General features: G+C 35.4%; 50 protein-coding genes and 1 other annotated feature (1 of these 51 running past the window's edge). Of the genes, 33 read left to right on the forward strand and 17 right to left on the reverse strand.

What is annotated here, in order from left to right; translation table 11 throughout:
* On the forward strand, positions 1 to 1379 hold a 1379-nt coding region (locus tag P6936_RS04440), incomplete at its 5' end, for a hypothetical protein (RefSeq protein WP_276880961.1).
* Positions 1380 to 1656: 277 nt separating this feature from the next.
* On the opposite strand, the gene P6936_RS04445 is transcribed toward P6936_RS04440, so the two are convergent.
* Both P6936_RS04445 and P6936_RS04450 read right to left on the reverse strand, forming a co-directional pair.
* Positions 1657 to 2391 carry a cyclase family protein gene (locus P6936_RS04445; RefSeq protein ID WP_004836407.1) on the reverse strand — a complete coding sequence of 245 codons (735 nt, stop codon included), beginning with the start codon at positions 2389 to 2391 and terminating at the stop codon, positions 1657 to 1659.
* On the reverse strand, positions 2391 to 2993 hold the full coding sequence (locus P6936_RS04450) for a hypothetical protein (RefSeq protein ID WP_276880962.1): 603 nt from the start codon (positions 2991 to 2993) through the stop codon (positions 2391 to 2393). The genes P6936_RS04445 and P6936_RS04450 overlap by 1 nt, the downstream gene beginning before the upstream one ends.
* 123 nt (positions 2994 to 3116) lie before the next feature.
* Here P6936_RS04450 and P6936_RS04455 point away from each other — a divergent pair, with 123 nt between their 5' ends.
* Complete coding sequence (locus tag P6936_RS04455; protein WP_276880963.1) at positions 3117 to 3278, forward strand: hypothetical protein; 162 nt, start codon at positions 3117 to 3119, stop codon at positions 3276 to 3278.
* Between the two features lie 69 nt (positions 3279 to 3347).
* On the opposite strand, the gene P6936_RS04460 is transcribed toward P6936_RS04455, so the two are convergent.
* The 5 genes from P6936_RS04460 to P6936_RS04480 form a co-directional block, all read right to left on the reverse strand.
* On the reverse strand, positions 3348 to 3551 hold the full coding sequence (locus P6936_RS04460; protein WP_276880964.1) for a hypothetical protein: 204 nt from the start codon (positions 3549 to 3551) through the stop codon (positions 3348 to 3350).
* Between the two features lie 114 nt (positions 3552 to 3665).
* Positions 3666 to 3900: a binding site (T-box leader), on the reverse strand.
* A gap of 26 nt (positions 3901 to 3926) precedes the next feature.
* On the reverse strand, positions 3927 to 5636 hold the full coding sequence (gene ade, locus P6936_RS04465) for an adenine deaminase (protein WP_004836404.1): 1710 nt from the start codon (positions 5634 to 5636) through the stop codon (positions 3927 to 3929).
* A gap of 123 nt (positions 5637 to 5759) precedes the next feature.
* Positions 5760 to 6296: a 5-formyltetrahydrofolate cyclo-ligase gene (locus P6936_RS04470; RefSeq protein ID WP_004836401.1), complete on the reverse strand. Its 537-nt coding sequence runs from the start codon at positions 6294 to 6296 to the stop codon at positions 5760 to 5762.
* Positions 6289 to 7251, reverse strand: coding sequence for a YihY/virulence factor BrkB family protein (locus tag P6936_RS04475; RefSeq protein WP_004836400.1), 963 nt, complete (start codon positions 7249 to 7251; stop codon positions 6289 to 6291). The genes P6936_RS04470 and P6936_RS04475 overlap by 8 nt, the downstream gene beginning before the upstream one ends.
* Positions 7232 to 9160 carry an alpha/beta hydrolase family protein gene (locus tag P6936_RS04480; RefSeq protein ID WP_276880965.1) on the reverse strand — a complete coding sequence of 643 codons (1929 nt, stop codon included), beginning with the start codon at positions 9158 to 9160 and terminating at the stop codon, positions 7232 to 7234. Before P6936_RS04480 ends, P6936_RS04475 begins: the two co-directional genes overlap by 20 nt.
* A 115-nt stretch (positions 9161 to 9275) precedes the next feature.
* On the opposite strand from P6936_RS04480, the gene hpf reads away from it, so the two are divergent.
* The 6 genes from hpf to P6936_RS04510 all read left to right on the forward strand — a co-directional run bounded on the left by hpf (position 9276) and on the right by P6936_RS04510 (position 18105).
* On the forward strand, positions 9276 to 9815 hold the full coding sequence (gene hpf, locus P6936_RS04485) for a ribosome hibernation-promoting factor, HPF/YfiA family (protein ID WP_040349270.1): 540 nt from the start codon (positions 9276 to 9278) through the stop codon (positions 9813 to 9815).
* Between the two features lie 308 nt (positions 9816 to 10123).
* Positions 10124 to 12850, forward strand: a complete 2727-nt coding sequence (gene secA / locus P6936_RS04490; protein WP_276862738.1) for a preprotein translocase subunit SecA — start codon at positions 10124 to 10126, stop codon at positions 12848 to 12850.
* A gap of 1 nt (position 12851) precedes the next feature.
* Positions 12852 to 13962, forward strand: a protein-coding gene (gene prfB / locus P6936_RS04495) for a peptide chain release factor 2 (protein ID WP_276880966.1) whose coding sequence is annotated in 2 segments (ribosomal slippage) — positions 12852 to 12926 and positions 12928 to 13962 — 1110 coding nt in all. Because the reading frame shifts where the segments join, the coding sequence is not laid out codon by codon here.
* Between the two features lie 43 nt (positions 13963 to 14005).
* The gene (trpS, locus tag P6936_RS04500) at positions 14006 to 15088 is read left to right on the forward strand and encodes a tryptophan--tRNA ligase (RefSeq protein ID WP_040349268.1); all 1083 of its coding nucleotides are present in this window, start codon (positions 14006 to 14008) and stop codon (positions 15086 to 15088) included.
* 58 nt (positions 15089 to 15146) lie between these two features.
* Entirely contained in the window at positions 15147 to 16439 is a 1293-nt protein-coding gene (locus tag P6936_RS04505) for a sodium-dependent transporter (RefSeq protein WP_276880967.1), read from the forward strand.
* A 361-nt stretch (positions 16440 to 16800) separates the two neighbouring features.
* On the forward strand, positions 16801 to 18105 hold the full coding sequence (locus tag P6936_RS04510) for a sodium-dependent transporter (protein ID WP_004836389.1): 1305 nt from the start codon (positions 16801 to 16803) through the stop codon (positions 18103 to 18105).
* Positions 18106 to 18173: 68 nt separating this feature from the next.
* Here P6936_RS04510 and P6936_RS04515 read toward each other — a convergent pair whose 3' ends face one another.
* From P6936_RS04515 to P6936_RS04525, 3 genes are all read right to left on the reverse strand, one after another.
* A complete protein-coding gene (locus P6936_RS04515; RefSeq protein ID WP_004836387.1) occupies positions 18174 to 19646 on the reverse strand; it encodes an aldehyde dehydrogenase family protein in 1473 nt (490 codons plus the stop codon).
* A 203-nt stretch (positions 19647 to 19849) separates the two neighbouring features.
* Positions 19850 to 22480, reverse strand: coding sequence for a pyruvate, phosphate dikinase (gene ppdK / locus P6936_RS04520; RefSeq protein ID WP_004836385.1), 2631 nt, complete (start codon positions 22478 to 22480; stop codon positions 19850 to 19852).
* Positions 22477 to 23292: a pyruvate, water dikinase regulatory protein gene (locus P6936_RS04525; RefSeq protein WP_004836384.1), complete on the reverse strand. Its 816-nt coding sequence runs from the start codon at positions 23290 to 23292 to the stop codon at positions 22477 to 22479. Before P6936_RS04525 ends, ppdK begins: the two co-directional genes overlap by 4 nt.
* Positions 23293 to 23748: 456 nt before the next feature.
* Here P6936_RS04525 and P6936_RS04530 point away from each other — a divergent pair, with 456 nt between their 5' ends.
* From P6936_RS04530 to P6936_RS04540, 3 genes are read left to right on the forward strand one after another with little or no spacing between them, the layout of a single operon-like run.
* Entirely contained in the window at positions 23749 to 26388 is a 2640-nt protein-coding gene (locus P6936_RS04530; RefSeq protein WP_004836382.1) for a valine--tRNA ligase, read from the forward strand.
* Positions 26388 to 27116 (forward strand): class I SAM-dependent DNA methyltransferase, encoded by a 729-nt coding sequence (locus P6936_RS04535; RefSeq protein WP_004836381.1) that lies wholly within the window; start codon positions 26388 to 26390, stop codon positions 27114 to 27116. Before P6936_RS04530 ends, P6936_RS04535 begins: the two co-directional genes overlap by 1 nt.
* A gap of 1 nt (position 27117) precedes the next feature.
* Positions 27118 to 27324, forward strand: coding sequence for a cold-shock protein (locus P6936_RS04540; RefSeq protein ID WP_276880968.1), 207 nt, complete (start codon positions 27118 to 27120; stop codon positions 27322 to 27324).
* 40 nt (positions 27325 to 27364) lie between these two features.
* Here P6936_RS04540 and P6936_RS04545 read toward each other — a convergent pair whose 3' ends face one another.
* Positions 27365 to 27661: a rhodanese-like domain-containing protein gene (locus P6936_RS04545; RefSeq protein ID WP_040349266.1), complete on the reverse strand. Its 297-nt coding sequence runs from the start codon at positions 27659 to 27661 to the stop codon at positions 27365 to 27367.
* A gap of 79 nt (positions 27662 to 27740) precedes the next feature.
* Here P6936_RS04545 and pcp point away from each other — a divergent pair, with 79 nt between their 5' ends.
* The 5 genes from pcp to P6936_RS04570 all read left to right on the forward strand — a co-directional run bounded on the left by pcp (position 27741) and on the right by P6936_RS04570 (position 30937).
* A complete protein-coding gene (gene pcp / locus P6936_RS04550; RefSeq protein WP_276862726.1) occupies positions 27741 to 28385 on the forward strand; it encodes a pyroglutamyl-peptidase I in 645 nt (214 codons plus the stop codon).
* Between the two features lie 57 nt (positions 28386 to 28442).
* Positions 28443 to 29450, forward strand: coding sequence for an alpha/beta fold hydrolase (locus tag P6936_RS04555; RefSeq protein ID WP_276880969.1), 1008 nt, complete (start codon positions 28443 to 28445; stop codon positions 29448 to 29450).
* Between the two features lie 52 nt (positions 29451 to 29502).
* Positions 29503 to 29655, forward strand: coding sequence for a hypothetical protein (locus P6936_RS04560; RefSeq protein WP_004836375.1), 153 nt, complete (start codon positions 29503 to 29505; stop codon positions 29653 to 29655).
* Between the two features lie 100 nt (positions 29656 to 29755).
* Positions 29756 to 30703, forward strand: coding sequence for an L-lactate dehydrogenase (locus P6936_RS04565; RefSeq protein WP_276880970.1), 948 nt, complete (start codon positions 29756 to 29758; stop codon positions 30701 to 30703).
* Between the two features lie 24 nt (positions 30704 to 30727).
* Complete coding sequence (locus P6936_RS04570) at positions 30728 to 30937, forward strand: TOBE domain-containing protein (RefSeq protein WP_004836372.1); 210 nt, start codon at positions 30728 to 30730, stop codon at positions 30935 to 30937.
* Between the two features lie 91 nt (positions 30938 to 31028).
* On the opposite strand, the gene P6936_RS04575 is transcribed toward P6936_RS04570, so the two are convergent.
* Together P6936_RS04575 and P6936_RS04580 are read right to left on the reverse strand one after the other, a co-directional pair.
* Positions 31029 to 32297: a serine dehydratase subunit alpha family protein gene (locus tag P6936_RS04575; RefSeq protein WP_004836371.1), complete on the reverse strand. Its 1269-nt coding sequence runs from the start codon at positions 32295 to 32297 to the stop codon at positions 31029 to 31031.
* A 1-nt stretch (position 32298) separates the two neighbouring features.
* Positions 32299 to 33492, reverse strand: a complete 1194-nt coding sequence (locus P6936_RS04580; protein ID WP_276880971.1) for a dicarboxylate/amino acid:cation symporter — start codon at positions 33490 to 33492, stop codon at positions 32299 to 32301.
* Positions 33493 to 33684: 192 nt separating this feature from the next.
* Here P6936_RS04580 and P6936_RS04585 point away from each other — a divergent pair, with 192 nt between their 5' ends.
* The 12 genes from P6936_RS04585 to P6936_RS04640 all read left to right on the forward strand — a co-directional run bounded on the left by P6936_RS04585 (position 33685) and on the right by P6936_RS04640 (position 47559).
* A complete protein-coding gene (locus tag P6936_RS04585; RefSeq protein WP_004836367.1) occupies positions 33685 to 34785 on the forward strand; it encodes an ABC transporter ATP-binding protein in 1101 nt (366 codons plus the stop codon).
* A complete protein-coding gene (locus P6936_RS04590; protein WP_276880972.1) occupies positions 34778 to 35569 on the forward strand; it encodes an ABC transporter permease in 792 nt (263 codons plus the stop codon). The genes P6936_RS04585 and P6936_RS04590 overlap by 8 nt, the downstream gene beginning before the upstream one ends.
* The gene (locus P6936_RS04595; RefSeq protein WP_060928794.1) at positions 35566 to 36378 is read left to right on the forward strand and encodes an ABC transporter permease; all 813 of its coding nucleotides are present in this window, start codon (positions 35566 to 35568) and stop codon (positions 36376 to 36378) included. Before P6936_RS04590 ends, P6936_RS04595 begins: the two co-directional genes overlap by 4 nt.
* A complete protein-coding gene (locus tag P6936_RS04600; RefSeq protein ID WP_276880973.1) occupies positions 36371 to 37459 on the forward strand; it encodes an ABC transporter substrate-binding protein in 1089 nt (362 codons plus the stop codon). Before P6936_RS04595 ends, P6936_RS04600 begins: the two co-directional genes overlap by 8 nt.
* 322 nt (positions 37460 to 37781) lie before the next feature.
* Positions 37782 to 38234, forward strand: coding sequence for a MarR family winged helix-turn-helix transcriptional regulator (locus P6936_RS04605; protein ID WP_276880974.1), 453 nt, complete (start codon positions 37782 to 37784; stop codon positions 38232 to 38234).
* 82 nt (positions 38235 to 38316) lie between these two features.
* Entirely contained in the window at positions 38317 to 39177 is an 861-nt protein-coding gene (locus tag P6936_RS04610) for a fructosamine kinase family protein (protein WP_276880975.1), read from the forward strand.
* 13 nt (positions 39178 to 39190) lie between these two features.
* Positions 39191 to 40492 (forward strand): pyrimidine-nucleoside phosphorylase, encoded by a 1302-nt coding sequence (locus tag P6936_RS04615; RefSeq protein ID WP_276880976.1) that lies wholly within the window; start codon positions 39191 to 39193, stop codon positions 40490 to 40492.
* 134 nt (positions 40493 to 40626) lie between these two features.
* Positions 40627 to 42048: a tellurite resistance TerB C-terminal domain-containing protein gene (locus P6936_RS04620; RefSeq protein ID WP_276880977.1), complete on the forward strand. Its 1422-nt coding sequence runs from the start codon at positions 40627 to 40629 to the stop codon at positions 42046 to 42048.
* Positions 42029 to 43354: a BREX system ATP-binding domain-containing protein gene (locus tag P6936_RS04625; protein ID WP_276880978.1), complete on the forward strand. Its 1326-nt coding sequence runs from the start codon at positions 42029 to 42031 to the stop codon at positions 43352 to 43354. Before P6936_RS04620 ends, P6936_RS04625 begins: the two co-directional genes overlap by 20 nt.
* Positions 43354 to 45456 (forward strand): DEAD/DEAH box helicase, encoded by a 2103-nt coding sequence (locus P6936_RS04630; protein ID WP_276880979.1) that lies wholly within the window; start codon positions 43354 to 43356, stop codon positions 45454 to 45456. The genes P6936_RS04625 and P6936_RS04630 overlap by 1 nt, the downstream gene beginning before the upstream one ends.
* Before the next feature lie 3 nt (positions 45457 to 45459).
* Positions 45460 to 46185 carry a hypothetical protein gene (locus P6936_RS04635; RefSeq protein WP_276880980.1) on the forward strand — a complete coding sequence of 242 codons (726 nt, stop codon included), beginning with the start codon at positions 45460 to 45462 and terminating at the stop codon, positions 46183 to 46185.
* 306 nt (positions 46186 to 46491) lie between these two features.
* On the forward strand, positions 46492 to 47559 hold the full coding sequence (locus P6936_RS04640; protein ID WP_004836348.1) for a TIGR04086 family membrane protein: 1068 nt from the start codon (positions 46492 to 46494) through the stop codon (positions 47557 to 47559).
* 47 nt (positions 47560 to 47606) lie between these two features.
* On the opposite strand, the gene P6936_RS04645 is transcribed toward P6936_RS04640, so the two are convergent.
* From P6936_RS04645 to P6936_RS04655, 3 genes are read right to left on the reverse strand one after another with little or no spacing between them, the layout of a single operon-like run.
* Complete coding sequence (locus P6936_RS04645) at positions 47607 to 48965, reverse strand: S41 family peptidase (RefSeq protein WP_004836347.1); 1359 nt, start codon at positions 48963 to 48965, stop codon at positions 47607 to 47609.
* Between the two features lie 12 nt (positions 48966 to 48977).
* Positions 48978 to 50303 (reverse strand): sensor histidine kinase, encoded by a 1326-nt coding sequence (locus P6936_RS04650; RefSeq protein ID WP_004836345.1) that lies wholly within the window; start codon positions 50301 to 50303, stop codon positions 48978 to 48980.
* A complete protein-coding gene (locus P6936_RS04655) occupies positions 50284 to 50997 on the reverse strand; it encodes a response regulator transcription factor (protein WP_004836343.1) in 714 nt (237 codons plus the stop codon). Before P6936_RS04655 ends, P6936_RS04650 begins: the two co-directional genes overlap by 20 nt.
* A gap of 174 nt (positions 50998 to 51171) precedes the next feature.
* On the opposite strand from P6936_RS04655, the gene P6936_RS04660 reads away from it, so the two are divergent.
* On the forward strand, positions 51172 to 51435 hold the full coding sequence (locus P6936_RS04660; protein ID WP_004836342.1) for a GlsB/YeaQ/YmgE family stress response membrane protein: 264 nt from the start codon (positions 51172 to 51174) through the stop codon (positions 51433 to 51435).
* A gap of 162 nt (positions 51436 to 51597) precedes the next feature.
* Here the strand turns inward: P6936_RS04660 and P6936_RS04665 are convergent, their stop codons facing one another.
* The gene (locus P6936_RS04665; protein WP_276880981.1) at positions 51598 to 54519 is read right to left on the reverse strand and encodes a transglycosylase domain-containing protein; all 2922 of its coding nucleotides are present in this window, start codon (positions 54517 to 54519) and stop codon (positions 51598 to 51600) included.
* A 170-nt stretch (positions 54520 to 54689) separates the two neighbouring features.
* Between P6936_RS04665 and hflX the strand changes: the two genes are divergently transcribed.
* The 4 genes in view from hflX to lgt are tightly spaced (at most 11 nt apart) and all read left to right on the forward strand, a layout consistent with a single transcriptional unit that may run on beyond the window.
* Positions 54690 to 55928, forward strand: coding sequence for a GTPase HflX (hflX, locus tag P6936_RS04670; protein WP_276880982.1), 1239 nt, complete (start codon positions 54690 to 54692; stop codon positions 55926 to 55928).
* Positions 55903 to 56538 (forward strand): YigZ family protein, encoded by a 636-nt coding sequence (locus tag P6936_RS04675; protein ID WP_060929949.1) that lies wholly within the window; start codon positions 55903 to 55905, stop codon positions 56536 to 56538. Before hflX ends, P6936_RS04675 begins: the two co-directional genes overlap by 26 nt.
* An 11-nt stretch (positions 56539 to 56549) precedes the next feature.
* Positions 56550 to 57281 (forward strand): YebC/PmpR family DNA-binding transcriptional regulator, encoded by a 732-nt coding sequence (locus tag P6936_RS04680; RefSeq protein ID WP_004836336.1) that lies wholly within the window; start codon positions 56550 to 56552, stop codon positions 57279 to 57281.
* A gap of 2 nt (positions 57282 to 57283) precedes the next feature.
* Positions 57284 to 57671, forward strand: partial view of a prolipoprotein diacylglyceryl transferase gene (gene lgt, locus P6936_RS04685; RefSeq protein ID WP_276862964.1) — the beginning only. Its footprint extends 413 nt past the window's final position; the window shows 388 of its 801 coding nt (coding positions 1-388); it begins with the start codon at positions 57284 to 57286; the stop codon falls past the right edge of the window.

The raw sequence follows: 57671 nt of genomic DNA on the forward strand, positions 1-57671 counted from the left end.
AAGCAAAGAAAGTTCTATCAAATCAAGGTTCAAGTCAAAAAGAAGTAGATGAAGCACTAGCAAAACTACAAGAAGCAGCTAAGGCTCTAGACGGCAAAGAAACAGACAAGTCAAAACTACAAGCCGAAGCAGGCAAAGAACAAGCAACAAAAGCTGACCATAAATACAAAAATGCAGATAAAGAAAAACAATCAGCATACGACAAAGCCCTAGAGGAAGCAAAGAAAGTTCTATCAAATCAAGGTTCAAGTCAAAAAGAAGTAGATGAAGCACTAGCAAAACTACAAGAAGCAGCTAAGGCTCTAGACGGCAAAGAAACAGACAAGTCAAAACTACAAGCCGAAGCAGGCAAAGAACAAGCAACAAAAGCTGACCATAAATACAAAAATGCAGATAAAGAAAAACAATCAGCATACGACAAAGCCCTAGAGGAAGCAAAGAAAGTTCTATCAAATCAAGGTTCAAGTCAAAAAGAAGTAGATGAAGCGCTAGCAAAACTACAAGAAGCAGCTAAGGCTCTAGACGGCAAAGAAACAGACAAAACAGCCCTCCAAAAAGAAGCAGATAAGGAAGGCTCAACAAAGGATTCTGCAAAATACAAAAAAGCAGATCCAGACAAAAAATCAGCTTATGAGAAAGCACTTGATGAAGCTAAGAAAGTCCTAGCTAAAAAAGATGCAAGTCAAGAAGAAGTAGACAAAGCAAAAGCTAGCCTAGAAAAAGCAGAAGAAGAGCTAAATGGAGAAGAAATTCCAAGTAAAGTTGTAGACAAAACAGCCCTCCAAAAAGAAGCAGATAAGGAAGGCTCAACAAAGGATTCTGCAAAATACAAAAAAGCAGATCCAGACAAAAAATCAGCTTATGAGAAAGCACTTGATGAAGCTAAGAAAGTCCTAGCTAAAAAAGATGCAAGTCAAGAAGAAGTAGACAAAGCAAAAGCTAGCCTAGAAAAAGCAGAAGAAGACCTAAATGGTAAAGATAGTAAAGCTAGTCCTAGTGGAGAAGGAACTTACGAAGTTAAGCTTCCTGAAGTAACTGAGGTTAAAGACCCTGACAAGCTAACAAAAGAAGAAAGAGCTGAGATTGCTGATAAAATAAAGAAAGCAAATCCAAGCATTAAGGATGTCCTTGTTGATGAAAAGGGTAATGCAAGAGTAATCAACAAAGATGGTTCAAAGACAACTATCCAAGCTTCTAAACTTGTTAAGAAGGCTAGTGGGGTACAAGTACCAAATGTACCATCTAAAGATAAGAAAAAAGAAGATGCAAATAAGTCTAAGAATGTAAAGACAGGTGTCGAGTCTTTAGGAGGAGTACTAGCAAGCCTAGTGGCAGCTACAAGTGGTCTATTTGTAAGCAAGAAAAGAAAAAATAAATAATTTACAAGATCAATTTCATAATTGTAGGCATTAAAACTCGGGCTAAATATGCTCGAGTTTTAGCTTTAAATAATGAGATAAACTCTTCGTAAGAAGCTATAAAAATGAATCCGATAATTTACGAAGTATAGAATTTACAAAAACTTATGTATAAAAAGGCAATTATAAGATTAGCATTAACTTGTATATGCAAGATTATTTGCAATCTTAATAAGCAAAAAGCTTAGCTGACGATTAGCTAAGCTTTTACTTTTGTATAATATAGGAGAGATTTATTTTAGTATAATGCGTTTACTTCTACACCGAATCCTGAGATTTTATCTATTTGTGGATAGGCGATTATGATTATTGATCCACTTGCTGGGAGTTTATCGAGATTGTTTAGGACTTCAATCTGATACTTATTTTGGCTTAACCAGTAGTATTCGGCTTCTAATGCTTTGTTTTTATAAAAACTCAAACCTGAGTCAGTGTTTAATGTTTCATGACCTATGGCAGTTATTTTTCTTTCTTCGTTTAGGAATTTTAGGGCTTCTAATGACCAGCCTGGTGTGTGTTCTATACCATTTTCATCTTTATTAATGAAAGCTTTTTCGTCATCAAATTTTGTTGACCAGTCGCTTCTTAGTGCTACGAATGAGTTTTCTGATATTAGTCCGTACTCATCTTCAAATTTTAGTATATCATCTACGCTAAGTTCATAGTCAGGATTTATTTTTACTTTATCGCTTATGTCAATCACATATAGGGGAAGACATCTTTCAAAAAATGGTATATCTAGGAGTGTTCTTGTATTTTTAGCAAAATGATTTGGTGCATCTATATGCGTGCCGTATTGACTACCGATTGTAATTTCATTTCCCCAGAAGCCATCTTTATCTATTGTAGCTATGTTTTTTATTTCAAGTTTTTTAAAAGCTTCAAAGTGGGGAATATCACTTGTTACTGTGTGACTTAGGCAGATGGATTTTCCTTTTTTAAGTTCAGCTAATAGATTTGTGTTGGTAGACATTATTCGCCCCAGAATTCTTCAGCGAGTCTTTGTCCTTGGTCAATTTTTGCCCATTCTTCTTCTTGGCTAAGTTCATTTCCGCAATCGCATGAGGCAAAACCACATTGGTGGGATAGGTAGAGTCTGTTTTTGTCTATAATCTCACTTGCTTTATTTAGGAGGTCAAGGGTTCTTTCTTCATCATCAAGGCTATTTGTCTTACTTGATAGAAGACCTAGGACGATTTCTACCTTATCTCTATCTTTAAATACTTCGAGAGCCTTTAGTGAGCCAGCTCTTTCGTCATCCCATTCAAGATAGAACCTATCGTAGTGTTGATTTTTGAGGAAGAGGTTGGCTATGGAATCATAAGTTCCAGCTCCGAAAAATCTTGATGCGTAATTACCCCTACAGTTGTGGGTGTAAACTAGAAGGCCAAGTTCATGTCCGTAATCAATAACTTCATTGTTTATTGCTATATATTTTTCAGCTAGTTTGATGTCTTTGAGATCTTCCTTGCTTTCGCCATCAAATTGGCTATTGTCAGCTTCATCGGCAAATTGTTCCCACAAGCAATCATCAAATTGTATTATTTCACCACCTATAGCTTTGAAATCGTCCAAAAATTCCTTGTAGGCATTGATAAGATCTGTGCAGAAATCTTCGTTTGACCTGTAATAACTAGAATCTTTTACGAAACCGAAGTTAACAAGTTCTCCGTAGATGTGAGCAGGGGAAGGGATACATTGTTTTACTTCGCTTCTTCCTGCTACTATTTCTTTAAGTCTTCTAAAGTGGTTGATAAATTCATGGTTTTTGCCGGAAAGTTTACCAACAAGTCTGATACCTATATCACGTCTTGTTTCGTACTTGTGGCAGCCATCCTTATCTTCAAAGAAGTAGCCTGAATCTTTTATAAATCTTTCAACCCCATCAAGTCCCCAAAGAAAGTCAAGATGCCAGAGGGATTTAGAATATTATCCATCAGTTACTTGAACAAGGCCATGGGCTAGTTGTTTTTCAACAACGTCTTTTACCGCTTCATCTTCACATTTTTTGTAACCTTCTAAATCTTCGTAGAAAGGATAAGTGATATCTTCTCTTTTTTCTATTTCTCTTTTGTATTTTAGTAAATCTTCATTTCTTAGTAGTGATCCAACAGTTAAAAATCTTTTTGACATATTATTACCTCTTTTTATTATTTTTTTTCTCGAAACATTCTATTAATAATTGGCGCCAATAGAAAATTTAACTATGTATATCCTCATAGGTGAAATCAAAAAAAGCCCCGTCCAATAAAGGACGAAGCTAAAGCTCGTGTTACCACCTAAATTTTATATTAATCTCACAATTAATAACTCATCGGGTACAAACATACCCTATCGCTATAACGGGCGAGACCGTCTTATCTTAAATATCGGATAAGAAACTCAAAGGCCATTTTCAATATAAACTTCCTAAACTATTTTCACCAAACATAGTCTCTCTGTGTAGGTCCTTCATATCTACTTTTCTTCTCACAGTTTATTTTCTATGTTTCACATTATACATGGCTTTTATTTTTCTGTCAAATTTTTACATGAAATATTTATCAAAGAGAAAATATCATTGTCGAAAAGCCCTAAATCAGTCATTTTTAGGTGGGGGATAACTGGAAGGGCCATAAAGCCGAGGCTCATAAAAGGATCTATTCCATCATCTAGACCGAGATTTTTTAATAGCTTATACAAAACTTTATAGGACTTATTGAGTTCATTTATAGATTTTCTAGACATTAATCCTGCAATTTCTAATTTCAAATCACCAAGAATTTCTCCCTTTGAGCTAACTACAAGGCCTCCTTCAATATCAATTAGCCTATTAATAGCAAGTATTAAATCCCTATCATTATCGCCAATAGCAACTATATTGTGGCTGTCATGGGCTATAGTAGAGGCTACAGCACCATTAGTAATTGGATAGCCTGTAATAAGTCCTAGACCTATGTTAGTTTTTTGGCTGTACCTATCGCAGACTACGATTTTTTTGATTCCATCATCAGCATAAGAGAACTTTCCATCAAGGACTTTGACTTTTCTAATCAATTTATCTGTAACTAGGCTATTTTTGTTCATTCCTATTACAAAAACTTGGTCATTTTCTAAATAAATATCCAAATCCTTCTCTTCGATTTTTCTAGCCCTCATAGGAGATTTGACTTTGTCTGTAAATTTTTGCTCATATTTTTTGAAATATTTTCCCTTATCATAAACAAGCTCGCCCTTGTAAAAGACGCTTTTACATTTTAAGTCCTTGAAATCATCAAAAAGGAAAAAGCTAGCCTCATAGGAAGGGGCTATGGCTCCAAGTTTATCGAGCTTATAGGCAGAAGCTGTGTTTATTGTAGCCATCTTTATAGCATCAATTGGATCAAGGCCATAGGCTATTGCTTTTCTAACATTATTATCGACAGAGCCTTCATTTGTCAAATCCTCAGGGTGCCTATCATCTGTACAGAAAAAGCAACGATTTAGATTATTTTTGTTTACTGCTCCAATAAGATTGTCGAAGTCTTTGGCAGCAGAGCCTTCCCTTATTTGAATAAACATTCCCTTTCTAAGTTTTTCTTTCATCTCTTCTTGACTTCTACATTCGTGGTCTGTAGCTATACCAGATTTTATGTAGATATCGAGATCTCTGCCAGTTAGCCCTGGACAATGACCGTCAGCTGTTAAATTTCTTTCCTTAGCCAAGGCGATTTTATCCAAGATATCCTTATCTTGATTGACAAGGCCTGGATAGTTCATCATCTCTCCAAGTCCTAGGACATTTTCGTGGTCTATAAGCTTTGCCAAGTCTTTAGCTAATAATTTTGCCCCGCTTGTCTCAAAAGATGTGGCTGGGACACATGAAGCTAGCATCATATAGATATTAAAAGGCAAATCTTTTGCCTCATCTAAGATGTAGGTCATTCCATCTAGACCACAGACATTTGCAATTTCGTGGGGGTCAGCTATTATAGTTAGGATTCCCCTACTAGTTAGGTATTTACTTAACTCGGCTGCTGAGAGCATGGAGCTTTCTATGTGGACATGGCCATCAATTAAGCTAGGGCATAGGTAGGCCCCTTGGGCATCAAAATATTCTTTAGCGTTTTCATAATAGGGACCAAAGCCCAAGATTTCTCCATCCTTTATTGCAAGATTTTCTTCAAATATTTCTGCATTAAAAACATCAATTATTTTGGCGTTTTTTATGATTAAATCAGCTTTTATTAAATCACTCATAAAACTACCTCCCAAGTATCTTTTAATTATTATAACATTTGTGGGAATTTATGTAAACGTTTGTACAGCTTGTGAAATTAATAAAAAAACTAGCCCCTAATTCACAAAGGAATTAGGGCTAGTTTATATAAATTCTTCTTCTGTCAAAATATAGTCTAGTTTTATGTCGTGATCTTCTATTGGTAGATTTTTGGATTCGAAAACTTTTGCAAAGAGACCAAGGCTAGTCGTCTTGGAATTTTTGAGAAAGCTATCATAAAATCCTCCACCATATCCAAGTCTATTTTTATTTCTATCAAAGGATAGGCCAGGAGTAAGTGTAAGATCTGGGTCTTTGATATTTATACCAGAATAGGAAGTTTTGATTGAAAATTTATCTTCTTCAAGATCGTCTACATTAAGGAGTCTATTGGCAAACATCTTGCTATTTTCTATGAAGGGAACATAGACCTCCTTGCCATCAGCTAAGGCTTTTTCTATTATTTTCTGTGTTTGAATTTCTTTATCCATAGCCACATAAACAAAGATTGTCTTAGCCTTTTTGTAGAGGTCTTTTTCTATTAGCTTATCAAAAATCTTATCTGAAATTTCTTCTATTTCTTCTACATCCATCTCACGGCGGAGATTTAGGAAGAATCTTCTAAATTCGCTTTTAATCATAGGTCCTCTTAATTATTCTTAGTATTTTTTCTTTTATGCTTTTTTTATTTCTTATATTTTTGTCAAAATAGTCTTCCTTGTAGCCTTCCCTATAGGCTGCTATACATTCAGCACCAAGGATTAGGATAGTTGATATCATCAACAGCCAGATAAATAAGGCAAGGATACCTGCCAAGGCCCCATATACTAGGGATTGGTTGGAGAAGTTGTTTGTGAAGTAGGAATATATGAAGCTAGCAATAAAACTTGCAATTGTCGCAAATAGCCCACCACAAAAGGCCTCCTTTACACTTATTCTATTTGAAGCATTGGAAGGGGAATACCTATAAAAGAAACCTACAGCAACAGCCATGATTAAAAATGGGATTGCTATACTTGTAAGCTTAAAAATAGGCGAAGAGATCATATCCAAGCCCTTTTGTACATTTGTGTTGAAGTGAATGGTAAATTTTTCGATTATTTGAGCATTAAAGATGCCAATAATACTTGTATTATATACTTGAAAAATTAGGACAAATACAAGCAAACTAATAAATATAATCGTAAATAAAACACTCATTATTCTTTGTTTGATAGCTTGTTTGTTATTCTTTAGGCCATAGGCATGGTTTATAGCATTTATAAGTTTATTGACTCCTGAGGTGGCAGAAAATAGGGCAAAGAAAATCGTAAGTGTTGTAACGGTTGGTGATTGCGATGAAGCAATCAAGATATCAATAGCTTCAAGAATCAACTTGTTAGTAGTCTTTGGTAGAAATTCTAAAAGATTAATTATTAAATCTTCCTTACCCTCCAAAAAATATGACAGGACACTGACGAGAACCATCATTAGTGGGATTGAGGCTTGGAGGAGGTAGAAGGATAGGGCGGCTGAGTAGGTCATTATATCATGCTTAACCACCCTATTTAACAGATTTAATAAAAATCTCTTGGTCTTAGGCTTCTTTATCTTCATCTTTCAAATACTTATCAAACCAAGCCTTAATCTCTGTAAGCCTTTTAATTCTACCCTTAGGCCTACCAGATCTTGATAGCTCGTGATTTTCACCATGGAAGATATACATTTTAGTGTCAACTCCATTTTCTTTTATCCTCTCATACATCTGTATACCCTGCTCGAGTGGACATCTGTAGTCCTCATCTGAATGGATAAAAAGAGTTGGAGTCTTTACATTCTTTGCGTGCTTGAGAGGAGATTTCTCCCAAACTTTTTCGAGATTATCCCACATGTTAGCACCAGTCTGATCAGGGGCAAAATAGTAGCCTATATCACTTACTCCATAAAAGCTTAGCCAGTTAGAAATTGACCTTTGAGAGCAAGCTGCCTTAAATCTATCTGTGTGACCTATGGCCCAATTGGTCATAAAGCCACCATAACTTCCTCCGTAAATCGCCATCCTGTCCTTATCGATTTGCGGATATTTTTCTATAGCTAGGTCGGCAAAGTTCATTAGATCGTAAAAGTCTACTTCTCCATATTTTCCTCTTATATCAGAAAATTTTACACCTCGTCCACTAGAGCCATGAGGATTGGTATAGATAATAATATAGCCAGCATTGGCAAGGACTTGGTGTTCGTGATGGAAGATATCAGAAAATTCTGTCTTAGGTCCACCGTGAACTGAAAGGATAGTAGGGTATTTTTTATTTTCATCAAAATCTTTTGGTAAGATGACATAGCCCCCGAGCTTATCACCATTAGAGGTAAAATCAAAGCTTTCTATTGGACATACCCAAGTAGCTATTTTATTTTCAACTAAGATATCTCCAGTTGATTTTTCTTTTAACTCACAAAGGCTATTTGATGAAATAGAAGAATAGTAGATATCATTTGTTCCAAGGGCAAAATCTTCCACTTCTGAAGATATTTCTTCTCTTATTTCTCCAGCTAGATTTATAGAATAAAGCTTGCTTTTTTCATATTCTGTAACTAGGAAATAGAGCCTATTATCCTTAACAGCAAAGGTCTTAGTAGATCCAAAACGTGCATCAGTTCCTATGGAATTGCCAAAGGCCATATCAAAATCGTCCGGACTAATTTTTTTATAAGCTCCATCAAAATCACAAGAGTAAATAAAAGAATCTTCGTTGACCCCACCTTTTTTCATATTAGTTCCAACAAAAATTATCTTATCTTCGATAAATCTACTTGTATAAAAAGAAAATTCTTTTTCGATAAGGCTAGTTAGTTTTTTACTTTTGATATCATATAAAAGTAGGTCTTCTCTAAGCTCCATTACTGAATTTGGACTATAATTTGCCCTAAATAACAAGAGCTTGTCGAAGTTTTCGTTAATATCAACAAAGCTTAGCCTGTCTTTTTTATCTAAGTTAAGAATCAATTCGACCTTATCCTTCGCCTTATCGTAAAAATATAGGGCAGAGTCTTCGTCTTTAATGAAGCCTACTCCATTTAGATAAAAAGGAAGCTCGTTAATTTCTTTGAAATAGGAATTTTCTTTCTCTTCTTCCTTAGCTTCTTTGGATTTCTTATCCTTGGCTTTAATTAGGTATAAATCATCCCTAAGATGTCTAATCATACTAACATCTTTTTTGATTGAAAAATATTTTTGACTTACGCCAGAATCTTTCTTGACAAAAAATATGTCTTCATCATCATTACTTTCTTTCTTGTAGACGAGCTTAGAATTTTGGTTGAAGCAAGAAATAGAAGCCTTATTATCATCAGTTACTTGGAAGTTTTCCTTACTTGTTAAATCGTAAATCCAAAAATTTGTATCGTATTTGTTTTCTTTATAGTTAGCCTTAGTTTTTTTGTAGACTAATTTCTTATTATCTTTTGATATATCAAGACTAGATAAAAACTCGTAATCAAGTATATCTTTTATTTCTGTATCTTTCATATTTTCTCCTTTGTACATCTTTGTTTATTATACTTGATAATTGAAAAAAATTAAAAGAAAACGTTTATTAAAATTGATTTTGGGTAAATTAATAAAAAGACAAGAGGAGGGTATTATGAAATTAAATTTAATAGCCAAGAATTTTACACTAACCAATGATATCAGAAATGAATCTATCAAGAAATTTGAAAGGCTAGATAAATACTTCCATGACCAACAAGAGATGGATATTAGATTTGCCAAAGAAGGAAATGACTTCGTAGTAGAAACTACAGCAGTTCTTGATGGTGGCAGAATCCTAAGATCTGAAACAAGTGATAATAGCTACCAAACAGCTATTGATAAGAATATCGATGGTCTTGTTAGACAAGTAATGAAAAATAAGACCAAGCTAATGAAGGGTAGACAAAGTGGAGCAAGCATTAAGTTTGATAATTTCGAAGCTTATGATGACAAAAAAGATGACGAAAAAATCAACATCGTAAGAACTAAAGAAATTAATGTAAAACCAATGAGTGCTGAGGAAGCTATCCTACAGATGGAATTACTAGATCATAACTTCTTTGTATATCTCGATAGCGATGATATGCAAGTGAGGGTTGTATATAGAAGAAGAAAAGGCGACTACGGACAAATCATTCCTAACCTCGATTAGTTATATCATTTCGACCTAACAAGATTTTCTTGCTAGGTCTTTTTTCTTGATTTTTATATTTACTTTACCAAAACAATTTTGCTAAGAAATTTAGTAGCAGAGAATTTTTAATTTTTATGAGATAAAAGTGTTAAAATTATCAAATAGATATTTTTTTATGAAAATTAACTGGTATAGTAGTAAGAGCGAATATTTGAAGTATAAAGAATATATTTTACAAAATTGAAATTATGCTTTAAGATATATATGAAAAACCTATAGGAAGCTACTTATTTTGCTTTCTTGGGAAGAATTGGAGAGTGAATAATTTGGCATTATTTAATTTTTTTAAGTCATTTAGTCAAAAAGAAATCGATCAAAATATGAAATTAGTTGATCAAATTCTTGCCCTAGATGAGAAAATGCAAGAACTGACAGATATTCAGTTACAAGGAAAAACAAGTGAATTTAAACAAAGATTAGCTCAAGGTGAAACAGTTGATGACCTCCTTGTTGAAGCCTTTGCTGTTGTAAGAGAAGCAAGTTTTAGGGTTTTGGGTATGAAGCATTATCCAGTCCAACTTCTTGGTGGTATTGTTCTCCATAATGGACAAATTGCAGAGATGAAGACTGGTGAAGGTAAGACCTTGGTAGCAACCCTACCTGCTTACTTAAACGCCCTTACTGGTAGGGGAGTACACGTTGTTACTGTTAACGACTACCTAGCTAAGCGTGACCAAGAGTGGATGGGTAAGGTACATACTTTCTTAGGCCTAAGCGTTGGTTGTATTATTTATGGTTTAACCAATAGTGAAAGAAAGAAAAATTACCAAGCAGATATCACATATGGTACAAACAACCAATTTGGTTTTGACTATCTAAGAGATAATATGGTTACCTACAAGGATGATATGGTACAAAGAGATCTCCACTATGCTATAGTAGATGAGGTTGACTCTATCCTTATAGATGAAGCTAGAACTCCTCTTATTATTTCTGGCCAAGGGGATGAGTCTACAGATACTTATGTTAAGGCCAATGAGTTTATCCAAACTCTAGAGGGAAGAATCCTTGATCCTAACGAAGATGCTGATATAGATCCTTTCGATAGGGAGTTTAAGGTAGAAGATGTAGACTTCCTTGTAGATGAAAAGAGAAAGACATCAAACTTAACTGAAAAGGGTACAGCCAAGGCAGAGAAGTTCTTTGGCATAGATAACCTTTCAGATACAGATAACATAGAGTTAGCCCACTATATCAACAACGCCCTAAAGGCAAATACTACTATGACAAGGGATATTGATTATGTAGTTAACCACGGTGAAGTTGAAATTGTAGATGAGTTTACAGGTCGTATCATGCAAGGTAGGAGATTTTCTGATGGTCTTCACCAAGCTATTGAAGCTAAAGAAGGGGTTGAAGTTAAGGCGGAAAGTAAGACTCTTGCTACTATTACCTTCCAAAACTATTTTAGAATGTATGATAAGCTTTCAGGTATGACTGGTACTGCAAAGACTGAAGAAGATGAGTTTAGCGAAATTTATAAGCTTGACGTTGTAGAAATTCCAACTAATAGACCTGTTCAAAGAAAAGACGATGTGGACTATGTTTACATCAATGAACGTGGTAAATTTAATGCAATCATAGATGAGATTAATAGGGTTCACGCTACAGGTCAACCAATCCTTGTAGGTACTATTTCAATCGAGGCTAGTGAGAGATTATCAGCTGAGCTAAAAAAGGCTGGCATAACTCATACAGTCCTAAATGCTAAGAACCACGAAAGAGAAGCAGATATTGTTGCCCAAGCTGGTAGACTTAACCAAGTTACTATAGCAACCAACATGGCAGGTCGTGGTACTGATATCATGTTAGGTGGTAACGTAGACCACATGGCTATGTCAAGACTAAAAAGAGAAGGAGTAAGCGAAGAGGTTCTTGAACAAGTAGATTCTTTTGCTGAAACAAGTGATCAAGAAGTACTCGATGCTCGTAAGAAATATAGACACTATAAGGATATATACAGACCAGAAATTAAGGCTGAAGCTGAGAAAGTAAAGGCTGTTGGTGGTCTATATATCATAGGATCTGAAAGACACGAATCACGTCGTATAGACAATCAGTTGAGGGGTCGTTCAGGTCGTCAAGGAGACCCAGGTAAGTCAAGATTCTTCATTTCTCTAGAAGATGACCTAATCAGACTTAATGGTGGTGAAGCAGTAGCTAAGTTTGTAGAAAAATATAACTACGACGAAAATGAACCAATAGTTTCAAGACTCGTTACAAAGTCTGTGGAACGTGCTCAAACAAGGGTAGAAGCTAACAACTTCGCTACAAGAAAAAGAGTCCTCCAATACGATGATGTTATGAATAAACAAAGAACTATCATCTACAACGAGAGAAAAGAAGTTCTTTATGGTCAAAACATGAAAGAAACTATTATAGCTATGATTAAGGATGTTATAGCTAATGCAGTTTATACTTTCACCAACCCAGAAGTTAAACCAGAAAACTGGGAGATGACAGCCCTACTAAACTACCTTCACGGTCTTGCTATTCCTGTAGCTAGCCTTCACTTCGAAAATATCAACTCCTATAGCCAACAAGACTTGATTGATTATATTACAGATGCAACTCTTGCTAAATATGAAGATAAGGAATCAAGCTTTGGCCCTGATAATATGAGAGAAGTAGAAAGAGTAATCCTACTTAGGGTAATAGATCAAAAATGGATGGATCATATTGATGCCATGGATCAAATGAGAAAGGAAATCGGCGTTAGAGCTATGGGCCAAGAAGACCCAGTTAGGGCTTACACTAACGAAGGTTTCGATATGTATGAAGATATGACAAGATCTATCCAAGAAGATACTGTTAAATACATGCTAAGTGTTGAAATTAGACAAAATATTGAAAGAAAACAAGTCCTAAAACCAAGTGAAGAACACCTTGAAGATATAAATGATGATAAAAGTGATGAGAACTTGGAAGGACTTAATAGAGCAGAACGTAGAAGACTTGAACGTGAAGCTAAAAAAACTAATGTAAAGAATTAAGATGAAAGAATTATTTGAACTAAGGTCTGAGATTGAAGACCTATCTCAAAAACTAAAATTAATCGGAGATTCTCTTTGACCCAGCTAGTCTAGAAAAAGAGATTGGAGAATTGGAAAAGAAGTCACAAAGTCCTGACTTCTGGAACGATTCGGACAAGGCTTCGCAAATCATGGCAGATCTTTCCTTAAAAAAGGAAGACCTAAATGAATACAAAAAGCTAGAAGAAGGTATTAGGGATAATGTAGACTTGCTTGACCTTGTTGAGCTTAGCGATAATAAGGAAGAGGATACTGTTAATGCTGTAGAAGAGTCCCTAGAGGCTTTATATAAACTAGCTGATAAGATGAAACTTAAAACTCAGCTAAGTGGAGAGTATGACAAAAACAATTGTTATATCTCAATAAATGCAGGGGCAGGTGGACTCGAAGCTACTGATTGGGCTGATATGCTCTTTAGGATGTATAAAAGATATTTCGATAATGTCGGCTACAAGTATGAGTTAAAGGACCTTAACAATGAGGAGGCGGGAGGTATCAAATCTGCTACCTTGCATGTGAAAGGCCCTTATGCCTATGGTTATCTAAAGGGCGAAAAGGGGGTTCATAGACTTGTAAGAATCTCACCTTTTGATAGTCAATCCAGAAGACATACTTCCTTCGCATCAGTAGATGTCTTTCCAGAATTAGATGATAATTTAGAAATTGATATAGATCCATCTGACTTGAGAATTGATACCTACAGGGCAAGTGGAGCAGGGGGACAACACGTCAATAAGACTGACTCCGCTGTAAGAATAACCCACATCCCAACAGGGGTAGTTGCCACAAGCCAAGCAGAAAGAAGTCAAATACAAAACAAGCAAACAGCTATGAATCTTCTCATGAGTAAGCTTGTCCAAATCAAAGAAGAAGAGCAAAGAGAAAAAATAGAAGATATCCAAGGTAAGTATTCTCAGATCGCTTGGGGTAGCCAGATTAGATCATATGTTTTTCAACCCTATACTATGGTTAAAGACCACAGGACCAACTACGAGATGGGAAATGTTGAGGCTGTAATGGATGGCGACCTTCAAGGCTTCATTGATGCCTACCTTGCAAGTAAGAATAATTAGGTGGAAGGTTACTCCTTCCCCTTTTTTGAATAAGGAGGAAATTTTGAAAGATATAATTCTTACAGGTGATAGGCCAACTGGTAGACTTCACCTAGGCCATTATGTTGGAAGCCTAAGAAATAGGGTAAGGATGCAGGAAGAAGCTAATTATGACAGGATGTATGTTATGATTGCTGATAGCCAAGCCTTAACTGATAATTTTGATAATCCAGGAAAAATCAGAGAAAATCTTATTGAAGTAGCCCTAGACTATCTAAGTGTGGGTCTTGATCCTAACAAGGTAACTTTTTTTGTTCAATCTCAAGTCGAAGAGCTAACTGAGCTTACTTTTTATTTTCTAAATCTTGTTAGTCTATCAAGACTCGAAAGAAATCCAACTGTAAAAGCAGAAATTAAATTAAGGAATTTTGAAACCTCACTTCCAGCAGGCTTTATAATCTACCCTGTTAGTCAAGCTGCCGACATTTTGCTTTTTGATGCAAATATTGTTCCAGTTGGAGAAGACCAAGAACCAATGCTTGAACAGGCAAGGGAGATTGCTAGAAGCTTTAATAATATCTATGGTGAAACCTTCATCGAGCCAAAAGCAGTCCTTCCTGAAGAAAAAATAGCAAGACGTATGCCAGGTATAGATGGGGCAGCTAAGATGAGTAAGTCCTTGGGTAATGCTATCTATCTTGCTGATGATAAAAAAACTCTAAAGAAAAAAGTAATGAGTATGTACACAGACCCTGATCATATAAATATAGATGACCCAGGAAAGATAGAAGGAAATATTGTATTTACCTATCTAGATGTCTTTGCTAAAGATTCGCATTTTGAAAGATTTCTTCCAGAATATGAAAATCTTGATGCCCTAAAAGCCCACTACAAGAGGGGTGGACTTGGAGATGTTAAATGCAAAAAGTTCTTAATCAAAGTCCTAGAAGATGAACTTGAGCCAATTAGACAAAGGCGTGCTCAATACGAAAAAGACTTAGACTCAGTTTTTAAAATCCTTGAAGAAGGAACAAAGAAAGCTAGAGAAAAAGGAAGATCAAAAATCGAAGAAGTAAAGAAAGCCATGGGCATCAACTACTTTGAAGATAAAGATCTAATCAAATTTTTAGAAGAAAAATATAAATAAAAAAGGGGGCTAGTTTAAATTTCCATAAACTAGCCTGTTTTTTGAGAAAGGAATAATAATGAACAAATTTAATTCAAGGCTTGGCTTTATTCTTACAGCAGTAGGATCAGCTGTAGGTATGGCCAACGTATGGGGCTTTCCCTATAAGCTTCAAGAAGGAGGACTGTTTTTCTTAATAGTCTACATATTCTTTATAGCACTCTTTTCCTATGTAGGCCTTACTAGCGAGTTTGCCATAGGAAGAATCGCCGAAGCAGGCACAATCGGCTCTTACGAGAAAGCCTTCGCCTCATCAGGCAAGAATCCCAAATTAGGAAGGGCCATATCAATCCTTCCCCTAATAGGCTTAGTCCTCCTTACCATAGGCTATGCAGTTGTAGTTGCCTATATATTTAAGGCCCTCTTTGACTCCGTAACAGGAAGCCTAATGACAAGTGATGTAAATATATGGTATAAGAATTTATCTGAAAGAGCATATTCTATCTGGCCATTTCATCTTTTAGTAATTATTTTTACACTCATAAATTGCCTAGGTTCAGCTAAGACGCTAGAAAAATCAAGCAAATTTATGATGCCAGCCTTCTTTATCCTCTTTATAGTAATAGCTATTAAAATCCTAACCCTTCCAAATGCCCTAGAAGGTTATAAATATATGTTTAGAATTGATAATAGTAAGATTAATATAGGAAATGTAGTATCTGCTATGGGCCAAGCCTTCTTCTCCCTATCTATAACAGGTTCTGCCATGATGATTTGTGGGGCCTATCTTCATAAGGGAGAAGACATAGTCTATTCATCAAAAATGACAGGCCTTCTAGATACCATAGCAGCCCTAGTTGCAGCCTTCGTAATGATACCATCAATAATAGTATTCTCTATGGATCAAGCTGGTGGCCCTGGCCTACTTTTCCAAGTCTTGCCAACTATCCTACAAAACATTGAAGGCGGAAGGCTTTTTGCCATAATATTATATCTAGCAGTTTTATTTGCAGGTATCTCATCCCTACAAATAATGTTTGAAGTAGTAGTAGAATCCCTTACTTATGTATTTAAAAAACTTGATAGAAAAGTAGTCCTATTTTCTATAGCAAGCCTCGTCTTTCTAGTAGGGGTAAATATGGAAAAAATTAGCGATTGGGGTCCATTCATGGACATAATATCAATCTACATTATCCCTATAGGAGCTATGATTGGTGCTATTACTTGGTTTTATATCTTAGACAAAAAGGCCCTAATAGATGAAGTAAACTCAGGAGCTAGCAAAAAGTATGGAGAAGTTTGGTATAAAATCGGAAAATATCTCTATACTCCACTAGTAGTTGTCATTTGTATCTTGACTATAATCATGTAAGTGAATTTATAACAATAAGTTGCTTTTGCAGAATGAATAAATCATATGATATCATTAGAAAACTCTACGGAAGAATAATAGGTCGCTGGCCATAGCAAACGGCAAGGAGAGCTAAAATTTCCAAAGAGAATCTTTAAATGATGGACGATGCTATTTAAAATTCTGCAAGAGCGTTTTTTATATAAAATCTTAAATCTGGGTAAATAAAAAAAGTATAAGGTGGCTTGATTAGAAGCTTTAGCTAGCTTTTGGAAAAAAACTTATAAAAATTTTTTTAATAAAGACTTTACTTATTTAAAGTTTGCGATATAATACTAACATGCTTTAAAGCGACAAACTTTTTAAAGCTCAAGGAGTAATTATGAATAAATTTAATTCGAAAATTGGTTTTATTTTGACGGCAGTTGGTTCTGCTGTCGGTATGGCGAACGTCTGGGGCTTTCCATACAAGTTCCAACAAGGTGGACTAGTATTTTTACTATCATATTTGGTCTTTATAGTAATATTTTCTTATGTGGGTCTATCTAGTGAGTTTGCTGTTGGTAGGCTTGCTGGTACTGGAACCCTTGGGGCCTACTATAAATCATTTAAGAGTAAAAATAAAGATACAGTTATAGGAAAATACATAGGCTTTATTCCTCTTTTGGGATCTTTGCTAATAGCAGTTGGCTATGCTGTAATAGTTTCTTATGTATGCAAGGCTCTTTTCGATTCACTTACTGGAGAGTTGATGCTTGCGGATACAAGCACATGGTTTGATAGCTTTTCCCAAAAATCATACTCGGTTGTATTCTTCCACTTTTTTGTAATAGCTATAACTTTAATAACTTGTATAGGTGGGGCAAGCACAATCGAGAAGTCTAACAAATTTATGATGCCAACATTCTTTATACTTTTTGTAGTCCTAGCTATAAAGATACTTAGTCTTGAAGGTTCCTTGGAAGGTTACAAGTACATGTTTAGATTTGATAGCCAAGCCTTGAATATAAACACTGTTGTTCAAGCTATGGGTCAAGCCTTTTTCTCTCTTTCTGTAACAGGATCAGGAATGATAGTTTGTGGGGCCTACCTAAACAAAGATGAGGATATTGTATCTTCATCAAAGACAACAGGTTTACTCGATACAATAGCAGCCCTACTTGCTTCATGTGTTATAATTCCAGCTATAATGGTTTACAAAATGGATCAAGCAGGTGGTCCTGGACTCTTATTTCAAGTCTTGCCAAAAATCTTACAAGATATGTTCTTGGGTAGACTTTTTGCTATTATTTTATACTTAGCAGTAATCCTTGCAGGTATCTCATCACTTCAAAATATGTTTGAGGTTGTAGCAGAGTCATTAATGTACAGATACCCAAAGATTAAGAGAAATATCGCCTTGATTGTAATTGGAATATTTGTATTTGGTATTGGGGTAAATATGGAAATGATTAGTCAATGGGGTCCATTTATGGACATCATTTCAATATACATCATCCCAATAGGAGCATCTATAGGAGCTGTAACTTGGTTTTACATCTTGGCAAAAGATAAGCTCGTAGGAGAAATTAACCTTGGCGCAAGCAAAAAATATGGAGATAATTGGTATAAGGTAGGAAAATACATCTACACACCAATAGCAATAATTCTATGCTTGATTGCCTTGATATTTAAGGTTTCTTTCTAAAAATAAGTTTTAATTCAAAATAGCTAGCAGCTTCGTGCCGCTAGCTATTTTTGCTTAGAGCTTTCATTTTAATAAAAACCTAACTTATCTTTTGAAGAGTCTATTATTATATTTTTAACTTGACTATAAGCGTCAAGGGCTAGTTTATCAGTTTCCCTACCTATACCAGAATCCTTATAGCCACCGAATGGGGCACCTGCTGGGAATTGGTTGTATGTGTTAACCCAAATCCTTCCTGTTTGAAGAGCGTTTGAGACTTTCATTATCCTATACATATCATTAGAATAAATTCCTCCGCCTAGACCGTAGTGGGAGTCATTTGCCATTCTTATTACATCATCTTCATCCTTAAATTTCTTTATTATAACAACTGGTCCAAAAATTTCTTCTTTGTAGGCTTCGTTATCTTCGGAAACATCAGCAAGGATTGTAGGAGCATAGAAGGCACCCTTATCAAGGCCATTTTCTGTAAGCCTTTTGCCTCCAGTTAGGATTTTTCCGCCAGCTTCAACAGCCTTATCTACGAAGGATTGAATTACAGGAATTCTTTTTTCATCTCTTAAAGCTCCCATTTGTGTTGATGGGTCAAGGGGATCTCCGACTTTTACCTTCTCGAAAGCTTTTACTAACTTGTCTACAAATTCATCATAGATACTTTCTTGGATGAAAAGCCTTGAACCTGCTGAGCAAACCTCACCTTGGTTAAATAAAATACCAACTTGGGCACCCTCTAGGGCCTTTTCGATATCACAATCATCAAAGATAATGTGAGCAGACTTGCCACCTAGCTCTAGGGTAGAAGGGATGAGATTTTCTGCGGCAGAAATACCTATATGGCGACCTACACTAGTTGAGCCTGTAAAGGCAAGCTTATCTAAGCCCTTGTGATGTTGGAGGTATTCTCCAGTTTTTGAACCCTTACCACTTACTACATTGATAAGGCCCTTTGGAAGAAGGTCTTCAATTATTCTAATCATCTCCAAAAGTCCTATAGATGTGTTTGATGAAGGGGAGATGACAATGGTGTTTCCACCAGCTATGGCTGGAGCCAGTTTCCAAGCTGCCATTAGGAGAGGGAAGTTCCAAGGAATCATTTGACCTACAACCCCAAGAGGCTCTCTTTTTCTAATTGAAATAAATCTTCCTTGGAGTTTTGAAATCTCATCCTCATCACATCTTATCAAAGAAGCGAAATACCTAAAGTGATCTACTACCCAAGGAAGGTCAACAGTCTTTGTTTCTCTAATAGCCTTACCATTATCCATACTTTCAATTTCTGCTAGATAATCAAGATTTTCTTCAATCCTATCTGCTAAATTGAATAAAAGCTTGGCTCTTTCTTCCTTAGACCATGATCCATATTCGCCTTCAAAACATAATCTGGCAGCTTCAATAGCCTTATCTACATCTTCATTATTTGCTGTAGCAAACTCTGAGATTTTTTCTCCGTTAGCTGGGTTAATGGCATCAAGATACTCGCCTGATGTTGGTTTTACCCATTCTCCATTTATATATAATTCGTATCTATCTTTAATACTCATTAGTAACTCCTTTATTTTCTATCATTACCTTCTTTATTTTACCCAGCTAGGATAGTTAATAAACATTTATTTACTGTGCAGCAATAAAATCTAAAGGGGAATATTGGCAATGATAAGTGAAGTTTAGATGACATGAACATTTTTATGAGAAATTTTATCTATAAAAATAGACCCAGGCTTTAGCCCAGGTCTAAGCTTATATATTATTTATTTCTTGGGTTTTCAATTGAAGCTTGAGCTGCTGCAAGTTTTGCAATTGGAACTCTGTAAGGAGAACATGAAACATAGTCAAGACCTACACCATATAGGTATTTTACTGTGCTTGGTTCACCACCGTGTTCACCACAGATACCAACATGAAGTTTTGGATTTGCCTTTCTTCCATTTTTAACGGCATGTTCTACTAGGAAGCCTACACCCTTTTGGTCGAGAACTTGGAAAGGATCTTTTTGGAAGATGTCTTTATCAATATAGGCTGGCAAGAACTTGCCTGCGTCATCTCTTGATAGACCAAAGGTCATTTGTGTAAGGTCATTTGTACCGAAGCTGAAGAAGTCTGTTACTTCTGCGATTTCGTCTGCTGTTATTGCAGCTCTAGGAATTTCTATCATAGTACCTAATAGGTAGTCGATTTTCTTTCCTTTTTCTTCAAATACTTTTTCTATTTCTTCTTTTACAGTTTCTTTTACTCTTGAAAGTTCCACAACATCGCTTGATAGTGGAATCATGATTTCTGGAACAACATTAATTCCGTCTTCATGGCAGTGGATAGCAGCTTGGATTATTGCACGAGCTTGCATCCTAGCTATTTCTGGATAGATGATTGCAAGTCTTAGGCCTCTGAAACCAAGCATTGGGTTTACTTCTTGAAGTTCTGCTATTCTTTCCTTAACTCTTGCTGGTTGGATATTTAATTCAAGGGCGAGATCTTTTATTTCATTTTCACCCTTTGGAAGGAATTCGTGAAGAGGTGGGTCAAGAAGTCTAACTGTAACTGGTCTTTCTTTCATAAGTGAGTAAATTTGATAGAAGTCATCTTCTTGCATAGGAAGAATTTTCTCTAGGGCAGATTCTCTAGTTTCAAGATCGCTTGCTAGGATCATCTTTCTTACTTGGAAGATTCTATCTTCTTTAAAGAACATATGCTCAGTTCTACATAAACCAATTCCTTCTGCACCAAAATCTAGGGCATGCTCTACATCCCTTGGTGTATCAGCGTTTGTTCTAACCTTCATATCTCTAAATTTGTCAACCCAACTCATAAAAGTACCGAAAGCACCGTGCAATTGTGGTGGTTGAGTTTCAAGACCGCCAGCATATATTGCCCCTGTTGATCCGTCAATGGAGATGACATCTTCACCAGTTAGGACTAAATTACCGATTCTTACTGTATGTTCATATTCATCTACGTGAAGCTCACCTGCACCTGCAACACAGCATTTACCCATACCTCTTGCAACTACGGCAGCATGGCTTGTCATTCCTCCACGAGCTGTTAGGATACCCTTAGCTGTTACCATACCCTCAAGGTCTTCTGGGGAAGTTTCTTCACGAACAAGTATTACTGCTTCGCCTTCACCAGCTCTTTTTGCAGCTTCTTTGGCAGAGAAAGCTATCTTACCAACAGCAGCTCCAGGAGATGCAGCAAGTCCCTTTGCTACAGCCTTATTATTTTCTACAGCTTCTTTTGTAAAAGTAGGGTGGAGAAGACCGTCTAAGTCTTTTGGATTAACTCTTAGTACAGCTTCTTTCTCATCTATTAGGCCTTCCTTAACTAAATCTACTGCAACTTGTACTGCAGCTTGGGCAGTTCTCTTACCATTTCTAGTTTGAAGGAGGAAGAGTTTACCATCTTGGATAGTAAATTCCATATCTTGCATATCTTTGTAATGAGCTTCAAGTTTTTCTGATGTATCGAAGAATTCCTTATATACTTCTGGCATAGCATCAGCTAGGGTTTGGATTTCTTGAGGAGTCCTTACACCTGCAACAACGTCTTCACCTTGGGCATTGATTAGGTATTCACCAAATAGTTTATTCTCACCTGTAGCAGGGTTTCTAGAAAAGGCTACACCAGTTCCTGAAGTATCTCCCATATTACCAAATACCATTGATTGAACGTTAACTGCAGTACCCATTGCATCGTCTATATCGTTTAGCTTTCTATATAGGATTGCTCTTTCATTACCCCAAGATCTAAATACAGCTGCGATTGCAAGATCAAGTTGTTTTCTAGGTTCTTGAGGGAAGTCAACTCCCATTAGCTCTTTATATTTTGCCTTATATTCTTCAACAAGTTCTTTTAGGTCATTTGCATCAAGTTCTGTATCAAGCTTAACGCCCTTAGCTTCTTTTTTAGCTGTAAGAAGTTTTTCAAAATTATTTTTATCAAGTTCCATAGCAACGTCAGAAAACATTTGGATGAAACGTCTATAAGAATCATAGGCAAATCTTTCGTTATCAGTCTTCTTAGCAAGCCCTATTACAGCATCATCGTTAAGGCCAAGATTTAGGATAGTATCCATCATACCAGGCATGGAGATAGGAGCTCCTGATCTAACTGAAACAAGGAGTGGATCTTCTGTTGAGCCAAAGGTTTTGTTGTTTGCTTTTTCCAAGTCTTTGATGTGTTCACTAACTTCTTTGTTTAAATCTTCCCAAAGTTTCTTATCTTCTTTGTAAAATCTGGTACAAGCCTCAGTAGTAATTGTAAAACCGTAAGGTACTCTAATACCAAGATTGGTCATTTCTGCGAGGTTTGCACCCTTACCGCCCAAGAGGGCTCTCATTGACATGTCACCTTCATTAAAGTTGTAAACGTATTTGTTTGTCATTTTCCTTTCCTTTCCAATAACTTATTTTTGTACAGATAATTGATAATTATATCTGAAGTTTCCTCAATTGACCTGTAAGTAACATCAATCCTAAAACAGCCCAAATCTTTCATCAAATCGTTTGCATATACAAGCTCATCTTCAATCCTTTTCATGCTTGAATATATAGAATCGTTGGATAATTTCAAAAATCTAAGCCTTTCATTTCTAATGCTCTTTAGTCTATCCTTATCTATAGTAAGGCCTATAATACGCTTGGGATCGATTTCAAATAACTCTCGAGGAGCCTTTGAATCCACTATCAGCGGTATATTTGATACCCTAAAGCCCTTACTAGCAAGATACATAGATAGGGGAGTCTTCGATGATCTGGAAACTCCGATAATAGCTATATCACAAAATTTTAACCCCCTGAAGTCAGCTCCGTCATCGAATTTGATAGCAAAATCTAGGGCATCTAAACGTCTGAAATGTTCTGAGTCATAAGCATTAATAAACTTTGGATGTTCAATCGGCTTCTTATCAAATATCTTTGAGAGCTTGTTGATAGAATAGGCCATAAGATCTACTGTCTCTATCTCATGGGTTTGGGTAAAATTTTTAATATAAGCACTCATCTTAGAATCTTGGAAAGAGTGATAGATTATTATATTGTTGGTATCTATGCTAGATAAAATATCAGAAAGTCTGTCTAGATCTCTAATTTGTGATTTGATTATAATCCTACAATCAAAATCAAATTGGCTCAAAGAGAGATTGACTATTTCTGATATAGCAAGACCTGCTGTATCTGAAATAATATAAATGTCCAAATTATTTTCACTCCTTTACGTGATCCTAGCTATATTATATCAAATTTTTTCTAATATGAAAACTTTTCCATAACTTTTTTATAAAAGCTTTAAAAACAGGGAGTATACTCATGAAAAGACTTGTAATTGTGCAAATTTATAAAATAATATGTAAATTACTAGGAGGACTTACTTGCTAAAATCCTTATCATTAGTTTTTAGTTAAATTGACAAAAGCTCTTATTAAAATATAATAATGGCAATAAAGAAACAATAAAAGAGGAGTAGAAGGGGACTTCTTTCAGAGAGGAAATGTTTGGTGGAAATTTCTAGAATGAAGCTTTGAAGGTTGCTTTTGTAAATGTTTCATGTCGCACGCATTTGTGCAAAGAGAGTCTTATTTAAGAAAATTAGGTGGTAACGCGATCATTCGTCCTATGTCGTTATCGCCTTTTTTATTTGTTAAAGGAGTTTTTTATGGATACAAAATATAATCCAAGTCAATTTGAAAAAGAAATATATGAAAAATGGGAAAAAGGCGGTTATTTTAAAGCAAGAGTTAATCCTGACAAGAAGCCTTTTTCTATAGTTATGCCACCACCAAATGTAACAGGCTACCTCCACTTAGGTCATGCCCTAAACAATACCATCCAAGATATTATAATTCGTTATAAAAGACTTGCTGGCTTTGAAGCCTTATGGATACCTGGCACAGACCACGCTTCTATTTCTACCGAAAGTAAGGTAGTTGAAAAGATTGCAGGTGAAGGAAAAACTAAACAAGATCTCGGCCGTGAAGGGTTTTTGGAAGAAGCCTGGGATTGGACTCATAAATATGGAGGAAGAATTAAGGAACAACTTCGTACGATCGGTGTATCTTGCGATTGGGACCACGATTCTTTTACCATGGATGAAAATCTTACAAGAGCTGTAAAGAAAGTCTTCAAGAAAATGTATGACGATGGCTATATTTATAGGGGAGATAGGATAGTAAACTGGGATCCTTTGGCAGAAACTGCAATCTCCGATGCTGAAGTATATCACGAAGACCAAGTTGGCCATTTATGGTATATCAAATACTTCTTCGAAGATAGTGATGACTTTGTAACAATAGCTACAACAAGACCAGAAACCATGCTAGGAGATTTGGCAGTAGCAGTCAATCCAGAAGACCCACGTTTTAAAGATAAAATAGGTAAGAATTTAATTCTTCCCCTAGTTGGTAGGAAAATCCCCCTAATTGAGGATTCTTATGTAGATATGGAATATGGTACAGGACTCGTTAAGATTACTCCATCACACGACCCTAACGACTTTGAAGTAGGAGAAAGACACAAGCTGGGTCAATGTGTAGTATTAGATTCTAAAGCTCACATAGTAGAAGGATATGGCAAGTATTCTGGTATGGATCGTTACGAGGCTCGTAAGGAAATGGTAAAAGACCTAGAAGATTTGGGTCAACTTGTAAAAATCGAAGAAATCGAGCATGCTGTCGGCTTTTCCGAAAGAAGCCATGTTGTAATTGAGCCTCTTATCTCTAAACAATGGTTTGTTAAGATGGATGACTTTGCAAAAATGTGCATAGAAGCCTATGACAAGGGAGAAGTTAAATTAATTCCTGATAGCTTATCAAAAACCTACATGAACTGGCTAAATAATATTAGGGACTGGACAATTTCCCGTCAATTGTGGTGGGGACACAGACTTCCTGTTTTCTATACAGATGATGGAGAAGTCATTGTATCAGAAGATGAGCCAGATGAAAATGGTATGCTTAATGGAATCCATGTAACCCAAGATGAAGATACCCTAGATACATGGTTCTCATCAGCCCTCTGGCCTTTTGCAACCCTAGGCTGGCCAAATGAAAATGAAGAATATGATTATTTCTTCCCAACAGATATACTCGTAACAGGTTATGATATAATCTTCTTCTGGGTAATAAGGATGATATTCTCATCAGTTTATAACACAGGCGAAGTTCCATTTAGCCATGTCTTATTTACAGGTCTTATTAGAGATTCTCAAGGTAGAAAGATGAGCAAATCTCTTGGAAACGGAGTAGACCCAATTGATGTAGTAAATGAATATGGAGCAGATGCCCTAAGATTTACCCTAATTACAGGTAACTCCCCTGGAAATGATATGCGTTATGATGAAAAGAGAATCCTTGCAAGCAGAAACTTTGCTAACAAATTGTGGAATGCTTCAAGATTTGTCCTAATGAATATCGAAGATGGGGATGATCTTGAATTTACTGGAGAAAATCTAGAGCTTGAGGATAAGTGGATACTCAAAAGACTTAACGACGTTATAGTTGACGTTACTAAGAATCTCGAAAAATACGAAATAGGTCTTGCAGCAGATAGGATAGAGGACTTCATCTGGAATGAATATTGCGATTGGTATATAGAATTTGCCAAGATTAGACTTTACGGAGATGACAAAGAAGCTAAGAAAAATGTAAAGAAAGTCCTTCTTTATGTTTTAAAGAATATGCTAATTCTCCTTCATCCATTTATGCCTTTCATAACAGAAGAAATTTACGCATCCCTTCCAAACAAGAAGGACCTATTAATAGTAGAAGCTTGGCCAGAATTTAAGGAAGAGTTTAACTTTGTAAACGAAGAAAACAACGTAAACTCAGTAATAGAAGCTATTACTTCCATAAGAAATCAAAGATCTAGCCTAAATGTTCCTGCAAAGACCAAACAAAAGTTAACTATCCTTGTAGAAGATAAGGCTAATATTTCTCTTATAGAAGAAATCAAAGACCAATTTGTAAATCTCGCTAGTGCAAGCGAAGTTTGTGTTATGGCAAAAGAAGCTAATGATTCAACCAAGGAAGAAGGCCTTGTAAGACTTGTCTTCAATGAATTTTCAGTTTTGATGAGCCTAGATGAATTAGTTGATTACGAAAAAGAAAGACAAAGACTAAAAGATGAAATCAAACGCCTAGAAGGTGAAATAAAAAGAGCAAGCGGTAAGCTTTCAAACAAGGGTTTCGTAGAAAAAGCACCAGAAGCAGTTGTAAACGAAGAACGTGAGAAACTAAAAGCCTACCAAGACTTACTAGAAAAAACTAAGGCATCTTACGAAGAAATCAAGGATAAATAATGTACGATGAATTTTCCTATATCTATGATAAACTTAGCTTTGATATAGAATATGAAAAATATGCTTCAAATATCAAAGGATTGTGTGAGAAAAATCACATAAAAAAGGAAAATATGCTAGAGCTTGCAGCAGGCTCTGGCATGTTGACCAGATTTTTCTTTGGTGATTTCAAAAATATAGACGCCCTAGACCTATCAAGCGATATGCTTAATGTCTTTGCCGAAAAATATGACCAAGCCAATGTCAATCTCATTCATTATGATATGGTGGATTTCTGTAATGAAAATTTCTATGACCTTATAGTTATCCTCCTTGATTCCATAAACTACCTTACTGAGGAAGGGGACTTGGAAAAATTATTGAGAAATTCTTATAGGAACCTCAAAAAGGGTGGACTTTTGGTCTTTGATATCAATTCAGTCTACAAGATGAGAGAAATTTTCGGCTCTAACTGCTATGTCTATGAGTATGAAGATATTTTCTATACTTGGGACAATTACTTGGAAGATGACCTAGTTGATATGCATCTTGATTTTTTCATAGAAAATGAAGATGGGTCCTATAGGAGGGTCAGAGAATTTCAGCAAGAAAGAGTCTATGAAATAGATGAAGTGTTAAAATTTGCAAGAGAAGCTGGCTTTAAGGATATAGAAATTTTTGATGAGGACGATATGGAAGAAGTGAAGGATGATAGTCTTAGAATACTTTTTTCCCTAAAAAAGGAGTAGGATGAATAAAGGAGAAGTGAAACTTTTTGACAACAAAAGAGGTTTTGGATTTATCAAATGGTCAGGAGATGACCTTTTCGTCCACTTTACTGATATAGAAGCAGATGACGAATATAAAAAACTCTTTGCAGGTCAAAAGGTGGAATTTGAAATAAAACAAGCCCCTAGGGGGCCCCAGGCAATAAGAGTAAAGATAATAGAAGATTAAAAAAACAGCTTGAGAAACGAAGGGATTTCTCAAGCTGCTTTTATTTTACAAGCTTATAATCGTAAAGGCTAACTCCATCAGCTATATAGATATAGACAAAGCCTACTGATTTAAGGGATAGACTTGCAATCTCAGCCCTGGAATTTGACCTACAATAAAGGACGGTTGGCTTATCCTTATTTATCATATCCAAATGTTCTAGAATTTCATCATAGGGGATATTTATAGCGCTTTCGACATGACCCTCGTCGTATTCTTCCTTAGTTCTTACGTCTATTATATCGAAATTATCTTTATTTCTTTCGAGGTCCTCACCGGACATTATCTTACTAAACATAAAGCCTCCTTTTTTTTCATTATACCAACTAATAACTTTCATAAAAGATATAGTACAATATAAGAAATAGGAGGCAAAGATGAAAATTTTAATAACGGCTTTTGATCCCTTTGGAGGTGAAAAAATCAATCCAGCCCTAGAAGTTATTAAGGGTCTTGATGATAATATAGAATCATGCCAGCTAATAAAGTTAGAAATACCGACAGTTTTTGGCAAGGCTGAAGAAGTCATTGAAAGAAAAATTAAGGAAGTTAGACCAGATGTAATACTTTCTCTGGGTCAGGCAGGTGGAAGAAGTGACATAAGCGTAGAAAGGGTCGCTATTAATATTGATGATGCGAAAATTTCTGATAATGAAGGAAATATGCTCATAGATGAAAAAATAAGAGAGGATGGCGATACGGCTTATTTTGCAACTATTCCCATTAAAGCTATTGTGGAAGAGATAAGGAAAGAAAAATTACCAGCCTCAATCTCAAATACGGCTGGGACCTTTCTTTGTAATCATGTTATGTACCAAGACCTCTATTTGGCAAAAAAATATGGCAATATGAGGGCAGGTTTTATACACATACCCTTTCTTCCAGATCAAGTTTTGGATAAGAAGGATACTGCTTCAATGAATCTTGATGATATGCTAAGGGCAATAAGGGCTGCTATTAGGGCTATCATAAAATACGAAGATAAGCAAGACCTAAAAATAAGCGGAGGAGCTTGCCATTAGTAGCCTCAACAAAATAAGAATTTGAATTATAGGCCTTGTAATTTAAGGGAGGAATTTATGAAATATATAGCAATAGTTTTAATTATCTTACTTTTGCCACAACTTTATTATTATATAAAGGATAAGCGCCACGAAGCAATTGACGATGGGAGCAAATTTTACAAAAAAATTGAAGTAAAGTCTATTGAAAATTATAGAGAATTTTACCTAACTGGAGCTGATGGTTTTGATATTTTTGTAAGAGAATTAGAAAAGGAAAGGCCAAAAGGCATAGTCCAATTAGTTCATGGGATGAGTGAGCATGGAGGAAACTACATGGACTTTGCAAAATTCTTAAATGATAAGGGTTATGTAGTTATAGTCCATGATCACAGGGGCCATGGTAGATCACTTAGCGAGTCCTATCCTAAAGGCCATATGAAAAGGGCAAGCGAGCTAGTAGGAGATACTGTCCTCGTAAGTAGCTATGTAAAATTGAAATATCCCAGTCTTCCCCTATATATGTTAGGTCATTCTATGGGCTCTATGACGGCTAGGGTTTATTTGCAAAGATATGATAGGATGATTGATAAATTAATCCTAACTGGTACGCCAGTCCAAGATCCTTTGGCAGGTCTACTTGTGTTTTTCTTAAATATAGTTAACTTCTATACAGGATCATATAGGAGGGCAAATCTGATTAACCACTTAGTGGGAAATTCTGATGCGAGTCTCGATTTTATTTCTTATAATGAGGAAAATAGGCAAAAGAAATACAAGGATCCCCTAAGAATCTTTAGCTTTACTATGGGCTATACCAAAGTTCTTGTTGAAATTAACAAAAAGCTTTCACAAAAATCAAAATACAAGGTCAAAAACCCTAATCTTCCTATCTATAACCTAACAGGGGAGGATGATATAATAACCAAGGGCTCTAAGGGAATAGAAAAATCCCTAAGCCTACTCAAATCCCTAGGATACAAAAATATCAAAAGCAAAAGTTACCAAAATATGCGCCATGAAATTTTAAATGAAGATGAAAAAGAAATGGTTTATTGGGACATTTTAGGAATTTTAGAAGATTAAAAATTAAATTTTCGGGTATATATTAAGTGGTTAGAAAAGAAAGGAAGTTATTATGACTGAAAAGAAAGATATAAAAAAATCTGAAGAAGAAAAAAATACAAAAAATGGTGAATATTGCGGTATAGAAGAATTTAATGGTAAAAAATTCAATACATGCAAGGGTGAAGAAATAGTTGAGGATGGATATAAGAATCCAGACAAATAGAATCAATAAGACTTGATGGGGTTTTTGGCCCTTCAAGTCTTTTGCTTTGATAAATATTATATATTAATGAACAATTATATAAATTTATAGGTGGTAGAATATGAAAAATGGAAATAAAGTTGTACTAATTGGTGATGGTTTTGTTGGAAGCTCCTATGCCTTTTCATTGATAAATTCGGGACTTGCCACAGAACTTGCTATTATAGATATTAGAAAAGATAAGGAACTTGCAGATGTCAATGATTTGTTGGATGCAACAGTTTTGACTTCATCTGCTACTATTGTAAAAAGAGGAACTTATGAAGATTGCAAAGACTGTGACCTTGTTGTTCTTGCTTATGGTAACAGCCAAAAAAATCTAAAAAATAGACTTGATGATATAAAAATTGCAAGCGAGATGGTCTTAGATACTATTCCTAAGGTCGTTGAAGCAGGCTATAAGGGAGTAATCCTACTAGCTACAAATCCTGTCGATGTTATAGCAAGAGTAGTAAGGGAAGTATCAGATTTTCCTTATGAAAAAATAGTTGGAACAGGAACAAGTCTCGATACAGCAAGATTTGCCCAATATCTAGCAGTAGAAACAGGCTTCAATGTAAGCGATATTAATGCCTATGTAATAGGCGAACATGGCAATTCTTCTGTGGCAGTTTGGTCTAATGCTAACATAAATGGTATAGCCATAGATAAGTTTATAAAAAATATTGACGACTCTTATAAGGATAAGGTTGGAGATTTGATTAGGGATAAGGCCTTTAGGATAATTAAGGGTAAGGGAGCTACACATTTTGGCATAGCAAACTGCCTATTAGCCTTCACTAGGGCAATCCTTCTTGATGAAAAGAAAGTCCTTATGGCTTCTGCCTATCTAAGGGGTGAATATAAAAATGAGGGTCTTTATACAGGAGTTCCTACTGTAATTGGCAAAAATGGTGCAGAAAAAATTTTGGAGATGCCAATTGATGATAGGGAACAGAAAATGTTTGACGCCTCATGTAAGGCTTTGAAAGAAAATTTTCTTTTGGCAGATTTAGGGTATAATAAATAATGAACAAAATAAAAGGAGGAAATTATGAAAATTTCAGCAAGAAATACAATTAAGGGTAAAGTAGTAGAAGTTGTTGAGGGTGCTGTTAACGGAATTGTTAAAATTGACATCGGAAACGGAACTATCATCACATCATCTATCACAAACAACGCTATCGAAGAACTTGGTCTTGAAAAAGGTAAAGAAGCTTATGCAGTAATCAAGGCAAGCAACGTTATGGTAGCTGTTGACTAATTTTTAAATATAAGAATAGACGAGCTAGACTTAAAGTCAGGCTCGTCTTTTTTTGCTAGGCTATTATTATTATCCAAAAGGATAAAAAAACTTATTCGAAATCACTTAGGTAGTCATGATTATTTATCATTTCACTTAGGACTACCTCGTCAGTCTTCTTCATCCCGTACTTGGCTATTCTTGCTACAGTTTCAATAGTTTTATCTATATCTTCTTTTACTATTCCATCTCCACTTCTAAAGGAGTTGTTTGTCTTAGCCTGTATATAGGCAAGGCTTGCATTTCTAAGACTTGAAGCAATTTTCATAGCACATGATGATTTAGCACCATCGCAGATTATACCAGAATTTACTGCAAGGGCGTTAGTTATAGTTTCTTCTATTATCTTCCTATCTTCTTTGTTGATGAAGGCGATTGAAGAGATAACAGCAGCAGAGGCTGAAACTACTCCACAATAAGCAGAAAGCTTGCCTATTTCATTTTTTATATAAAGAGCGATTAAATTTGAGAAAATCAAAGCCCTATACAAGTCATCATCAGAAAAACCCTTGTCTTTGGCATATAGGATTATGGGAACTGAAGTTGTTATACCTTGATTGCCCGAACCAGAATTGATTATAACTGGTAGCTCGCAACCGTCCATTCTAGCATCAGAGCCTGCAGCAGCGAAGGCTACAAGTTTTTCGTAGTAGTTGGATGGGTTATTAGATAGGATTAATTTTCCAATATTTGCACCCCAATCGTTTGATAGACCAGCTGAGGCTATGGCTTGGTTGTAAGAAATTTGCCTATCTAGGACATCTTTTATATCTGCATAGTCGCAAGTTTTTGCAAAGTCGTAGACCTTATCGAAAGAAAATTCCAAATCCTGCTTTTGATTTTCATTATTTTCTTTGGAAAAAATTAGCTCATCATTTTTTCTGATTTCTGTGATATTGGTATGGCTAGCAGTAATTACTACTGAAGCCTTATCTGTTTTATTTTTGCAAATTATCTCTACAAAAACTCCATCCTTATCTTTAACTAGATTGAGCTTAACTCTTCCTTCTTCGATAAATTTATCGCACTTATCTAATTGTGACTTATCTATATTAGAAAGGACTTCGAGTTTCTTAGAGGCCTTGCCAAGGAAGGCTCCAGCAACAATGGATATCTCAATTCCCTTTCTTCCATCAGTTCCTGGAACTGTAACCGCCTTGGCGTTTTTTATTATATTACTAGATAGATTAGCAATAATTTCATCTGGATTACTTCCAAGGGTTTCTCTTGCCTTGGCAGCGGCATAGGCTATAGCTATAGGCTCTGTACAACCTGTGGCAGGGATTAGCTCATCTCTTATGATTTTCTTAAAATCTGTCATACTAAACTCTTGCCTCTTTTGGTACCTTATTTAATAGACCTGTAACCATTAAGGCTATGGCCCCATCTCCTGTTATGTTGCAAGCTGTACCAAAAGAATCTTGGAGAGCAAAGATAGAAAGTATTAGGGCAGTTCCTGTTGAATCAAAGCCAAGAACTGAAGTAATAAGACCGAGGGAGGCCATAACAGTACCTCCAGGAACTCCAGGCGCACCAATTGCAAAAATTCCAAGTAGGATTATAAATAAAATCATATTTCCAGTGTTTGGAAGTTTTCCATAAAGGACTTGGCTTACGATCATTACGAAAAATGCTTCAGTAAGAACAGATCCGCAAAGGTGGGTGTTTGAACAAAGGGAAACTACAAAATCCCTTATCTTTGGATCTAAGGTTTTGGCTTTGGCAGAACACTGTAGACAAACAGATAGGGTTGCAGCAGAAGACATAGTACCTAGGGCTGTAACATAAGCAGGTGGATAGTGCTTTAAGACTTCCATAGGATTGGTCTTAGAGAAAATTCCGCCAAGGCTGTAAAGGAGAGCAAGCCATATATAATGACCCATTATTACCAAGATTATAACCTTGATAAAGACAGGAAATTGGCTAAGAATGACTCCTTCATAACTAAGTTCTGCAAAAGTTGATGCTATATAAACAGGTAAGATTCTTATAATTACCCTGTTAACTATCTCTAGGACCATATTGTTAAATTCTTTCAATAAATTCGCCCAATTTTCTGACTTAGTCCAGATAACAGCAAGACCGAAAAGTATTGAAGTAACGAGTGCTGTCATTACTGGCATTATGGATGGAATCTCCAGTTTAAATAGGATTTCTGGAAGCTTCCTACCAGCTTCGCTTGCACTTACAATATTAAGATGAGGAATAATCATCTTACCAGATAAAAATGAAAACAAAGCTGCTCCAACAGATGAAAGATAGCAAATGATTAGGGTTAGAGATAATACCTTGCCAGCACTCTCATTAAGCGAAACAATCGCAGGTGTGATAAAGGCAAGGATTATGATAGGGACTATATAATTGATAAGATTACTTAGGATAGTCTTTATTGTAGAAATAACTTGCATCATTCCTTCATTAGAAATATTTCCTAAAAATATACCGATTATAATTGCTATAACAAGTTTGAAAAGTAAGGAATTAAATATAGATTTTTTTGCTTTTATATCAGTCATATGTACCTCCTAATAAAAAAATTCCTAATTTGATTATAATATATAGAAATTTTTGGGTCAAATTTGAACTAGGAGTAAAGAAAAATAAGTAAGCCCTATAGGAAAATATATAGGTATCCACATAAAAACTGTGCAAATTTATGGTATACTCTTCTATAAGATGATAAGAAAGTAGGAGGGAGAAGCAAAATCATGTCTAACAAAAGTGTTGTCTTGAGAAATGTAACAAAAAGCTATGATGACGAACTTGTCCTAAAGACAGTAGACCTAGAGCTAGAGAAGGGGAAATTTTATACTCTCTTGGGGCCATCGGGTTGTGGCAAGACTACGATTTTAAATATAATAGCAGGCTTTGTCGAACAGACCAGTGGAGATGTATTCATCAATGGAGAAAATGTAAACAAGACCCCAGCCAACAAGAGGAAGGTAAATACAGTTTTTCAAAACTATTCTCTATTTCCCCATATGAATGTCTACGATAATGTAGCCTTTGGTTTAAATATAAAAAAAGTTGATAAGAAAACTATCAAACAAGAAGTAAAGAAGGCCTTGGATATGGTAAATCTTTCAGGCTTTGAGAATAGGAAGATTTCGCAAATGTCTGGTGGACAAAGGCAAAGAGTTGCCATAGCAAGGGCTATTGTTAATAGACCGGATGTTTTGCTTCTTGATGAACCCCTATCTGCCCTCGATATGAAACTTAGAAAATCTATGCAGGTCCTTCTTTCTAATATCCAATGGGAACTTGGCATAACCTTCGTCTTTGTAACCCACGATCAAGAAGAAGCCCTAGCCCTATCTGACGAAATTTTCGTTATGGATAAGGGTGAGATTGTTCAATCTGGATCTCCTATAGATATTTATGATGAGCCGATTAATAGATATGTAGCAGAATTTATTGGTGAATCAAATATCCTCGATGCAGTAATGAAGGATGATTATCTTGTAGAATTTTCTAATAAAATCTTTGAGTGTGAAGATGCTGGTATAGCCAAAGGCGAGAAGGTAGAAGTTGTAATTAGACCTGAGGATATCGAGGTTTCTAAGTCAAAAGATGCTGACATTAAGGCAACTGTCGATAATGTCTTGTTTAGGGGGGTCTTTAATGAATTAATCTGCTTCGATGAAGATAATTTTAGGTGGAAAATACATACGACCAAGAGATTTGAAGAGGGGGATGTCATTGGTATATCAATTGATCCTGGCGACATTCATGTAATGAGATTTAACGAATCAGAAGATGATTTCGATAAGAGGATAGAGATGTATTCTTTGGAGGATGATGATGAATAGAAAATATAAGGCCCTATCAAGTATATATTATTTGTGGATACTTCTATTTATCATCGCTCCTATAGCCATGCTTCTCTACCAATCATTTTTTGATATATATGGCTCTTTCACCCTTGCTAATTATATTTCCTATTTTACATCTGGAAATTATGTGAAAATGACCCTAAATTCCTTCCTTACAGCCTTTCTCATAACAATAACGACCCTTTTTTTGGCATATCCCTTTGCCTATTTTCTTTGTTCAAGCAAGAACAAGGAAATATTCCTCCTCCTAGTTACCCTACCAACTTGGATTAACCTACTATTAAAGGCTTACGCCTTTATTGGTTTGCTTAGCAAGCAGGGGACTATTGCGAAATTTTTGGGCCTTGCAAGCCAGGGGATTCTTTTTACTAATCCAGCCTTCGTCTTGGTAGCTTCCTACGTCGAGCTTCCCTTTATGATCCTTCCGATTTTTAGGGCCCTCGATTCCATACCAAAGGAATATTTAATAGCAAGTGAGGATTTGGGAGCTAGTAAGTGGCAGACTTTTACAAAGATTATCTTTCCCTTGTCCATGGATGGGGTAATAGCGGGAAGTCAAGCAGTTTTTATTCCTTCCCTATCACTTTTCTTGATTACTAGAATTATAGGAGGAAATAAGATTATAACCCTTGGAACCGCTGTCGAAGAGCATTATCTAGTTACCCAAAACTGGGGGATGGGAGCGACCATTGGTTTAGTTTTAATAGTCTTGATGTTTGTGGTAATGAGCATACTTAATACTAGAAAGGATATTAAATGATGAAAAAAGGATTTAAAATATCAAATCTATATCTATTATTTATCTTTGTCCTCTTGTATCTACCTATAATCTATCTGATATTTTATTCCTTTAACAGTGGAGTAAGCATGAATTCCTTTGATGGATTTTCTATTAATCATTATAGGGAAGTTTTTAGGGATACAAGACTTTGGGTTATTGTCATAAACACCCTTATCCTAGGTCTCCTTTCTTCACTAATTGCAACAGTTATAGGCACAATAGGAGCCCTCGCTATCTATTATCTAAAAAATGACAGGATGAGAAAAAGAGTTCTTAATTTTAACTCCGTCCTTATGGTTATGCCAGATGTAATGATGGGGGCAAGCTTTTTGGTACTTTTTACTTTTTTGCTAAAGATACCTATGGGCTTTATGACAGTCCTTCTTTCTCATATAGCCTTTTCTATACCGATTGTAGTATTGATGGTTCTACCAAGACTCTACGCCCTAAACGAGTCTATGATTCTTGCGGCAGAAGACTTGGGAGCAAGCGATTTTACAATACTAAATAAGATAATATTGCCCAATATTACAGGAGGAGTTCTTACGGGATTTTTTATGGCTCTTACCTATTCCCTTGACGACTTCGCTGTAACATTTTTCGTTACAGGAGCAGGATTTTCTACTCTTTCTGTAGAAATTTACTCTAGGGTTAGGGCAGGGATTTCTCTTGAGATAAATGCCCTATCAACTTTGATGTTTCTAGTATCCTTCTTCTTAGTCCTTATATATTATTTTATAAGTGAGAGAGAGAAAAAGCTTACAGATAGGAGGGCTATTGATGAATAAAGTTTATAAATTTTTTCTAACGAGTATTTGTGCCATAGGCCTCCTATTAGTCCTAAGGACTTTCTTAACATCATCTAGGGCTACGGCCGATAATAAGACCCTATATTTTTACAATTGGGGAGATTATATTGACCCAGACCTTATAGATAAATTTGAAAAAGAGACAGGATATAAAATTGTAACAGAAACCTTCGATTCCAATGAGGCTATGATTGCGAAAATCAAACAGAACTCAACTAATTTCGATATTTGTATTCCTAGTGAGTATGCTGTTGAGATGATGAGAGATCAGGGGCTTCTTAAAAAACTTGACCACAAAAAAATCGTGGGTCTTGATAATATAGATAAGAGATTTCTAAATCTCGCCTATGACCCAGAAAATGAATACTCTATTCCATATCTTTGGGGAAGCTTTGGCATAATTTATAACACCAAAAAATACAAGGCTGAGGATTTTTCTTCTTGGAAAAACTTGTGGGATCCGAAATTTAAGGGAGAGATACTAAGCTTTGATGGTGCAAGAGAAACCCTAGGTATAGGTCTACTTACTGATAATTTAAGCTTAAACACCTGTGATAAGGATAAGCTTGTAAGAGTTAGTAATGAACTAGTAGGCTATATGGCAAATGTAAGGGCGATTTTAGCTGATGAGATTAGGATGTATATGGCTCTTGGAGAAGCTAATGTTGGTATCACATTTTCTGGAGATGCAGCAAGTGCAATTGCCTCCAATCCAGACCTTGCCTATGCTATACCAAAAGAAGGATCAAACATTTGGTTTGATAGCATGGTAATACCAAAGACAAGCAAGAATACCGAGGCAGCCTACGCCTTTATCAACTTCATGCTAAGAGCTGAAAATGCTGCCCAAAATGCTGAATATATTTCCTATGCGACACCAAACAAAAAAGCCCTAGCCTTAATTGATCCTGCTATGAGAAATAACAAGACCCTATATCCCAACGGTGATGTGATTGATAGACTTGAAGTTTTTAAGGCTCTTGATAAGCAAACAACTATACTTTACAATGACCTCTTTCTAGATCTAAAAATTTCACCAAAGGCTAAGGAAGATAACTAAAAGAGATGAAAAAATTATAAATCTAAGAGAAGACTTCTTAATTAAGAGATTAAGATAAGCTAAATGAATTTGCTTACTCTAACAAGTTATTTCTCTAGAGGGGATAATATTAAGATAAAAAATTATCAAATAAATTTAACCAATACTTGAAATAAATATTAGTTATGTTACAATTATTGCAAGAAGAGTATTTTTAGTCAGCAAATTTAAACTTCGTAAGGTAAGTATGATTTACTTTGCAAAACAATGCTGATATAATATAATTTCTGAGTAGTTATTACTCAAATTGTAGAGATATAAAATATCTGGTGAGGAGAGCGATATGATAGATTATGAAATGCATATAGCATTTTCAACAACGAAAGCTTCTAAGGCATTAAATGATTCTTTCAATAATGTCGTCTTAAAATATGGGGTTACAAGAAGCCAATGTGTAGCAATGTATTACATAAACCTTGCTAAGGCAATTGGACAAAAAGAGTTGGCAGAAAAGATGAATATCAGAGAGTCAACCATGACAGGTCTTCTTGATAGGATGCAAAGAGATGGTCTCATAGACAGAAAACTTGATGACGAAGATATGAGAAAAAAGACAATTTCTCTTTCAAAAAAAGGATATGAGAAGCTTGATGAGCTTATCGTAGTTGCAGATGATTTTATAAGTAACGCAGTCAAAGATTTAAAAGAAGAAGACATCGATGTCTTTAAAAAGGTCCTCAAATCCATGGTAAAATCTACCTTAGAATGGGAAGAAAGAATGTTAAAGTCAATCTAGCCTAGGCGGTTGGCTTTTTTTTTATTGGCAAAAATCAGCCTTATAATTTTTTTTGGGTAAAATGGTAATAAGAGGTGATTATTTGTTAAGTATAGTAAATGAACTTCCCCTTGATGGAATTTATGATATAAGAAGCATGAGGGGAGGAGATGTGAATGATGCCTACAAAGTTTATACAGACCAAGGTCCATATTTTCTCCTTGTAAAAAAGGATGGAGATATAAATTTCTTTCAGGGTGAAATTGAGGGCCTAAAGCTTTTTGAAAAGTACGGGGTCAATGCTCCAAGACTTATAGATTTTGGTTTAATCAGTGAAGGAGCCTACTTGCTTTTAACTTTCCTAGAAGAAGGAAGGCCAGCTGATCAAAGTAAGCTTGCTAGAGAAGTTTTAAAGATTCATGCTATCGAAAGCCCCAAAAACAAGTTTGGTTTTGAATATGCTTATAAGGGCTCTGCTATTAGCTTTTCCAACGATTTTAGGAACACTTGGAAGGAAGTTTTCCTGGAAGAGAGATTAGATAAATTAAGTAGAAGTCTTTCTGACAAAAAAATTTTTACCAAAGATGATTTGTCTAAGTATGAAAAACTTAGAAAGATAATAAATAAGTATTTGTATGAGCACGAAAGTAAGCCAGTCCTAGTCCATGGAGATTTGTGGCCAGGTAATTTCATGTTTGATAGTCATGGCGAGGCCTATCTTTTCGATCCATCTCCACTTTATGGGGATAGGGAGTTTGATTTAGGCATATCCACTGTATTTTCTGGTTTTAATGATGATTTCTACAAAACATACATGGAGGATTTGCCAAAAGATAAGGATTTGAGTCTAAGGCTGGAGTTTTATAGATTATATATGTTCATGATCCATCTTGATAAGTTTGGCAATATTTATAGGCCAGAGTTTGACCTATCAATGGATAAGATTTTTGCTAATGCTAAGTAATTGAGGAGCTATTATGAGAATTGTCGATATTATTGAAAAGAAAAAAGATAAAAAGGAATTGAGTGATGAAGAAATTCAATTTTGGATTGATGGTGTAGTTGATGGTTCGATAAAGGACTACCAAACATCAGCCCTCCTAATGGCTATAGCCCTTAATGGTATGAATGATAGGGAAACGACCAAGCTTGCCCATGCCATGATGAAGTCGGGTGATGTTTTGGACTTATCTTCTATCGAAGGAATAAAGGCAGATAAACATTCTACTGGAGGAGTAGGTGATAAGACGACCCTTGCCCTAAGTCCAATGGTTGCTGCTTGCGGAGTAAAAATTGCCAAGATGAGCGGCAGGGCTCTGGGTCATACGGGAGGAACTATTGATAAGCTAGAATCAATCCAAGGCTTTAGGACAGATATTAGCCAAGAAGATTTTATAAAACAAGTAAAAGAGATAGGTCTTGCCCTAGTTGGTCAATCTGGCCATCTCGTTCCTGCCGATAAGAAGCTCTATGCCCTAAGAGATGTAACAGCAACAGTTGATTCTATTCCTCTAATAGCTTCATCAATAATGTCCAAAAAGCTCGCCTCAGGCTCAGATACAATTCTTCTTGATGTAAAATATGGCGAGGGAGCCTTCATGTCGACAGTATCAGATGCTAGAAAGCTTGCTGAAACTATGATAAAAATAGGCAAGGCCCTTGGTAGAAACACCATGGCCATTATCACAGATATGAACCAACCTCTAGGAAATACCATCGGCAATGCCCTCGAAGTAAGAGAGGCAATAGAAACTGTTAGGGGTCATGGTGCAGAAGACTTTAAGGAACTTTGTATGGGGGCAGGAGAAATTATCTTAGTTCAGGCGAAAGTCGCAAAGACAAAAGATGAAGCAAGAAGCCTCCTAGAAGAGGCCATAAATTCTGGCAGAGCCTTTGAGAAATTAAAAGAAATGGTAGCTTACCAAAAGGGAAATGTCAATCAAATTGAAAATCCAGACCTACTTCCTAAGGCAAAATATGTAAGCGAAATAAAGTCAAAGGGAGAAGGCTACCTAGCTGATATCCATGCTTTAGGCCTAGGCCTTTGTGCTATGAAATTAGGAGCAGGTAGAAAGAAAAAAGAAGATGAAATAAATTATGCAGTAGGCTTGGACCTCAAAAAGAAAAGGGGAGATTTTGTTAAAAAAGGCGAGACCCTTTGCCTAGTCCACCATGATTATCCACTAGAAGATGACTGGCTTAACGATTTCTACGCTTGCTTTAGCTATGCTGACAAAAAAATTGAGAAAAGACCAATTATAGAGGAAATTATCTCATAGAAAATAGTTTTATAATGCAAATAAACTTGACTAAGACGAAAGTGCCAAGAAGGTTGAGCTTATTTGCATATTTTTTATTCTCAAAAATTTCATAAGCAGTATAATGAAAGGAAGAAGACTTTAGGGGAGGGCTTATGAAAATTGACGATATATTTTCCTTGATCGACGGCTTACTGGAAGATTTTTCTAATATTAATAACAAAAATCATAAGAAGTCCTTTAAGAGGAAAGTTAATAATGATAAAATTAAGACCCATATAAATATATCATTAGATGGTAAAAAAATAAGCAAAAACAAGGAAGGCCTAGATGCGTGGAGTAGAAAAAAATCAGGGGACAAGCAGCTAAATTTAGGATTTTTTGAAGACTATAAGGACTTAATAAAGTCTTTGAATTTCACTGACAAAGAAATTAAGCTAATCCTTCAAGTGACTAAGAGAAATAATAACTTGTGGGCAAACGACCTAGCAAGAAATATTCTAATTAAATCCTACCTTAGTGTACTTAAAGAATCTTTTGACCAAGAAGACATTGATACCACAAAAATCATTAAATATACAAGTCCCTACACCCTTTCTAAGAATATATTGGATAGCCTCTTAGTTATAAGTGAACAAAGGCTAAGGAAGGACTTCTGGGTTTTTGCTGATATTGATAGCAGTCGAGCAGAAGAAGTTTTGATTTCTAACCAAGTAGTAGACTTATTAGAATTTTTCATAAAAAGGCTAGAAGTCTTTTACAAAAATTTGGACCCAGACCTTAAAAGCAAGCTTTATGAAAACTACCTTTGGGAAAATCCTAAAAAAGTCAAGGATTGGCTGAGATATATAAAGACTTGTGATGTAGCTAAACAAATTGATTTTATGGCTAAGATAAAAGATGAAGCCATGCTTAAAGAACTAGCTAACGGCCTTAGTAAGGAAAGCTTTAAGCCAAGCCTTGTCATAGGCTTTTATTATCTATACAAATATTTTAATCCAACTATGGCTACTCAGAGTAGGTTATTTAAAATAATTTTGGAAGAAAATTATGATAGCTTCCTAGAAATTATTTCAAAAGAAGACATATCCCTAGAAACTATTAATAAAATTTTAGACCTTGATAAGAAAAAGTTAAAAAGAATCGACATAGACGACAAAAAACTAAAGATATCTAGGAAAGAATTAAATAAAACAGTAAATATAGTAACAGACTTTATTGGAGATGAACTTGTCTTAGAAGAAGATGAGAAAGCTTTATCCTCAGAAGAAATAGTCGATAAACAAGCTTATAGGCTAGATGAAAATGCCAAAGAAGAAGGTGATAAGGGTCTAAAAGATTGCACCCATAAATTCTTAAAGGATTTACTAGCTAGGGGAGAAATCCCAGAAGCTGAGGTAAAATCAATAGCTCTTAGTAATTCCAAGATGCTTAATTCTTTCCTAAAGGATATGAATGACCAAGTCTACGATTATACAGGAGATCAGACTTTGATTAATGAAGATGGATATATAAGGATAGATCCCTTTTATGAAGAAATGGTAAAGGAGATAGTTGATGGCAAATATAAATCCTAAGCAGGCAGATGTAATAATAAAATCTTTGGAAGGAGGTGTTGTACCTAACTTTGGCATAGAACACCTCTTGGTAGGTAGAAACAAGGAAGTTGAAGAGATTATAGGGATTTTGGATAAGGTTAGTCAAGGGGCAAGCGATATTAGATTTTGGGTAGGGGACTTCGGTTCTGGCAAATCTTTCATGCTTGCTACAATCGAGCAACTAGCCCTTTCCAAAAATTTTGTAGCATCTAGCATAGACCTTGCTCCCCAAAGAAGATTTTATGCGACCGACAAGAAGGCCCAAGCCCTTTATAGACAGATAATAGATAATCTAAAGACAAAAACACAGAGAAGTGGAAATGTAATTGAAGAAATAATTGAAGAGTGGCTTATGGGAATTTTTGCCAAACTTAGCGAAAAAAATTCTTGGCAGATGGAAGATTTGCTCAAGGGGTCTTATCAAAAGGAAGTTAGAAATGAAATTCTCGATTGCCTAGGAAAATTTAGGACTGTGGGTCTATCTTATGGTCTAGGTTCTGCCATAGTCAAATATTATGAGGGTTTAATCAACGAAGATAGGCTCCTAAAGATGAAGGCTATCCGATGGATTAGGGGAGATATTTCAACTAAAACTGAAGCCAAAAGAGAGCTTGGCATAGGTGAAATTATAAATGATGATAATTATTTCGAAGCCCTAAAGAATTTGGCTGAACTTTTTCTTGAAATTGGATATTCTGGTTTTGTTATTAATTTTGATGAAGCGGTTAACCTATATAAGCTTGCCCAAGCTGTAACTCGTGAGAGAAATTATGAGAGAGTCCTAAATATTTATAACGAATGTAAAAGCGATAAGGCTAGGGGTCTTTTTGTAAATTTTGCAGCTACAAGGGCGACAGTTTTTGACAAAAATAGGGGGATGAGCTCCTATGGAGCCCTTGGTGGTAGGCTCGGTACTGAGGGAGATTTAAGTCTTGTAAACACCAGTAGGACTGCTCTAATATTAAAGCCACTGAGTGAAGAGGAGATTTTTACCCTCCTCGAAAATATTTTAAATATTTACAATATAAACTACAAGGACTCCCTTATTATGACAAAAGAACAGATTATTACTTATATGGAAGGACAACTTAACAGACCTGGAGCTAGGGAGTTTCTAACACCTAGGGCTGTTGTCAAAGATTTCTTGGAAATATTAGATATCAAAAGACAAAATAAGGATTTAGAAATTGACGATATCCTTATGAAGAAATTTTCTGGTATCTTAAATCCAGTAGAAAAAGATCCACTTAATCACGATGATGACGAGGACATCTTAATCTTGTAATGGACGCCTACATGCTATTAGCTAGGCCCATGAGGGAGTATGTTTATAAGAATGCTTGGCCTAGCCTAAGTAAGATTCAAGAAGCTTCTATAAAACAATGTTTTTCATCAGAAGATAATTTGATTCTAATAGCGCCAACTGCCCAGGGGAAAACTGAAGCCGCCTTTTTGCCAGCCATATCCTTGGCTAATGATTTTAATACAGGTCTAAGGATTTTGTACATTTCACCCCTAATTGCCCTAATCAACGATCAATTTAAGAGGATAGAAAAGATGTGCGAGGACTTATCCATAAATGTAACTAGTTGGCATGGTGAGTCAAGTAAGACTAGGAAGGATATGCTAATGGAAAATCCTTCCGGCATAGCCTTGATAACCCCAGAATCCTTGGAGGCGATTTTTGTAAATAAAAGCAAAGAAGCGAGGAGACTTTTTTCTGGACTTGACTTTATAATAGTTGACGAAATTCATTCTTTCCTTACGGGAAATAGAGGAGGAGAGCTTAGGAGCCTTTTGGGAAGAATCCTTCCTTACTGCCAAAAAGATCCGAGATTTATCGGCCTATCAGCAAGTGTCGGCGATGAGAATTATGATTTGGCGAGGGGGTTTTTTAATAATAAGAGAAAAACTCAAATCCTAATCGACAAGTCAAGAAATGAATTACTTACAAGCCTTTCTTATATCGAAGAAGATGAAATAGGGGATAAAACTTTGGAGCAAATCTTAAATTTTGCCAAAGAAGGCTCTATGCTTGTTTTTCCAAACTCTAGGGAAAAGGTAGAAGAGATGGCTGTTAAATTAAAAAACAAGGCCAAGGAAGATTCGTTAGATTATTCCATCTTTGCCCATCATTCATCAGTAAGTAAAATCCGCAGGAAAGAAATCGAAGACTTTGCCAAGAACTCAGACAGGGAGAAGTTTATAATATGCGCAACTTCAACCCTAGAGCTTGGTATCGACATAGGCTCAGTTTATTCTATCCTACAATATGGATCATGCTTTAGCTCCCTTTCCCTTGCCCAAAGACTTGGTAGGTCTGGACGAAAGACTCACAAGTCAATCCTCCATCAGATAGCGACAAGCCCTTGGGATCTAGTCCAAGCCCTTTCTATAATTAGCCTTTTCAAAGAAGGAAGGCTTGATAAGCTAAGAGCTTCTAGGAAAGCCTATGATCTTTTCGCCCACCAGATTCTTTCAGTCCTCCTTGAAAATAACGGTCTTGCCTTAGATGAATTTAATAAGCTAAACAAAAGCCTTCCTGTCTTTAAGGACATAGATGATGAGGAATTTATGGCTATTAAATCTTACATGGAAGAAGAAGCCTACATAGAAAGGCTGGAAGGTGAGTATATAACAGGTATCAAGACAGAAAGCCTTATGAAGATGGGCTCTTTCTACAATCAATTCGTCTTAACCGACTCCTATGCAGTTTATAATGATAGGTCAAAAATCGGAAGCATTTGCCCATCGAATATTATAAAAGTAGGAGATAGAATATTTCTAGGAGGCCAAGTTTGGCAAATTGACAAAATCCAAAAGGCTACAAAGAAAATCCATGTAGAAAAAGCAGAAGAAGGAAAGGCTAATAACTTCTCATCAAACTCTATCGAAGATATAAAGGATATAGTCAGAATAAGGATGGAGGAAATACTCAAAGATAGGACAAAATATTCCTATAGCAAAAAGATTGACGAACTTTTGGATAAATTATATGTTGGAAAAAACGAAGACGGTTTTTACATCTCATCTGATGAAGATGGGGATTTCCTTAGGACTTTTAGGTCTAGCAAAATCAACAGGAGCATATGTCTTTGCCTCAATTCTTTGAGTAAGCTAAACAATTTTACTGTAAATGAAAAAGATTCTAGCATAAGGGGAGCTGGCCTTAGAAAAAATTTTTATATCCTGAGAAGTAAAAAGATAAAATCCATACCTATAAAAGAATATCTTATGACTAAGGAGGAGCTTGTGGAAAATTTGCTTAGGGCAAATAAGTACATGATCCTCGTACCAAAAGAGCTTAAAATAAATTATATAGTAGATAACCTATTAGACCTAGAGGGCCTAGAAGATTATCTTTTGGGAGGAGTTTCTAAGGAGTAGTATATGGAAATAAGTAAAAAGTTTGCAATAGATAAAAGCAAGGAAAAATATGATTTTTCAATAAAACATACCACAATTCCCCTTAAGCTTAACAAGGATTTGGACGAAGCAATAAAGATGTTACTTTGGTATGTTCCAAACATTTCATCCGAACAATCAGCAACAAATGAGCTTCTCCTAAATCCTGAATATGATGATTATATTTTTAAGGCAATAATGATGTCTATGGATATGACTGACGAAGATATACTTATTACAGATGTAATCCACAAAAAGCTCGCCAAACATTTTGTGGGTAGGGTTAGCATTGATGAGCAAAAATTAGTTATGACTCTCGCTGATGATAATGAAACAAAAACTATGGCCCTATTAAGGCATGTAAGAAATGCCATTGCCCATGGTAACTTTAATGTAATCAACAAGCTTGTAATAGGTTTTGATATCAAAAGATATGGCGAAGATATCGAATATAGGGGAGTCTTTAAAATTAATCCGACCAATCTTCTTACGGCCCTCAAAAAAATCATCATGGACTTTACTAATGATGAATTTATAGCAAGGGCCTTTAGAAGATGTGGCTATAAGGTGGAAGCCTTCCAGGAAGAATATCAAAAGTCCCACAGATTTGACTTGTACGCAAAAAAGAAGGATAGGCGTTTTGCTATTGAAATAAAAAACTATGACTTCGAAAAAAATCTAAGTGAAAGTTTCATAAAAGAAATGATATAAAAAATTAATGGCATTGATTCTAGGATAAGACCAGTCCTTATTATCAATTCCTCATATCTAACAGAAAAAAGCAAGGAAGATCTTATAAAAAAGGATGTCATAATCCTCGATATAAAAAACATAAAAAAGATGCAAAAGGGCAGGGATATGGTCTCTGAAATTCTAAGAGAGCAGGAGCTATTTAAGAATAAATGATTAAATTTGCATTTTCGGGGTATAAGATATAAAGAGACATTGATAAATATTCATTTATATTCGAGCAAAACGAATATAAATGAATATCATTTGTTATTATAAGGAGGAAATATGACAGAAGAAAATAATAGAAGACCACAAAGGCCTGTTTATAGGAAAGAAACAAGTCCTATTCAAGCAGGAAAGAATTTGTCTTGGGCATCTATCTTTGCTGGAACAGTAACAGCCTTAGCTCTATTTACAGTTTTAAGCTTACTAACGGCAGCCTTGGGCTTTGGTTTATTTGCACCAACAAAGGCTAACCCTATGGCAGGAATAGGAATCGGTACAGGAATTTTAACTATAGTAATACTTTTACTATCCTTTTGTGCAGGAGCTTTCATAGCAGGTTATGCTGCAAGATCAACCGGAATGCTTCATGGGGCAATTAGCTGGGCACTTACAGTTTTACTTCTAGTAACATTAACTTTTAATACCCTTGCCCTTGCTTTAGGCTTATCTGGTAATGTTCTTGGTAAAGTCTTAGGAGGGATAGGAAGTGCGACTGCTAATATCACAAGCTCAGTAGCTGATATTACAGGAGATGCCCTTAGTGAAGGACTTGAAAAAGCCGGAGGAGCAATTTCTGATGTAGATACAAAAGAATTAAAAGATAATCTTGAAAAATACCTAAAAGATACAGAAGTTGCTGAACTTCAACCAGATTATCTTGAAGGTCAACTACAAGAATCAAGAGATGAAATTACCAAGGCTGTCAAAGACATAGCTATAAATCCAGAAAATAAGGATGCTATAATCAAAGATTTGACAGAATCCCTCAAAGAAAAAGCTAAAAAGATATCTAATTCAGCAGATAAGGATGCTATAGATAGGGCTCTTGCACTAAACTCTAGTCTTACAGAACAAGAAGCTAGTGAAGTTTCAGAAAATATCTACAAGGGCCTACAAGATGCTTCCAAGAAAGCAGAAGAATCAATTGATAAGGCTAACGCAGAGATACAAAAATTTTCAAGCAAAGCAAGCGAAAAAGTAGATGATGCAAAACAAGGAGCAGAAAGTGCTTCAAAGAAAGCATCCCTTGGTTCAATCCTAATCTTTCTAGGTCTTATTGTTGCCCTAGTAGTTTCAGCTTTCGCTGGAAAATACGGAGAGAATAAGTCTAAAGAAATTCTCAGATAATAATATAGAAAAAGCCTGTAAGTTATGGTAAAACTTACAGGCTTAATTTATTTGATTATATCTACTAGGGCCTTATCTGGATTTTCGGAATTGATTCTTTGATCATAAGTTATAAATTTATCATCACCTAAATTTACATTAGACCTTAGGGATAGGATTAGTCCTGAATGATCTAGCAAGATTAAATTAGGAGGCATATAGTCAATCCTGTCTTTGGGATTTTGTTTTGCATCTAGGGCGTTTTTGATGGTATAGCCACCATTATCTTTTAGGATAGCTGCCATTCTTATTGCTTGATTTGCAGTATTCTCGTTAGTTAATACGTAGATTTTTCTTTTTCTAAAATCATCCTTCTTCTTAATTTTCAAATCTATCTCATCATAATATAGATAATCATTAGTATTGAATTTTTTGCTTTCGCCATTAAATTTGCTAGCTAGGTTTTTAACCTTAGCTGTAGTATATGAACTGTTTTCGCTAGCCTTAATATCATCTAGGCTTTCTTCAAAAAGAGCTGACCTATAAAAATAAAGGTCCTTTTCTTCATAATCTTTGTCGATGAAATAACTTACAAAGTCATTAACATAGTAATTATCAATAGAGTTATTATCTGATAGGTCAAAGGCTATGGCTTCGACATTTCCCTTGTTTAGGTCCTTAGCTATAAGGTCTAAGTCATCATCTAATTTATTTCTATTAAATCTAGGAATTTTGACAATCAAAAGATTTGGACCAGCATGATTAATAGTTATATCTTTTTGGACATTTTCCTTATTAATCATCCTCTTATACCTGTCCACAGCCTGATCATCTCCGAGAATTTCTGCCTTCTTAGAATCTTTCTTGTTTCTATAAGCACTAAAGAGATTGGAGTAGCTATCCTTATCTAGAATGAAGCTTGAGCTATCTTCTAAGAGGGATACGCTCTCGTTAAGAATGTCAAAATACTCTTGATCAGTTTTTGAATTTTTGACTCTTTTTCTTAACTCATCCTTGCCTTTGACAAACTTATCGAAATTAGCCTTATTTTCCTTAGTTATAGGATAGGATCTAGAAATGCTTTCAACAAGTTTGTCAAAATCCGAAAGTTTTTCTGCACTTGTTAGGCTTCTACCCTTGCTATCTGCTACCAGAACATTATTTCCTAGTCCTTCGAGGACTTCATCTCTAAATTTTGGATAGCCCATCTTCGAATAAGAATTAAGCTTTTTCGTTAATAAAGTTATGGGGATAGCTATAATTAATATAGCAAGTATGGCAAGAATCCTCCTTCTTCTTTGATAGATTCTTTTTCTACGAAGTCTAGCCTTTCTCATCAAGGGTTTTTTCCTAGTATCCCTTCTCTTAACTATCCTTATTTCACTTTTCTTTTTGGAAGTCTTTCTTTTTCTGTTATTTATTCTCATATTTCACCGCCCTTATTTTTTAAAGATAAGGGAAAAACTCGTTCCTTCATTCAACTTACTCTTAACAATGATTTTGCCATTTAAGGCTTCCACGAAATTCTTAGTAATAGCAAGCCCCAGACCCAGACCGTTGGTCTTTGTATTTCTAGAATCGTCAATCCTATAGAATCTTTCAAATATCATATCCAACTTGTCTTCATCAATACCGATACCATCATCAGTAATTTCTATAGTCACATTCTTGTTAGTATCAGCTAGCTTAATAGAAATATTTCCATCCCTGTCTATAGCCTTGATGGCATTAGTAAGGATATTTTGGATTACCTGCATTAGCTTAGTTTTATCAGTTATCATATAAACATCGGCTTTTAAATTTTTATCAAGTTTTATATTTTTATTTAAGAAATTGGCCATAAAGCCATTTGAAATTTCTTCAAGCATGCTGGAAATATTTACCTCTTCAAGGTTTAACTTGCCCATCTCAACACTTTCATTGAAGGAATCTTTAAGGCCATCTATCAAGACCTGAAGCCTATTAATCTCACCGTTTAAGCTCTTAGCAACACTTTGATCAAATTCCATCACTCCATCATCTATAGCCTCTATGTAGAGCTTTAAATTGGTTAGGGGAGTCCTAAGCTCATGGGAAATATCTTGAGCATAGCGCATTCTAATCTCCTCCTGTCTTTTAAGTGACTTGGAAAGAAAGTTTATATTATTTTGCAGGTCTGAAATTTCTATTATATCGCTATCCTCATTGTCAATACTGCCATAAATTCCCTCCTTTATTTTCAAAGTAAAGTTATTAATATTAACTATGGGCTTGGAAATATTGGTAGAAAGAATTATGGCAATCAAAAATCCTATCAGTAGGGAAGAGGATATGGCATAAATCACTGCATGTCTAAAATCATCTTGGAGACGGTTGAAGGTGGTATAGTCAACAGAATATTCGACTGCAATTTTTCCAGCTTCTTGTTTTTTCTCTGCATTAAAGACCTTGTAGGTCTTACTTTTGATATTCTCGCCACTATCCTTATCTATCGCCTTTATATACTTAACCAAATTGCCATTTTGGTCAAAATATTTTATATTTACATTTTGTTGCTTGCTTAAATCTTCCAGATAGTCCCACATCATATTTGATGAAATATTTTCATCGTTGTTAAGCCTGATAAACCATTCACTTATAAGATTTGGCTTCTTGTCATCTATTATTTTTAACATATCAGAATATCTAAAAGTTACCAAAAGGGTAATTAGGATAGAATAGATTAGGATGCAAGAAAGAACGCCTGCAATAAAGTTTTTAATTAACTTATTCCTTAATGATGTCATCTACACCACCGGATTTGTAGCCCATACCATAAATTGTCTTTATATATTGTGGTTTTTTAGGGTTGTCTTCGATTTTTTGTCTGATATTTTTGATATGGGTATCTATAGCCCTATCATAAGCATCATAATCAAGACCAAAGGTAAGTTCAATAATCTCATCCCTAGTAAAAATTTTGTTGGGATTAGAAAATAAGGTCCTAATAATTGAAAACTCATTTTTGGTAAGAGAGACTTCCTCTCCATCTTTTAGGAAAATATTGTATTTAAGATCCATTAGGAGCCTACCATCGTTAGTCTTTATAATATCAGCCCTTGGTATATTGTATTTTTCAATCCTACGAAGAACAGCCTTAACTCTTTCTACAAGCTCCTTGTTAGAAAAAGGCTTAGTTACATAATCATCAGCTCCAAGCCTTAGACCATTTATCCTATCAAACTCTTCTACCTTGGCAGAAGTAATTATTACAGGGACCTTGGACTTATTTCTAATATTCTTTAGGACTTCTTCACCTGATAGCTTTGGAAGCATGAGATCAAGAATAACTAGGTCGATTTCTTCCTTATCAAAAATTTCTAGGGCTTCTTTCCCGTCATAGGCTTGAAAAACTACATAATTATCTTTAATGAGATAATTCTTAACTATATCAGAGATTGTTTTTTCATCTTCTACTATTAATATTTTAATTTCATTCATAAGTTTTACCTCTCATCTACTATTATATCACATCAACAGATTCTTATAACATTGTACCAGCTATAAAGAAAAATGTTTAAAACATAAAAAAATGGATATAAATATAATGTAAGCGAGTGATAAAGCTTGACTTAATGAATAATAAGTAACTAAAGTAGATTAAAAGGAGAATTTATGGGAAATTATGGAATAATAGCTTCAATTATCATAGGAGCTATAGCAGGATGGATTGCAAGTAAAATTATGGGAAGAGATGCTCAAATGGGTAGTATCGCTAACATCATTGTCGGTGTAATAGGTGGTGGAGTTGGTAACTGGTTATTTAGAACTCTATTTAATGCAGCAAACCCTGGTCTAATCATGCAAATAGTTTATGCAGTAATAGGTGCAGTAATCCTCTTATTTGTAGTAGATAAAATAACAGGTAAAAATAAATAGTAGTTTATTAACTCACGAGTATATGTTATATGATCAATAAAGCTAGTATTAATCAATTATGATTAGTCTAGTCTTTATTGATTTTTTTGTGGAAAAATTCTATATAAAAGACCCTCCTTACATATATCCGGTAAGGAGGGTTGATATAAAATTTGTACATTTCTAGTTGCCAGAGCCACTAGATTTTAGATTAAAGTCTGTATTTAATAAGTTCTCCAAGCTATCGCTAGTAGATTTGCTATCTGTCTGGGAGTCCTTATCTTTTTTCTTATCCTTATCCTTGTCTTTATCCTTATCTTTGTCGTCTTCTTTTGGAGGAGTATAGACTAGGGAAGAATAAGCCTTAGGCATCCTATAAGCCCAATCTCTAGGGATGATACCATTGAATTTATTAGGATCATACTCGTTTTTCTCAACAATCATGGATCTTATTTGGACTAAAAACTTAGGCGTATAATCACTTGCAAGTAGGTTATTTCTAGAATCTATATTAGCCCATTGGTGGATATCATCTTCAGTCTTTGGATAATTGTTTGGACCAAAGATTTCTTCTTTGACAGTTCCCCTTGGATCAGCCCTTGAAGCATCTGTTGGAAGCTTACCACTAATAGTATCGACTTGCATACGTACAATTCCCTTTGGTTCGTCAAAACTTACAGGTTCTTTACCTTCTAGTATTTTTGAATTAATGGTATTCCACATTAGGGCAGCCCTATCAATGCTATCACCACTTAAGCTTATATTTTGATTATCTGCACCCATCCATACGCCAACAGTGTAATAAGGAGTATAGCCTACACACCAAAAATCCGTCTTATCATCTGTTGTACCAGTTTTAGTTGCATATTCTATGCCATTGAGGTAGATATTGCCATAATATTGACCAGCTGTTTGGAGGGCAGATGTTATTTGGTAGGCAGTTTCAGGACTAGTTACCCTATGCCTTACGATATCTTTATCGTCAAATATTACCTTTCCTTGAGAATCAGTTATCTTTGAGAAGGTCAAAGCCTCTTGGTATTCTCCTTCATTAGCTAGGGCAGCGTAAGCGGAAGTCATATCGAGATTGGTTAAACCATGACTCATAGCTCCAACTCCTAAGGCAGCTAGGTTTTCATCGTTGGTATCTGGATTTTCTTGTTTAGTAACGAAATTGTCATTGCCATTTTCTTTGATAATGCCAAAGTTCTTGAGATATTCAAGACTTGTCTTTATTCCTACCTTGTTAAGGGTCGAAACAGCAATAGTATTAATACTCATCTTTATAGCATCCCTTATAGGGGTAATACCCATATAATAACCGTAGACATTTACAGGCCAAGGCTCATTGTTCTCGTGCATCTCAAAAGGAACATCATCCACACCAGTAGCTAGGTTAAAGCCATTATCTAGGGCAGGTGTATAGGTTGCTATTGGTTTAATAGATGAACCAGGTTGTCTTGGTACACTTGAAGCCCTATCTAAAATATTCATACCTTCTTGGTCACGTCCACCCATAAGGGCTTTGATATGACCAGTTTTTTGATCGATAACTACAGCAGAAGATTGAGGTTGGATTACACCTTCTAAGTCTATGTCATAAAAATCTTTGTTAAAAGAAAAACTTCCATCATCATTAGCTATTAGTAAGTTATCATTATTATTCAAATATTTGCTACTTATGACAATATTATCATCTTTATCCTTGTATATATCCTCATTAGACTCAAATTCTATTTGACCTGTCCTGTGAGTTCTAAGATTAGAGTTTTTCTCGTCTAGGGTGTAGAAGTTTTTAAAGATTAACCTTGTTTGATCTAGATAGGCCTTGTTAGTTGATAAAATCAAGTCGCCCTTATCATCATACCAGGCTTCCTCAGAATTAAGACGAACATTGTTGTTATCATCTAGGAGATTTGCTTTTTTGTAAAACAAAAGAGAACCTGAAGAATTGACAATATTTGCCCAATTATCATAGGATAAGTTCAAAAGGGGAGCATATCCCATTGCTTGACTTTCTCCTATAAGGTATTTTGAAAAATTGGCATAAATATCTTCCAATTGATTTTGCATCTTTGAATCAAGGGTAGTTGTTATCTTTAGACCACCATAGTATAGCTTATCCCAGGCTTGGTTTTCAGATATATTCAAAATATCCATAAGCTTACTAACAACTTGACGCTCTAGGAGGGAGTTAAAATAGCTTGCGATTTCTGTATTTGACCTTTCAGCAGGCTCAATAGTGTTAGCTACATCAAAATTCTTAGCCTCATCATATTGTTTCTTGTCTATATATTTATTCTCTAGCATCTTATCGAGAACATACTCTTCTCTCTTGAAGGGAGCTTCATTGTAAACAGCCGAATACTTGTTTCCATCTATGGAAAACTCACCGAGTACTCTTTGATCGGTTACTTCGCTAGTTTTTAGAGACTTATAGAGGGAGTTTTCTGAAGGTGATTGAACAATTCCTGCAAGAGATGCGCACTGAGCAAGATTTAGTTCTGATACATCCTTGTTAAAATAAGTCTTAGCGGCAGCTTGAACTCCATAAGAATTTTGACCCATAAAGACCCTATTTAGATAAGCACCGAGTATTTCATCCTTGCTTAAATATTTTTCAATCTCTAGGGCAAGATATATTTCTCTAATCTTTCTTTCATAGGTTTGATCGTTAGAAAGATATGTATTTCTTGCAAGTTGTTGGGTAATTGTAGAACCACCCCTTACTATAGATCCAGCCTTTATATTTTCAAAAGTTGAACCGATAATTGATAGGGGATCAATGCCCTTATGTTTATAAAATCTTTCATCTTCAACTGCAACAAAGGCATTTTTTAAATCCTTTGGTATTTTTTTATAATCTACTATTTGTCTGTATTCACTTGTAGCAATTGAATCGACTTCTTTTCCGTCTTCATCTACTATTGTTGAGTTCTGACTCATTTCATATTTTATGCTATTTGCATCAATTTTTGGAGCTGTTTTCATTACCTCGAGTATGGCTCCGCCAGTCATGCCAGCAAAAATTACGCCAAGGCCAGCTACAAATAATATTACTAGGAGTATTATTTTTCCAACAAGAGCGGCAATTTTATTTTGCATAATGCCTCCGTTATTACTTTTTAATATTCTAGATACTATCATTTTATCATTTTTGAGTAAATACTTCCACACCTAATATAATTATTATAAGAAATTCAAAGATAAGCTAATCTACAAACGCTTTTATAATTAACTCATTAGTCGTATAATCAATGATAGAAAGGAAGTTTATGCAAAAAGTTATACAAGTAAATGTCTTAGATAAGGATGATGATCTTGATAATAAGATTTACGAATTAGAATCCTTAATCAATACAGCAGGAGGAGAAACTATTGCTTATGTTAGTCAAAACATAACAAAGGTTAATCCAAGATATTATATAGGTAAGGGCAAGGTGGAAGAGATAATGGACCTTGCCAAAAAAAATGATATAGATACGGTTATATTTGATGTAGAATTATCAGCTAGCCAACTTTACAATCTAGAAGAAGAGATGAAGCTTCACGTCGTTGATTGGACAACTCTTATCCTAGATATTTTTGCTATGAGAGCAAATACTAGGGAGTCTAGGCTTAAAATTAAGCTTGCCCAGTTAAAATACCAACTACCAAGGATTAACAAGTGGTTTTCTTATTTGTCAAGACAGGCTGGTGGTATAGGAACAAGGGGTCCTGGTGAAACCATGCTTGAGACAGATAGGCGTGCTATCGTTAGGGACATAAAGAGTTTGGAAAAGGCCTTAAAGGATGTAGAAAAAACTAAAAAGATAAACAGAAAAGCTAGGAAAGATGTTCATAATATTTCCCTAGTGGGCTATACCAACGCTGGAAAGAGCACCATCCTAAATGGCATGCTCAATCTTTTTGGTGAAGAAAAGTTTGTCTATTCAGATGATTTGCTTTTTGCAACTCTCGATACATCGACTAGGAGGCTTGATTTTTCAAACACCAAAGTTACCCTAACTGACACAGTTGGTTTCATAGATAATCTTTCCAAGGAGCTTAATGATTCCTTCCTAACGACCCTTGATGAAGTAAGATTTGCTGATATGCTCTTAATTGTAATAGATTCATCCCACAATATCGACCATCAATTAAAAACAATTGAGAAGTCTTTAGCAGATATAGATATAGGCGATAAGGAAATCCTCTATGTTTTTAACAAGATGGATAAGGTGGAAAATGAGCTTAAAGTTAGCCTTTACAAAAGGGATGCTGAAAAGATTTATATAAGTGCCCACAAAGACCAAGACCTAGTTAGGCTAAAGGAGAAAATTGTTTCAATCATAAAAGAAGATTATAAGCTAGTAAGCATGCACATCCCCTTTACAGATGGAAAAATTATGGATTATATAATGACTAATTACGATATATTAGAAAGGGAATATGACGAGCTTGGTTTAAGGATGAAGCTTAAAATTAGCCATGAGGATTATGCAAAATATGACAGATATATTGAAAAAGTATAAGACCATAGAGGGCCATAGGCAAAGTCAATTCGAAGAGGAAAAGTCGATTTTTATTACTAATGCCAAATATGTAGAAAGTGAAGACGAAGCTATAAGCTTTATAGAAGAAATTAGACAAGAGCACAAACAAGCTACCCACAATTGCTATGCCTACATTATAAACACTCTTCCTGAGATAAAAAGATACTCAGATGATGGCGAGCCCCAAGGTTCGGCTGGCCTACCCATGCTTAGTGTCTTGGAAAAAGAAGAGGTAAGAAACCTTGCGGTTGTAGTTACTAGATATTTTGGTGGCAAGCTTCTTGGAAAGGGAGGGCTCGTTAGGGCCTATACTAGAGGAGTTTCCGATACAATTTCTACTAATGTAGTTTGTAAGAGAGAGTATTTTGAAGTAGAATTAACTCATTCGTATGCACTACTTGGTTTATTAGAAAATTACCTTAATGAAAATAAGTTCAAAATAATAGATAAGACTTTTACGGATGAGGTTACAGTTAAACTCTATGTAAGAAGCAATGATTATGAAAAACTTGAAAATGATTTAATAAATCTTACAAGTGCCAATATAAAAATTCATAAATTAAATACGCTTATGCTATTTGAAAAATAAGAGGAGGATATATGTCAGGACATAATAAATGGAGCAAGATTAAAAATAAAAAAGGAAGCGAAGATGCTAAGAAGGGAAAAATCTTTACAAAGCATGCTAGAAATATAACAGTAGCTGCTAAAGAAGGAGGAACTAACCCAGACTATAACCCATCTCTAAAGACTGCCATAGAAAAAGCTAAGGCAGATAATATGCCTAATGATAACATAGAAAGAGCCATCAAAAAGGCTGCTGGAGATGATGCTTCTGATAACTTTGTTAGAGTAATCTATGAAGGATATGGTCCAGGAGGAGTTGCTGTAATAGTTGATTGTCTAACAGATAACAAAAATAGGACAGCCCCAGATGTAAGACATGCCTTCGACAAAAACGGTGGTAATCTCGGAACTGATGGATCAGTAATGTTCATGTTCGAAAGAAAGGGAGATATCATTGTAGAAAAAAACGGCAAGGACTTTGATGACTTTATGATGGATGCCCTAGAAGCAGGCTGTGAAGATGTCAAAGAAATGGGAGAATACTTTGAAGCTATTACTGATGTAGCAAGCTTTAACGATGCTAATGATAAACTAAAAGAAGCTGGCTACAAAATAGAAAGTGCGGATATTTCATATCTTGCCAACAATATGATTTCTGTAAGTGAAGAGCATGTAGTTAAATTAAATAAATTAATTGATACACTCGAGGATAACGATGATGTCCAAGAAGTCTACACCAACTGGGATGATTCAAGCGAGGAATAGACATGGAGTTTAATATAAATCCTGTAGCCTTCAGGATATTTGGCATAGCTATTTATTGGTATGCCATAATTATAATAAGTGGTATCTTCATAGCAAGCCAATTTGCTAAAAACGAATTTGTAAGGCGTGGTTTTGATGAAGATTTTGTCTACGACTTACTCTTTGTTTGCCTACCTATAGGAATTATAGGGGCTAGATTTTGGTATGTGATTTTTGAGTGGGACTTCTATGGAGCAAATCCTGCTCAAATCCTTAACCTTAGAGCTGGAGGTCTTGCCATCCATGGGGGAATTCTTTTTGGAAGTTTAGCCTTGTTTGTATATGCTAGACGTAAGAAAATTCCTATTCTAGATTTAACAGATGTAATGGTAACTTCCCTAGTCCTAGCCC

Origin of the sequence: Anaerococcus tetradius (assembly GCF_947087635.1) — a bacterium.
Lineage (GTDB): Bacteria > Bacillota > Clostridia > Tissierellales > Peptoniphilaceae > Anaerococcus > Anaerococcus tetradius.

Coding starts and splice junctions, on each gene's coding strand:
- P6936_RS04505 (WP_276880967.1), top strand. CDS start 15,147: ATGAACAAATTTAATTCAAGGCTTGGCTTTATTCTTACAGCAGTAGGA.
- P6936_RS04655 (WP_004836343.1), bottom strand. CDS start 50,997: ATGAATGAAATTAAAATATTAATAGTAGAAGATGAAAAAACAATCTCT.
- P6936_RS04445 (WP_004836407.1), bottom strand. CDS start 2,391: ATGTCTACCAACACAAATCTATTAGCTGAACTTAAAAAAGGAAAATCC.
- ppdK (WP_004836385.1), bottom strand. CDS start 22,480: ATGACAAACAAATACGTTTACAACTTTAATGAAGGTGACATGTCAATG.
- P6936_RS04460 (WP_276880964.1), bottom strand. CDS start 3,551: ATGTCAAAAAGATTTTTAACTGTTGGATCACTACTAAGAAATGAAGAT.
- P6936_RS04590 (WP_276880972.1), top strand. CDS start 34,778: ATGAATAGAAAATATAAGGCCCTATCAAGTATATATTATTTGTGGATA.
- P6936_RS04560 (WP_004836375.1), top strand. CDS start 29,503: ATGACTGAAAAGAAAGATATAAAAAAATCTGAAGAAGAAAAAAATACA.
- P6936_RS04650 (WP_004836345.1), bottom strand. CDS start 50,303: ATGACATCATTAAGGAATAAGTTAATTAAAAACTTTATTGCAGGCGTT.
- P6936_RS04645 (WP_004836347.1), bottom strand. CDS start 48,965: ATGAGAATAAATAACAGAAAAAGAAAGACTTCCAAAAAGAAAAGTGAA.
- P6936_RS04475 (WP_004836400.1), bottom strand. CDS start 7,251: ATGAAGATAAAGAAGCCTAAGACCAAGAGATTTTTATTAAATCTGTTA.
- P6936_RS04535 (WP_004836381.1), top strand. CDS start 26,388: ATGTACGATGAATTTTCCTATATCTATGATAAACTTAGCTTTGATATA.
- P6936_RS04545 (WP_040349266.1), bottom strand. CDS start 27,661: ATGTTTAGTAAGATAATGTCCGGTGAGGACCTCGAAAGAAATAAAGAT.
- P6936_RS04510 (WP_004836389.1), top strand. CDS start 16,801: ATGAATAAATTTAATTCGAAAATTGGTTTTATTTTGACGGCAGTTGGT.
- P6936_RS04630 (WP_276880979.1), top strand. CDS start 43,354: ATGGACGCCTACATGCTATTAGCTAGGCCCATGAGGGAGTATGTTTAT.
- P6936_RS04595 (WP_060928794.1), top strand. CDS start 35,566: ATGATGAAAAAAGGATTTAAAATATCAAATCTATATCTATTATTTATC.
- P6936_RS04635 (WP_276880980.1), top strand. CDS start 45,460: ATGGAAATAAGTAAAAAGTTTGCAATAGATAAAAGCAAGGAAAAATAT.
- P6936_RS04470 (WP_004836401.1), bottom strand. CDS start 6,296: ATGATTAAAAGCGAATTTAGAAGATTCTTCCTAAATCTCCGCCGTGAG.
- P6936_RS04555 (WP_276880969.1), top strand. CDS start 28,443: ATGAAATATATAGCAATAGTTTTAATTATCTTACTTTTGCCACAACTT.
- hpf (WP_040349270.1), top strand. CDS start 9,276: ATGAAATTAAATTTAATAGCCAAGAATTTTACACTAACCAATGATATC.
- P6936_RS04515 (WP_004836387.1), bottom strand. CDS start 19,646: ATGAGTATTAAAGATAGATACGAATTATATATAAATGGAGAATGGGTA.
- pcp (WP_276862726.1), top strand. CDS start 27,741: ATGAAAATTTTAATAACGGCTTTTGATCCCTTTGGAGGTGAAAAAATC.
- P6936_RS04480 (WP_276880965.1), bottom strand. CDS start 9,160: ATGAAAGATACAGAAATAAAAGATATACTTGATTACGAGTTTTTATCT.
- P6936_RS04605 (WP_276880974.1), top strand. CDS start 37,782: ATGATAGATTATGAAATGCATATAGCATTTTCAACAACGAAAGCTTCT.
- P6936_RS04600 (WP_276880973.1), top strand. CDS start 36,371: ATGAATAAAGTTTATAAATTTTTTCTAACGAGTATTTGTGCCATAGGC.
- hflX (WP_276880982.1), top strand. CDS start 54,690: ATGCAAAAAGTTATACAAGTAAATGTCTTAGATAAGGATGATGATCTT.
- P6936_RS04665 (WP_276880981.1), bottom strand. CDS start 54,519: ATGCAAAATAAAATTGCCGCTCTTGTTGGAAAAATAATACTCCTAGTA.
- P6936_RS04580 (WP_276880971.1), bottom strand. CDS start 33,492: ATGACTGATATAAAAGCAAAAAAATCTATATTTAATTCCTTACTTTTC.
- P6936_RS04620 (WP_276880977.1), top strand. CDS start 40,627: ATGAAAATTGACGATATATTTTCCTTGATCGACGGCTTACTGGAAGAT.
- P6936_RS04540 (WP_276880968.1), top strand. CDS start 27,118: ATGAATAAAGGAGAAGTGAAACTTTTTGACAACAAAAGAGGTTTTGGA.
- P6936_RS04570 (WP_004836372.1), top strand. CDS start 30,728: ATGAAAATTTCAGCAAGAAATACAATTAAGGGTAAAGTAGTAGAAGTT.
- P6936_RS04660 (WP_004836342.1), top strand. CDS start 51,172: ATGGGAAATTATGGAATAATAGCTTCAATTATCATAGGAGCTATAGCA.
- P6936_RS04530 (WP_004836382.1), top strand. CDS start 23,749: ATGGATACAAAATATAATCCAAGTCAATTTGAAAAAGAAATATATGAA.
- P6936_RS04585 (WP_004836367.1), top strand. CDS start 33,685: ATGTCTAACAAAAGTGTTGTCTTGAGAAATGTAACAAAAAGCTATGAT.
- P6936_RS04680 (WP_004836336.1), top strand. CDS start 56,550: ATGTCAGGACATAATAAATGGAGCAAGATTAAAAATAAAAAAGGAAGC.
- ade (WP_004836404.1), bottom strand. CDS start 5,636: ATGAGTGATTTAATAAAAGCTGATTTAATCATAAAAAACGCCAAAATA.
- P6936_RS04615 (WP_276880976.1), top strand. CDS start 39,191: ATGAGAATTGTCGATATTATTGAAAAGAAAAAAGATAAAAAGGAATTG.
- P6936_RS04575 (WP_004836371.1), bottom strand. CDS start 32,297: ATGACAGATTTTAAGAAAATCATAAGAGATGAGCTAATCCCTGCCACA.
- P6936_RS04565 (WP_276880970.1), top strand. CDS start 29,756: ATGAAAAATGGAAATAAAGTTGTACTAATTGGTGATGGTTTTGTTGGA.
- P6936_RS04625 (WP_276880978.1), top strand. CDS start 42,029: ATGGCAAATATAAATCCTAAGCAGGCAGATGTAATAATAAAATCTTTG.
- P6936_RS04675 (WP_060929949.1), top strand. CDS start 55,903: ATGACAGATATATTGAAAAAGTATAAGACCATAGAGGGCCATAGGCAA.
- P6936_RS04640 (WP_004836348.1), top strand. CDS start 46,492: ATGACAGAAGAAAATAATAGAAGACCACAAAGGCCTGTTTATAGGAAA.